61 protein-coding genes and 2 tRNA genes (2 of these 63 running past the window's edge) are annotated in these 57671 nt (G+C 45.3%); 24 read left to right on the top strand and 39 right to left on the bottom strand.

Features of this window, described 5'->3' with window-relative positions; all coding sequences use genetic code 11:
* From porA to BMX02_RS04710, 4 genes are all read right to left on the bottom strand, one after another.
* Positions 1-825, bottom strand: partial view of a pyruvate synthase subunit PorA gene (gene porA / locus BMX02_RS04725; protein ID WP_091689541.1) — the 5' portion only. It extends 390 nt beyond the left edge of the window; the window shows 825 of its 1215 coding nt (coding positions 1-825); its start codon is at positions 823-825; its stop codon lies off the left edge, out of view.
* Positions 825-1085: a pyruvate synthase subunit PorD gene (porD, locus tag BMX02_RS04720; protein ID WP_091689540.1), complete on the bottom strand. Its 261-nt coding sequence runs from the start codon at positions 1083-1085 to the stop codon at positions 825-827. The genes porA and porD overlap by 1 nt, the downstream gene beginning before the upstream one ends.
* A gap of 3 nt (positions 1086-1088) precedes the next feature.
* Positions 1089-1631, bottom strand: a complete 543-nt coding sequence (locus tag BMX02_RS04715; protein ID WP_091689539.1) for a pyruvate ferredoxin oxidoreductase subunit gamma — start codon at positions 1629-1631, stop codon at positions 1089-1091.
* A 321-nt stretch (positions 1632-1952) separates the two neighbouring features.
* A complete protein-coding gene (locus BMX02_RS04710; protein ID WP_091689538.1) occupies positions 1953-2909 on the bottom strand; it encodes a tRNA dihydrouridine synthase in 957 nt (318 codons plus the stop codon).
* 144 nt (positions 2910-3053) lie between these two features.
* On the opposite strand from BMX02_RS04710, the gene BMX02_RS04705 reads away from it, so the two are divergent.
* From BMX02_RS04705 to BMX02_RS04695, 3 genes are read left to right on the top strand one after another with little or no spacing between them, the layout of a single operon-like run.
* Complete coding sequence (locus BMX02_RS04705) at positions 3054-3593, top strand: dephospho-CoA kinase (protein WP_091689537.1); 540 nt, start codon at positions 3054-3056, stop codon at positions 3591-3593.
* Positions 3590-4030 carry an RNA-binding domain-containing protein gene (locus BMX02_RS04700; RefSeq protein ID WP_091689536.1) on the top strand — a complete coding sequence of 147 codons (441 nt, stop codon included), beginning with the start codon at positions 3590-3592 and terminating at the stop codon, positions 4028-4030. The genes BMX02_RS04705 and BMX02_RS04700 overlap by 4 nt, the downstream gene beginning before the upstream one ends.
* 21 nt (positions 4031-4051) lie before the next feature.
* Positions 4052-4825 (top strand): sugar phosphate isomerase/epimerase family protein, encoded by a 774-nt coding sequence (locus tag BMX02_RS04695; RefSeq protein WP_091689535.1) that lies wholly within the window; start codon positions 4052-4054, stop codon positions 4823-4825.
* 151 nt (positions 4826-4976) lie between these two features.
* On the opposite strand, the gene BMX02_RS04690 is transcribed toward BMX02_RS04695, so the two are convergent.
* From BMX02_RS04690 to BMX02_RS04675, 4 genes are all read right to left on the bottom strand, one after another.
* Complete coding sequence (locus tag BMX02_RS04690; RefSeq protein WP_091689534.1) at positions 4977-5156, bottom strand: ribbon-helix-helix domain-containing protein; 180 nt, start codon at positions 5154-5156, stop codon at positions 4977-4979.
* 139 nt (positions 5157-5295) lie between these two features.
* Positions 5296-5369 (bottom strand) — tRNA-Lys (locus tag BMX02_RS04685).
* 88 nt (positions 5370-5457) lie between these two features.
* The gene (locus BMX02_RS04680) at positions 5458-7290 is read right to left on the bottom strand and encodes an ATP-binding protein (RefSeq protein WP_091689533.1); all 1833 of its coding nucleotides are present in this window, start codon (positions 7288-7290) and stop codon (positions 5458-5460) included.
* Positions 7280-8542, bottom strand: coding sequence for a DNA double-strand break repair nuclease NurA (locus BMX02_RS04675; protein ID WP_091689532.1), 1263 nt, complete (start codon positions 8540-8542; stop codon positions 7280-7282). The genes BMX02_RS04680 and BMX02_RS04675 overlap by 11 nt, the downstream gene beginning before the upstream one ends.
* Before the next feature lie 264 nt (positions 8543-8806).
* Between BMX02_RS04675 and BMX02_RS11815 the strand changes: the two genes are divergently transcribed.
* Both BMX02_RS11815 and thsA read left to right on the top strand, forming a co-directional pair.
* Positions 8807-8980 (top strand): DUF5350 domain-containing protein, encoded by a 174-nt coding sequence (locus tag BMX02_RS11815; protein ID WP_167879246.1) that lies wholly within the window; start codon positions 8807-8809, stop codon positions 8978-8980.
* A gap of 291 nt (positions 8981-9271) precedes the next feature.
* Entirely contained in the window at positions 9272-10912 is a 1641-nt protein-coding gene (gene thsA, locus BMX02_RS04670) for a thermosome subunit alpha (protein WP_177165249.1), read from the top strand.
* A gap of 157 nt (positions 10913-11069) precedes the next feature.
* On the opposite strand, the gene BMX02_RS04665 is transcribed toward thsA, so the two are convergent.
* From BMX02_RS04665 to BMX02_RS04655, 3 genes are read right to left on the bottom strand one after another with little or no spacing between them, the layout of a single operon-like run.
* On the bottom strand, positions 11070-11849 hold the full coding sequence (locus tag BMX02_RS04665) for an exodeoxyribonuclease III (RefSeq protein WP_091689531.1): 780 nt from the start codon (positions 11847-11849) through the stop codon (positions 11070-11072).
* On the bottom strand, positions 11850-12413 hold the full coding sequence (locus BMX02_RS04660) for a molybdenum-dependent transcriptional regulator (RefSeq protein ID WP_091689530.1): 564 nt from the start codon (positions 12411-12413) through the stop codon (positions 11850-11852).
* A 12-nt stretch (positions 12414-12425) separates the two neighbouring features.
* The gene (locus BMX02_RS04655; protein WP_091689529.1) at positions 12426-13538 is read right to left on the bottom strand and encodes an ORC1-type DNA replication protein; all 1113 of its coding nucleotides are present in this window, start codon (positions 13536-13538) and stop codon (positions 12426-12428) included.
* A gap of 206 nt (positions 13539-13744) precedes the next feature.
* Here BMX02_RS04655 and BMX02_RS04650 point away from each other — a divergent pair, with 206 nt between their 5' ends.
* The 5 genes from BMX02_RS04650 (at position 13745) to BMX02_RS04630 (ending at position 18190) form a co-directional block, all read left to right on the top strand.
* The gene (locus BMX02_RS04650; RefSeq protein WP_371413332.1) at positions 13745-14068 is read left to right on the top strand and encodes a DUF134 domain-containing protein; all 324 of its coding nucleotides are present in this window, start codon (positions 13745-13747) and stop codon (positions 14066-14068) included.
* A 39-nt stretch (positions 14069-14107) separates the two neighbouring features.
* Positions 14108-14944 (top strand): Mrp/NBP35 family ATP-binding protein, encoded by an 837-nt coding sequence (locus BMX02_RS04645; protein ID WP_091689527.1) that lies wholly within the window; start codon positions 14108-14110, stop codon positions 14942-14944.
* Positions 14945-15120: 176 nt separating this feature from the next.
* Complete coding sequence (nrdD, locus tag BMX02_RS04640; RefSeq protein ID WP_091689526.1) at positions 15121-16935, top strand: anaerobic ribonucleoside-triphosphate reductase; 1815 nt, start codon at positions 15121-15123, stop codon at positions 16933-16935.
* 22 nt (positions 16936-16957) lie between these two features.
* The gene (locus tag BMX02_RS04635) at positions 16958-17686 is read left to right on the top strand and encodes a prenyltransferase/squalene oxidase repeat-containing protein (RefSeq protein WP_091689678.1); all 729 of its coding nucleotides are present in this window, start codon (positions 16958-16960) and stop codon (positions 17684-17686) included.
* Between the two features lie 72 nt (positions 17687-17758).
* The gene (locus BMX02_RS04630) at positions 17759-18190 is read left to right on the top strand and encodes a polymer-forming cytoskeletal protein (protein WP_244624825.1); all 432 of its coding nucleotides are present in this window, start codon (positions 17759-17761) and stop codon (positions 18188-18190) included.
* Between the two features lie 40 nt (positions 18191-18230).
* Here the strand turns inward: BMX02_RS04630 and BMX02_RS04625 are convergent, their stop codons facing one another.
* The 3 genes from BMX02_RS04625 to BMX02_RS04615 form a co-directional block, all read right to left on the bottom strand.
* On the bottom strand, positions 18231-18989 hold the full coding sequence (locus BMX02_RS04625; protein WP_091689525.1) for an ABC transporter ATP-binding protein: 759 nt from the start codon (positions 18987-18989) through the stop codon (positions 18231-18233).
* Positions 18989-19777, bottom strand: a complete 789-nt coding sequence (locus BMX02_RS04620) for an ABC transporter permease (RefSeq protein WP_091689524.1) — start codon at positions 19775-19777, stop codon at positions 18989-18991. Before BMX02_RS04620 ends, BMX02_RS04625 begins: the two co-directional genes overlap by 1 nt.
* Positions 19778-19854: 77 nt before the next feature.
* Positions 19855-20847 (bottom strand): ABC transporter substrate-binding protein, encoded by a 993-nt coding sequence (locus BMX02_RS04615; RefSeq protein WP_244624823.1) that lies wholly within the window; start codon positions 20845-20847, stop codon positions 19855-19857.
* Positions 20848-20999: 152 nt separating this feature from the next.
* On the opposite strand from BMX02_RS04615, the gene BMX02_RS04610 reads away from it, so the two are divergent.
* Positions 21000-21521 carry a helix-turn-helix domain-containing protein gene (locus tag BMX02_RS04610; RefSeq protein WP_091689675.1) on the top strand — a complete coding sequence of 174 codons (522 nt, stop codon included), beginning with the start codon at positions 21000-21002 and terminating at the stop codon, positions 21519-21521.
* A gap of 239 nt (positions 21522-21760) precedes the next feature.
* On the opposite strand, the gene BMX02_RS04605 is transcribed toward BMX02_RS04610, so the two are convergent.
* The 6 genes from BMX02_RS04605 to BMX02_RS04580 form a co-directional block, all read right to left on the bottom strand.
* Positions 21761-25447 carry an S-layer protein domain-containing protein gene (locus tag BMX02_RS04605; RefSeq protein WP_245725351.1) on the bottom strand — a complete coding sequence of 1229 codons (3687 nt, stop codon included), beginning with the start codon at positions 25445-25447 and terminating at the stop codon, positions 21761-21763.
* Positions 25448-25682: 235 nt separating this feature from the next.
* The gene (thiL, locus tag BMX02_RS04600; protein WP_091689522.1) at positions 25683-26678 is read right to left on the bottom strand and encodes a thiamine-phosphate kinase; all 996 of its coding nucleotides are present in this window, start codon (positions 26676-26678) and stop codon (positions 25683-25685) included.
* A gap of 51 nt (positions 26679-26729) precedes the next feature.
* Positions 26730-27608: a DUF4349 domain-containing protein gene (locus tag BMX02_RS04595; protein ID WP_091689521.1), complete on the bottom strand. Its 879-nt coding sequence runs from the start codon at positions 27606-27608 to the stop codon at positions 26730-26732.
* Between the two features lie 68 nt (positions 27609-27676).
* On the bottom strand, positions 27677-28462 hold the full coding sequence (locus BMX02_RS04590; protein ID WP_091689520.1) for an anaerobic ribonucleoside-triphosphate reductase activating protein: 786 nt from the start codon (positions 28460-28462) through the stop codon (positions 27677-27679).
* 22 nt (positions 28463-28484) lie between these two features.
* Positions 28485-30806 (bottom strand): anaerobic ribonucleoside-triphosphate reductase, encoded by a 2322-nt coding sequence (gene nrdD, locus BMX02_RS04585; RefSeq protein WP_091689674.1) that lies wholly within the window; start codon positions 30804-30806, stop codon positions 28485-28487.
* 79 nt (positions 30807-30885) lie between these two features.
* The gene (locus tag BMX02_RS04580) at positions 30886-31137 is read right to left on the bottom strand and encodes a glutaredoxin family protein (protein WP_091689519.1); all 252 of its coding nucleotides are present in this window, start codon (positions 31135-31137) and stop codon (positions 30886-30888) included.
* Between the two features lie 392 nt (positions 31138-31529).
* On the opposite strand from BMX02_RS04580, the gene radB reads away from it, so the two are divergent.
* A complete protein-coding gene (gene radB / locus BMX02_RS04575) occupies positions 31530-32198 on the top strand; it encodes a DNA repair and recombination protein RadB (protein WP_091689518.1) in 669 nt (222 codons plus the stop codon).
* A 7-nt stretch (positions 32199-32205) separates the two neighbouring features.
* Here radB and BMX02_RS04570 read toward each other — a convergent pair whose 3' ends face one another.
* Both BMX02_RS04570 and BMX02_RS04565 read right to left on the bottom strand, forming a co-directional pair.
* Positions 32206-32958: a tRNA (adenine-N1)-methyltransferase gene (locus BMX02_RS04570; protein WP_091689517.1), complete on the bottom strand. Its 753-nt coding sequence runs from the start codon at positions 32956-32958 to the stop codon at positions 32206-32208.
* Positions 32955-34805: an HD domain-containing protein gene (locus tag BMX02_RS04565; RefSeq protein ID WP_091689516.1), complete on the bottom strand. Its 1851-nt coding sequence runs from the start codon at positions 34803-34805 to the stop codon at positions 32955-32957. The genes BMX02_RS04570 and BMX02_RS04565 overlap by 4 nt, the downstream gene beginning before the upstream one ends.
* 145 nt (positions 34806-34950) lie before the next feature.
* Between BMX02_RS04565 and BMX02_RS04560 the strand changes: the two genes are divergently transcribed.
* Positions 34951-35970 carry an S-methyl-5-thioribose-1-phosphate isomerase gene (locus BMX02_RS04560; protein ID WP_091689515.1) on the top strand — a complete coding sequence of 340 codons (1020 nt, stop codon included), beginning with the start codon at positions 34951-34953 and terminating at the stop codon, positions 35968-35970.
* Between the two features lie 42 nt (positions 35971-36012).
* Positions 36013-36186 (top strand): preprotein translocase subunit Sec61beta, encoded by a 174-nt coding sequence (locus tag BMX02_RS04555; protein ID WP_091689514.1) that lies wholly within the window; start codon positions 36013-36015, stop codon positions 36184-36186.
* 176 nt (positions 36187-36362) lie between these two features.
* Here the strand turns inward: BMX02_RS04555 and BMX02_RS04550 are convergent, their stop codons facing one another.
* Positions 36363-36650 carry a signal recognition particle protein Srp19 gene (locus BMX02_RS04550; protein ID WP_091689673.1) on the bottom strand — a complete coding sequence of 96 codons (288 nt, stop codon included), beginning with the start codon at positions 36648-36650 and terminating at the stop codon, positions 36363-36365.
* Between the two features lie 114 nt (positions 36651-36764).
* On the opposite strand from BMX02_RS04550, the gene glmM reads away from it, so the two are divergent.
* On the top strand, positions 36765-38108 hold the full coding sequence (glmM, locus tag BMX02_RS04545) for a phosphoglucosamine mutase (protein WP_091689513.1): 1344 nt from the start codon (positions 36765-36767) through the stop codon (positions 38106-38108).
* Between the two features lie 3 nt (positions 38109-38111).
* Here the strand turns inward: glmM and BMX02_RS04540 are convergent, their stop codons facing one another.
* Both BMX02_RS04540 and BMX02_RS04535 read right to left on the bottom strand, forming a co-directional pair.
* A complete protein-coding gene (locus BMX02_RS04540; RefSeq protein ID WP_091689512.1) occupies positions 38112-38702 on the bottom strand; it encodes an endonuclease dU in 591 nt (196 codons plus the stop codon).
* Positions 38703-38720: 18 nt separating this feature from the next.
* On the bottom strand, positions 38721-40004 hold the full coding sequence (locus BMX02_RS04535; RefSeq protein WP_091689511.1) for a proteasome-activating nucleotidase: 1284 nt from the start codon (positions 40002-40004) through the stop codon (positions 38721-38723).
* An 83-nt stretch (positions 40005-40087) separates the two neighbouring features.
* Here BMX02_RS04535 and BMX02_RS04530 point away from each other — a divergent pair, with 83 nt between their 5' ends.
* From BMX02_RS04530 to BMX02_RS04520, 3 genes are all read left to right on the top strand, one after another.
* The gene (locus BMX02_RS04530; RefSeq protein ID WP_091689510.1) at positions 40088-40582 is read left to right on the top strand and encodes a multiprotein bridging factor aMBF1; all 495 of its coding nucleotides are present in this window, start codon (positions 40088-40090) and stop codon (positions 40580-40582) included.
* A 92-nt stretch (positions 40583-40674) separates the two neighbouring features.
* A complete protein-coding gene (proC, locus tag BMX02_RS04525) occupies positions 40675-41484 on the top strand; it encodes a pyrroline-5-carboxylate reductase (protein WP_091689509.1) in 810 nt (269 codons plus the stop codon).
* A 120-nt stretch (positions 41485-41604) separates the two neighbouring features.
* Positions 41605-41952, top strand: a complete 348-nt coding sequence (locus BMX02_RS04520) for a DUF356 domain-containing protein (protein WP_091689508.1) — start codon at positions 41605-41607, stop codon at positions 41950-41952.
* A 336-nt stretch (positions 41953-42288) separates the two neighbouring features.
* On the opposite strand, the gene BMX02_RS04515 is transcribed toward BMX02_RS04520, so the two are convergent.
* From BMX02_RS04515 to BMX02_RS04500, 4 genes are all read right to left on the bottom strand, one after another.
* Positions 42289-42363, bottom strand: a tRNA-His gene (locus BMX02_RS04515).
* An 85-nt stretch (positions 42364-42448) separates the two neighbouring features.
* Positions 42449-43225, bottom strand: coding sequence for a sulfide-dependent adenosine diphosphate thiazole synthase (locus tag BMX02_RS04510; protein ID WP_091689507.1), 777 nt, complete (start codon positions 43223-43225; stop codon positions 42449-42451).
* Between the two features lie 139 nt (positions 43226-43364).
* Positions 43365-44843 carry a response regulator gene (locus BMX02_RS04505; RefSeq protein WP_091689506.1) on the bottom strand — a complete coding sequence of 493 codons (1479 nt, stop codon included), beginning with the start codon at positions 44841-44843 and terminating at the stop codon, positions 43365-43367.
* 22 nt (positions 44844-44865) lie between these two features.
* On the bottom strand, positions 44866-45237 hold the full coding sequence (locus tag BMX02_RS04500) for a response regulator (RefSeq protein ID WP_091689505.1): 372 nt from the start codon (positions 45235-45237) through the stop codon (positions 44866-44868).
* A 367-nt stretch (positions 45238-45604) separates the two neighbouring features.
* Between BMX02_RS04500 and BMX02_RS04495 the strand changes: the two genes are divergently transcribed.
* Together BMX02_RS04495 and BMX02_RS04490 are read left to right on the top strand one after the other, a co-directional pair.
* A complete protein-coding gene (locus BMX02_RS04495; protein WP_091689504.1) occupies positions 45605-46720 on the top strand; it encodes an AAA family ATPase in 1116 nt (371 codons plus the stop codon).
* A 39-nt stretch (positions 46721-46759) separates the two neighbouring features.
* A complete protein-coding gene (locus BMX02_RS04490; protein WP_091689503.1) occupies positions 46760-47029 on the top strand; it encodes a hypothetical protein in 270 nt (89 codons plus the stop codon).
* A gap of 65 nt (positions 47030-47094) precedes the next feature.
* On the opposite strand, the gene BMX02_RS04485 is transcribed toward BMX02_RS04490, so the two are convergent.
* Positions 47095-47841: a hypothetical protein gene (locus BMX02_RS04485; RefSeq protein WP_135643930.1), complete on the bottom strand. Its 747-nt coding sequence runs from the start codon at positions 47839-47841 to the stop codon at positions 47095-47097.
* Between the two features lie 88 nt (positions 47842-47929).
* On the bottom strand, positions 47930-48844 hold the full coding sequence (locus tag BMX02_RS04480) for a ribonuclease Z (RefSeq protein ID WP_091689501.1): 915 nt from the start codon (positions 48842-48844) through the stop codon (positions 47930-47932).
* Positions 48845-49026: 182 nt separating this feature from the next.
* On the opposite strand from BMX02_RS04480, the gene BMX02_RS04475 reads away from it, so the two are divergent.
* The 3 genes from BMX02_RS04475 to BMX02_RS04465 are packed head-to-tail and all read left to right on the top strand — an operon-like array spanning position 49027 to position 51167.
* Positions 49027-49404 (top strand): 30S ribosomal protein S8e, encoded by a 378-nt coding sequence (locus BMX02_RS04475; RefSeq protein WP_091689500.1) that lies wholly within the window; start codon positions 49027-49029, stop codon positions 49402-49404.
* Between the two features lie 44 nt (positions 49405-49448).
* Positions 49449-49940, top strand: coding sequence for an Lrp/AsnC family transcriptional regulator (locus BMX02_RS04470; protein ID WP_091689499.1), 492 nt, complete (start codon positions 49449-49451; stop codon positions 49938-49940).
* A 51-nt stretch (positions 49941-49991) separates the two neighbouring features.
* Complete coding sequence (locus tag BMX02_RS04465) at positions 49992-51167, top strand: aminotransferase class I/II-fold pyridoxal phosphate-dependent enzyme (protein ID WP_091689498.1); 1176 nt, start codon at positions 49992-49994, stop codon at positions 51165-51167.
* Positions 51168-51236: 69 nt separating this feature from the next.
* Here the strand turns inward: BMX02_RS04465 and BMX02_RS04460 are convergent, their stop codons facing one another.
* Positions 51237-51611 (bottom strand): helix-turn-helix domain-containing protein, encoded by a 375-nt coding sequence (locus tag BMX02_RS04460; RefSeq protein WP_091689497.1) that lies wholly within the window; start codon positions 51609-51611, stop codon positions 51237-51239.
* Positions 51612-51723: 112 nt separating this feature from the next.
* Here BMX02_RS04460 and BMX02_RS04455 point away from each other — a divergent pair, with 112 nt between their 5' ends.
* Positions 51724-52407: a DUF5591 domain-containing protein gene (locus BMX02_RS04455; protein WP_091689496.1), complete on the top strand. Its 684-nt coding sequence runs from the start codon at positions 51724-51726 to the stop codon at positions 52405-52407.
* 132 nt (positions 52408-52539) lie between these two features.
* Here the strand turns inward: BMX02_RS04455 and BMX02_RS04450 are convergent, their stop codons facing one another.
* From BMX02_RS04450 to cobD, 7 genes are all read right to left on the bottom strand, one after another.
* Complete coding sequence (locus tag BMX02_RS04450) at positions 52540-53271, bottom strand: RAD55 family ATPase (RefSeq protein WP_091689495.1); 732 nt, start codon at positions 53269-53271, stop codon at positions 52540-52542.
* A 228-nt stretch (positions 53272-53499) separates the two neighbouring features.
* Positions 53500-53868 (bottom strand): hypothetical protein, encoded by a 369-nt coding sequence (locus BMX02_RS04445; RefSeq protein WP_091689494.1) that lies wholly within the window; start codon positions 53866-53868, stop codon positions 53500-53502.
* A gap of 28 nt (positions 53869-53896) precedes the next feature.
* Positions 53897-54505 (bottom strand): NTP transferase domain-containing protein, encoded by a 609-nt coding sequence (locus BMX02_RS04440; RefSeq protein ID WP_091689493.1) that lies wholly within the window; start codon positions 54503-54505, stop codon positions 53897-53899.
* On the bottom strand, positions 54490-55302 hold the full coding sequence (gene cobS, locus BMX02_RS04435) for an adenosylcobinamide-GDP ribazoletransferase (protein WP_091689492.1): 813 nt from the start codon (positions 55300-55302) through the stop codon (positions 54490-54492). Before cobS ends, BMX02_RS04440 begins: the two co-directional genes overlap by 16 nt.
* Positions 55299-55898: an alpha-ribazole phosphatase CobZ gene (gene cobZ / locus BMX02_RS04430; RefSeq protein WP_091689491.1), complete on the bottom strand. Its 600-nt coding sequence runs from the start codon at positions 55896-55898 to the stop codon at positions 55299-55301. Before cobZ ends, cobS begins: the two co-directional genes overlap by 4 nt.
* 22 nt (positions 55899-55920) lie before the next feature.
* A complete protein-coding gene (locus BMX02_RS04425; RefSeq protein WP_091689490.1) occupies positions 55921-56916 on the bottom strand; it encodes a cobalamin biosynthesis protein in 996 nt (331 codons plus the stop codon).
* Positions 56913-57671: the 3' portion of a threonine-phosphate decarboxylase CobD gene (gene cobD, locus BMX02_RS04420; RefSeq protein ID WP_091689489.1), read on the bottom strand. The gene runs 738 nt beyond the window's last position; only the last 759 of its 1497 coding nucleotides appear in the window; its start codon lies off the right edge, out of view; its stop codon occupies positions 56913-56915. The genes BMX02_RS04425 and cobD overlap by 4 nt, the downstream gene beginning before the upstream one ends.

The following is a 57671-nucleotide window of genomic DNA, read 5'->3' as shown; positions in this document are numbered from 1 at the left end:
GAGGATGATATCAGCATCATCTGTCTCATATGTGTCAATAAGACCACCGTAGTGCCTGCCAAAGAGGTCATAGAACTCAGCAGCAGCATCTTCGATCTTCTTCAATGCCTTGTCCATTGCCTGCTGCTGCAGGTACCTGAACTCAGTGTAGGAATTTGGATCTGCGAATGCACCAAAGGTCTTTGGATTCTTCGGGTCGAGCTTGAACTCTGGCTCGAACGGCGGCAGGTATTCTGCCACAATGTCATCTTCAAGAAGTACGACCGGTTCATAGACGTGGGACAGGATGAAACCGTCCATACAGGTCATTACCGGAAGCAGGATCTCCGGATCCTCGGCGATCTTGAATGCCTGTGCGGTCATATCGGAAATTTCCTGTGTGTCCTCTGCATAGAGCTGGATCCAGCCTGTGTCTCTCTGGGAGATGGAATCCTGATGATCGTTCCAGATGTTGATTGGTGCACTTACTGCCCTGTTTACAACGGTCATTACAACAGGTAATCTCATACCTGAAACGTTGAACAGTACCTCGTGCATAAGTTCAAGACCCTGAGAGGTTGTTGCAGAGTAGCTTCTTGCACCTGCTGCGGATGAACCTACCAGTGCGGAAAGGGCAGAGAACTCAGATTCTACGTTGATGTACTCACAATTTGGTATCGCACCGTCAGCCATGAACTGTGAAAGGTCTTCCACAATATGTGTCTGCGGGGTGATCGGATATGCTGAGATAACATTTGGCCTGCATGATTTTACAGCACTAGCCACTGCATATGATCCCTCAACTACGACCATGTTCTTCTTGTCTTTCTCAAAATCGCGCTGCATTATTTCTCCTCCAGAACCATTTCAATAGCGTCCTTTGGACATTCGTTAGCACAAATACCGCATCCTTTGCAGAAGTCATAGTTGAACTCAAAGAAACCATCGTCCCTTGGGTCTACGGACATATCCGGACATAAGAGTTCACACAGCTTGCATTTGATGCACTTGTCATAATCAAAAACAGGTTTGAATGTTCTCCATCCTCCGGTCTTGTTAACAAGAGTGGAACCTGGAGCACAGACTCCTCCTAGTGGAATTGTCATAACTTAAGCCTCCATCATCATATCGTAGGCTTTCTGGATAGCCTCTGCGTTCTTTTCACCAACCTTTCCGGGGAAGCGCTCCATGACAGCTTCCTTGATGGATGCCGGATCGATAAGACCGGACGCACCTGCGAAAGCACCTAACAGAACAGTGTTCACAATAGGTCTTCCAATAATATCAAGAGCTATCTTTGTAGCGTTGACGGTCATGATCTTGGCGTTGGTGTCAAGGTCGAAGTGTTCCGGATCAAAGTCACTGTTGATAAGAATTAGTCCGTCGTCCTTTGCACCGCTTGCGATACTGACTACTTCAAGGAGAGTTGGGTCCTGGACGATAACATAGTCTGGCTCATAGACCTGAGCCCTGAGTCTGATAGGATCTTCACTGATCCTTGTAAATGCCTGAACAGGTGCACCACGGCGTTCCACACCAAAAGCCGGGAATGCCTGGCTGAACTTACCATCAGCAAAAGCTGCAACAGCCAGCAGCTCGGCAGCAGTAACAGAACCCTGTCCGCCTCTACCGTGTATTCGTATTTCTTTCATGTGTATTCTCCGTAAGACAATAAGTGTATAATAGTTCGATAATGAACAGCTACCACATTCATTTTTGGATAAGATCCAACAGGTATTCGGAATGTATCGCCAAAAAGCGTAAACCTTTAGGACGTAGCTGTTTTCCCACACACATTGACTGCCAAAAATATATATCGCAGTCTAAATGCAATGTTTAATTGTGTACAATCCTGATTACTATTTAGTCTTTCGGTAAATCAATGAAAAAAACCAACCCGAAAATAGAATAATATATTCAAAAAACGATATCAAAAGGCATTTATGACAATTAATGCACATATGTACAAAATGTTATTCAGAATTATTCCCGCACATATTGCGAATGCATTCCACAAGAGAAACGTGAGAATCAGCACTACCCATCTCCATACGCATACGCCTGCTATCTTTTAAACCCCTGGTGAACCACTGGGAATGTGCCTTCATGTTCACATGTGTCATCAGATCGAACTTTTCCAGCAGTTCAATGTATTCAAGCAGATCATCCCTGCGCTGCTCACAGCAAGTTCCAATGACCTCATCATTCTCAAGGAAACGGGATACCCGATAGAAAACATGAGGGTCACCCATAGCTGCCCTCCCGATCATCAAACCATCACATCCGGTGTATTCCAGAATACGTTTTGCAGACTCGCCATCCTTTACGTCCCCATTGGCGATAACCGGAATAGATAGTTCCTCTTTAATGCGCTTTGCATAACGATGGTCTGCAAACCCCTGATAGCCCTGTTCCCTTGTACGTCCATGAACAGTGAGCGCACAGACGCCAGCTTCCTCCAGCCGGTTCGCAATATCAAGAGTGTCATCCATATTTTCAAGGATACGTATCTTTGCAGTTACCGGAGTGTTCACGTTCTCACAAAGATCCCTGAAGATGTCACTCACAATTTCAGGTGAGCGAAGTAATGCGGAACCGCACCCGGCATTTGTAATGGCAGGGGATGGACATCCCAGGTTCATGTCAATTACAATTGGATCGAACATTTCCTCAATAACAAGTGCTGCAGCCGTTATCGTTTCCGGACAGTGACCAAATAGCTGCACTCCAAAGGGGCGCTCTTCCTCACAGGTCATCCCCCGAAGGAAGGTCTTCTCATTACCGTGTACAACTGCATCTGAGCTTATCATCTCAGTAAATGTCAGGGATGCGCCATATCTCTTGCACATCAGCCTGAAGGCCAGATTCGTCACATCCGCCATAGGTGCAAGCAAAAGGTTACCAGCAAGATCCACGCCGCCCAGTCTCATATTAAGCTCAACTCACACAAAGACATACTGATATATAAAATCAAAACCTTGATAATCCCGTTCAACATACCTATAATATACACTAATACGTAAACACTATAATTTCAATATATTATTACTTAAACCACAATAGGGTCACAAAATATGAAGATCATAGCTTTTGTAGGAATGCCGGCAGCAGGCAAATCCGTAGCATCAGATGTTGTAAAAGAAGAAAATATCGATGTTGTAAACATGGGAGATGTTATACGCGACGAGGTCAAAGCGAGAGGACTCGATCCCACAGATGCCAACACTGGCGGCGTGGCAAACGACCTGCGGGATAAGGAAGGCATGGATGCTGTTGCAAAGCGTTGTGTTCCAAAGATAGAGGCTTTAGGCAAGGACCTTGTCGTTGTGGACGGGGTACGCGGAATAGCAGAGGTCATCTTTTTCAAGGAACATTTCGGGGAAGATTTTACACTGGTCTTCATCGATGCACCTCTGAAAATACGCTTTGAAAGGGTTTCGAACCGTGGCAGAAGCGATGATATGACCGACATCGAGGCACTGAAGGTAAGAGATGAACGGGAACTTGGATGGGGACTTGAAGAAGCCATCAAAGTGGCAGACATAACTGTCGAGAACACCGACACCATCGATGCATTCAGGAACACGATCAACGGAATACTGGAGAACGCATGATCGAAGTAAAAGTCAGCACTGCCTTCAATCCCACAGAAGATAAGGAACGTGTGGAGATGGCAGTCATGAACATGTTCCCGCTGATAGAGATAGAAGCGGTAACTACCGATGAGGGTAATTTCATCGAAGGTACCGGTGATGTCGAGAGTCTCAGGAACATACACGACCTGTTCAGGAGAGAAAAGATCATTGATACTGCCCGTACAAGGCTGGTCGCTGGCAATTATAAGAACCCGGCAAGAACACATTTCCTCATTAACAAACAGGTAGCAACAATAGGGAAATTGAATTTAGCTACCCAAGATGAACCCCTTGGCTCCATACATGTTGACATAAGGACAGATAATGCGGAAGATATGGAGATCCTCATCGAGTGGTTAGCACCCCCCACAGAAGAAGGGGTTCCACTTTTTGAGCCTGAAATGCCCAAGATATAAAGCAGCTGAGAAGTAGATAGCATGGATATCAGCAGATTAAGTTTCTCATCAAATGCAGTCCGTGAGGACCCGCTCCCCTGGGTCTATCAACTTGAGGACATAGGCTTCACAGGCTGGGAAATGGTACAGGAAGGCACCCAGTGTCTCAGCGAAGATAACCTGTCAAAGGTTCAGGAAGTGCTTGATACTACCAATCTTGTACTCACCTTGCACATGCCGTTCTCTGACATGAACCTCGCTGGTCTTAATCCCGGTATACACAGGGAAGTTCTCAGGCAAATGAAGAATTACCTACCTCTGGCTTCTGAATTTGTGGAACTTGCAGTCGTACACCCCGGATACCTTTCACCATATGGACAGAAGGTACCGGATCGTGCATGGGACACAAATATTCGTTCCATACAGGAACTATGCGATACTGCTGAAGAATACGGGATCTCCATTGCTGTGGAGAACATGCCGGATTTCCCGATGATATTTGGCAGGGAGCCTGATGAAATGCTCAGGATGCTGGATGATGTTGACCGTGACAATGTAGGAATGACGCTGGATATAGGACATGCGAACACAACAGGACATGTTGAGGGTTTTCTTGAAAAATGCAGTGACAGGATACTACATGTGCACCTGCATGACAACATGGGTAAAAGGGACGAACATCTTCCAACAGGCAGAGGCACCGTCAACTGGGAATCTGTGAAAAAAGGATTGTCAAATTACAAAGGCAGGCTCGTCACCGAGATGAGCGATCTGGAAGAAGGAAGAGAAAGCCTTAATTTTCTGAAGGGACTTTGATCCAAAATTAAGCATAATTACACCATGCTTATTTTAGATCCGTACTTTTTCATCCTCTTTTCGTTGATCGGCATAAAGCTGATCATAAGAAAATTATAAAGCCATATAATGAGGCTAACCTCAAAACCATATCATACATATCATAAAGTCATCAGGACTTATCCTGCTCAAGCCTTCCGTGACGCCTGTCTATGTTATCCATCATGTCAAGCATTTTGCGAATGGCCGTTCTAATAGCATCGGACTGGCTAACGAACTTCTTATCATTCCCAACATGTTCGTTAAGATCATCAAGAAGTTCCTGTGGAATATCAACACTTACTTTTGGCATTGTTCTCACCTTAAAATGACAGATAACATTCGATATTATACACTAGTATCAGTATGAACGATACATAACCCATACAGGTACATAAAATGTATAGATTCACAGAAAATATAGATACAGAAAAGATCACATGAATTGAAAGCGGGCCGGAAGGGATTTGAACCCTCGGCCGATGGATTAAGAGTCCATCGCTCTGCCTGACTAAGCTACCGGCCCAACGCATGTGTGAGTAGTTGCTCCCATACGTAGTACCAATATATATACGTATCGGAAGAGAGGGAATCCACTCCCTCAAATGCTTTTTTCAGACGTGCTTTACAACACACTTTGAAAGTCCTATGACCTCTACAACATCGCTGTTATCAGGACTTTGAATTATCATTTGCCCCTTCTTGAGATATGGGATACGCTTTTCGTATTCCTTTTTGACCTTCATTGCACTTATTGCTGCATCATTGGAAAGATTGAGGATCACACGACTATTAACCTGCTTGAACACAGTTTCATCTATATCCTGAGGGTCCTGTGTGATAAGGAACAGACCCAGGCCTTCCTTACGCCCCTGACGGGCTGCATCCGCGAACTTGGAGATGATGCGCTTTGAGTGTTCTCCTGCACCCTTCGAAAGATACCTGTGTGCTTCATCCAGCACAAGGATCATGGGCGTTTCCTTGACCAGTGCATCGCCTGAAGTGTTCAATTTGTTGTCCACAACAACGGTCATGAGGGTCAGTGTGATAAGATCCCGTATCCTGGTGTTCGAAATATACTCAGTAGGGAACACACAGATCTGCCCTGCTTTGAAGATATCAGCAAGCATTTCGGTGATAGGGGTTGCAGGCTGGTCGAAGACCCTTCTGAAAGCCTGATTCCTGACCTTCCTTACAATTCCATCATAGGATGCTTCGTGGATCTTACCGTTGTCAACATAAGTACCCCTCACACCTGCATCATCGATGTGCTCGATAAAACCATTGTACGTATGCGTGCCGGGTCTTTTGAAGTAGTCCTCAAGCAGAAGTTCAAGAGCGATTCCCTGAAGTTCGGTAAGTCCTGCTGCAGCGATCAGCCAGGAATTGCTCCTGACCATCTCGAAAGGTATTGTAAATTCAGCCTGCTCGGCACGTGATCTGCCATTGTAGGTTTGACCATCCACCCTTGCCACAAAGGTCTTTGTTGAAGGGACACCACCAAACCTGACACTTTCGGAGTTCATATTATGTTCATCAGAAGAGATAAGCTCAGAATTATCCTCCAGAAGCTGGGAATACTCATCCTGAGGGTCCATTATCACAAGACACGGGTTCTTGTTCTTTTTTACACCATCGCCGTTGTCACGCACCTGATATCTGTTGTCCTCGCTCATGAACTGGCGCAGGATGTTCTTTGTGAGGAAGGTCTTGCCTGTACCGGTACTACCACAGACCAGTATATGCCTGAATATCAACGGATCGCCCATGGAGTAATCATTCCTCAGGTAGTAAGGCACGGTCGGTGGTGATGCATGGGTTCGCACCAGTTCTCCGCCTACGCTCAGATGACCAAGGAAGATACCTTCGCGAGGAATGTTCAGGCCGGTCTGGATCTTCAGTTTTTCAGTTACCGGCAATATCGGAGTGTTAGGCCTTGGGATACGGTCTGCCATACGACGCATAAGGGAGGATCCATCCCCAGGTACATGTTCATACAGGATGCATATCGGATCAAGGTAGGCAAGGAACTTGTAATCCAGCTCTGCGGTGGTGTTGCTCCTGAGCATCCTGCGTGAATGTATCTCGGTAGCATCATCCACTTCGAACTGCTGCTGGTACTGGAGTTTCCAGATACGTGCAAAGAGGTGCTCGTCCTCATAAGGTACTATAACATATGTGCCCAGCCGCACCTGTGACCTGTGATCCGTAGTGATGTAGCCTGCGATCCTTGAGCCGGATTCGGTGACCTCGAGGGGATCAAAACCGGTTGTTATGATACCAAAGGCATTCTCTGCACCTCCGGCATTCAGATCGAACGACCCCCCAACATCGTACTCTTCGAATTCGAGTTCCTTTTCAGAACCCGTGTTATCCGACGATCCATGTGTATCATCATCAAAATCGCTGTCTGACGCATAAGCCAATAAGTCTGTATCATTGATCATCTATTGATTCACCCCATCTCACATCATTGTAAATAGTATCGATCTTCTGCCCTTTGAACATACCTTTGATCAGCTTTTTCTCAGAGATCCTTATCTTCGCAAGGGAATCTGCCTTTGAAAGCGTCATCGGGATGCCATTCACAGCAATATCGTGCAGAACTTTCCTCGTGATCATATCCCGCATCTGCTCATCCTTTGTTATCCCATAAGGAGATTCGATCTTGAAAAGAACATCAATGGAAGGAACAAAGATCATGAAAAATGTGATCGCATAGTCCTCTTTGGGAAACTCATGCTTTAGGTCCAGATCCAGCACAAGGGAAGTGCTGTCCATGATATTCTCATAGAACTGATTGGGCTGCAGGAACCAGTTGGTGTAGGTTATCCATCTGCTACCTTTTCCTTCGTCCTTTCCCGGCGAGAGCACGTTCTTGAAGAACTGTGAATCCCTCAACCAGGGAAGATCGCCCATAGCATATTTTTTCCGGAGGGTTATCATTGTCTGCATATCCTCCGGATTTTTCACAAAGCCAATGAGAGGTCTTCTGTTAGCAATGTGATGGTCCATGATATCCACATAGTTCTGCAGGATCCGTTTTGCATTGTCATCATCCCTTATCTGCACATCATCGGATTCCACGACCATCCAGTACATCAGTTGTTTTGGATAAATAGGGCCATCCATTATGAAAAAGCCATCTTCATCGAACTTTTCCATGAGCCAGAGTATGTGTTCTGATTCTGAAAGGTACAATGCAATGTTATGCACCATCCGGTCAACCCTTTTCTTGAGCAGTCCGGGCCTTATCTTTACAATGGATGCACGACCCTCATTTTCATCAAAGTGCTCCCAGCCCCCTGTTGTATCGATGACCATGCCCGTACCTGGTGAGTACGTTGACATTACCATGGTCCATTTTGAATGAAGATCGATATCCGTAGGTGTTGAAGCAATACTGCAATGGCAAAGGTCCACATACAGCCCGCTGTTGAAGGATATCGGATTAGTACTGCCACTATCACAGGAATAGGTCTTCTCAAAGGGGTCTTTTGCAAGAGACATCCGGTCGATGTCCGCTTTTGCACGGAATAGTTTCCCGAGTGCCTTGAGAACGACCTTACCATCATATTCCAGCTCACTGAGAAGTTCAAAAAGCTCAGGTGCCTTTTCCGGATCATCGTCCTCCGATAAACTATCGATACGGGATACCATACTGGAAATGGCTTTAATGTGAACCGGCTCAAGGGTCATGTGAAACAAATGTACAGGAACATAGATATATTTGTTTATTTTTTATATTCAATTGCTCAATTTGCTGACCTGAAATGATCATTCTTCACACATCATAAGTTCCGTAAACTTTAACTATAAACATTACATCTAAAGGGAACCTATAACATTGTATTAATCAGGTCACAAATATCCACATTTGTGCCAATTACAAATATAATAGATATCAGAGGCCATCAGGGCCTTAAAACTAATATTAACATAAAATCATAACGAGGATTGATAATGGGTAAAACAGGCAGCATTGAATGGGTAAAGGTCAAAGGAAGAAAGGGAAGGGTCATCAAAGTGCAGAAAGCTTTTGGAGCAAAGGCACACCCAGGACCTGCACAGAGATACACCTCCGGCGGCGCAAAGAGGCGTTTCCTTAAGAGATCACCAAAGGCCATTGCCAGCTAAGTATCTCTTTTTCAGGACTGTAAGAACAGTCCTTTATTAAGAAAGGTCTCTTTGAAAGAGACCAGCTATCTTTTTTTGAATTGAATGAAACATCGACACTATTAACCGGATAGCTTGTGCTTTTGGCAGATGGACAGTATTAGGTCACAAGCTTACTCATGGATCACCTGGAAATTAGGTATGGAAAAAACCTGATATCAGAAAATTATATATAGAACTACAAACATGTAAAAACGACCTGAGACACAGGTAGTTATATTGATCTATGTTTAATATAGGAGGTTAAAATATATGGCAGGACAGATGGCAGGACAGCCTATCTTCATTTTAAGAGAAGGTAGCCAGAGAACTAGAGGCAGGGATGCCCAGAGCAACAACATCATGGCAGCAAAGGCAGTTGCTGAAGCAGTAAGAACAACACTTGGTCCAAAAGGTATGGACAAGATGCTTGTAGACTCCCTTGGAGATGTAGTTATCACCAACGATGGTGCAACCATCCTCAAAGAGATGGACATTGAGCACCCAGCTGCAAAAATGATCGTCGAGGTCGCAAAGACACAGGACGATGAAGTCGGAGATGGTACAACAACTGCAGCTGTCTTTGCAGGTGAACTCCTCAAGAAAGCAGAAGAAATGATCGAGCAGGACGTCCACCCAACGATCATCGCAGCAGGTTACAGGATGGCCTCCACAAAAGCAGGAGATATCCTAAAAACACTTGCAAAACATATCACAAGCGACAACAAAGAGCTCCTTACCAAGATATCTGACACTGCAATGACCGGTAAAGGCGCAGAAGCATCAAAGGAAGTACTTTCCAAGATCGCTGTAGACGCTATCACCAGCATCGTCGACCAGGACGACGGAAACAAGGTCGAGATCGAGAACGTAAAGATCGAGAAGAAGGTCGGCGGACGTATCGATGACTCTGAGCTCATTGAAGGTATGATCCTTGATAAGGAAAGGGTACACGCCAACATGCCAAAGAAGGTAGAAGGTGCAAAGATCGCACTTCTTAACAGTGCTATCGAACTTAAGGAAACAGAGGTCGATGCAGAGATCTCCATCACATCCCCTGACCAGCTCCAGTCATTCCTTGATCAGGAAGAATCAATGCTCAGAAACCTTGTACAGAGCATTACCGACAGTGGTGCAAACGTCGTATTCTGCCAGAAAGGTATCGATGACATGGCACAGCACTTCCTTGCAAAGGCAGGTCTCTTTGCAGTCAGGCGTGTCAAGAAGAGCGACATGGAAAAACTTGTCCGCTCCACAGGTGCAAAACTTGTTACCAACATCGAAGAGATGAACGCAGACGATCTTGGACAGGCAGAACTTGTCGAAGAGAAAAAGATCGGTGGCGACAACATGACCTTCATCACCGGCTGTGTCAATCCAAAGTCCGTTTCAATCCTCCTCCGTGGCGGTACAGAGCACGTTATCGACAACATTGAGAGAGCACTCGTGGATGCACTCCGTGTAGTCGCTGTTGCTATCGAAGATGAACAGCTCGTCGCTGGTGGCGGAGCAACTGAAGTAGAGGTCGCACTCAGACTCAACGAGTACGCAGCAACCTTGAGCGGAAGGGAACAGCTCGCAGTCAAGGCATTTGCAGAAGCACTCGAGATCATCCCAAGGACACTTGCAGAGAACGCAGGTCTTGACCCAATAGACATGCTTGTTGAACTGCGCTCACACCATGAGAAAGGCACAAAGACCGCTGGTCTTAACGTCTACACCGGCACTGTCATCGACATGTGGGAGAACGGCGTTGTTGAGCCACTCAGGATAAAGACCCAGGCAATAAACGCAGCAGCAGAATCATCAGTCATGATCCTCAGGATCGACGACATCATTGCATCCACCAGAGCACCACCAATGCCAGAAGGCGGTATGCCTGGCGGAATGGGCGGTATGCCTCCAATGATGTAAATCAAAAAATACAAAACATTAGGGCGCATCCTGCGCCCGACAATTCTTTTTTATAAGTACAATTTCTCACTTACTATATCTCACAATATAATTCCCTACATCTTTTTGGATAGCAAAAGCTACACAGCCTTGGCTGTCAACAAATATTTCAAAACAATTATTGACCAATATCTAACTCGATCCCAATTGGACAGTGGTCAGAACCCATAACTTCCGGTAGTATATAAGCTGAAGTGATCCGATCCCTCAAGCTCTCACTTGCAAAGAAGTAGTCTATCCTCCAACCAACATTGCGATCTCTTGCACGTGTCTTCAGATCCCACCAGGTGTACTTTTCTGCTCCCTGGTCGAACATACGTAAAGTATCAAGATAACCATGATCCAGGAACGTATCTATCCACTCCCTCTCCTGAGGAAGGAAACCGGATGACTTCTCATTCTGTTTGGGTCGTGCAAGATCGATCTCTTTGTGGGCGGTGTTCACATCCCCACATACGATAATATCCTTGCCTTCGTCCCTGAACCCGTCCGCACGTTCCATAAATGCATCATAGAAGTCCATCTTATACTGGAGTCTCTCATCAGAAGCCTTTCCATTGGGGAAATATATGTTGAAAAGAATGAAATCCTCATATTCTGCAATAAGAGTCCTGCCCTCAACGTCAAAACGTATCTCTCCGAGACCATATTCAACATTTACCGGAGGTAATTTCGTATAGACCGCAACACCGCTGTAACCTTTCCGTTCTGCTGAAAAGAAATAAGGAATATAACTATCGATATGTCGCAGATTTGTAGGAAGCTGCCTTTCCTGTGCTTTGGTCTCCTGAAGACAGAGAATATCAGGCTGGGATTCAGCTACCCATTCCAGAAAACCTTTCTTCACCATGGATCTTAAACCATTCACATTCCATGACATAATATTGATAGAAGCCATTTAATCATCCTCATTTTCATCCGGTACCCGGGACGGTTTTGCCAGCATGACCTCAGTGGATTTGATGATAGCAAACAACTCATCCCCTTCCTTTACATCGAGCCTGTCCACAGCTTCTGCTGTTACAATGGATGTCAGGACTGCAGGATCCACCTCGATCTTCACCTTAGAGACAATGTCGCCTTTCTCAACTTCCACCACCCTTCCGATCAATTTATTCCGGGCAGACAGTTTGAAGGCAATGTTCTCCCAGGAGGTGTCATCACCAATCGTTTCATCAAGATAAGAACGACTTGACTCATATTCATCGATCAGTTGTTTACCATACTCGGTCAGGAAAGTACCCTGGTCCTTTCCACCCCTGACAGTGTACACGACCTCCTGGTCCCCCCGTTCATTCATTTTCTTCAGGATAAGCCAGGCATGTTTGTAAGACATTCCGAGTTTTTTACATGCTTTACTTAAAGAACGTTCTTCATCAATGGCTTTGAGCAAATGTACCTTGCCGGCGCCGATTATATGTTTCCCATCCTCTGTCAGCCATACTTTGGTCCTTGTCTCCAACGTTCTACCCCCTCATTCAAGGCACTTGAGAATATCTTCCGGCTGGTATCTTGGTTTCACGATACGAGTACGACCACGAGTACCTTTGCCGGAAAAATCAGTGCTAACATAGCGTGCATCATTGAGTTTGTTGACCATATCATAGAAACGAGTGTATCCAAGACCTGTCTGTTCATGGAAAAGCTTGTAGAGATCACCGGTCTGACACTCCCTTTGCTTTGCGATAAGCCCTAAAAGTGTTCGCTCATCAGGTGTGAGAGACATAATGCTCCTTCCAAGATGTAGTAAACGGGATCTTTCATATGCACTTTCCACATCTTCAACAGATATTGTCCTACTGGCTCGCCTTTCGGCATTCAGGCCTGAACGTTTCAGAAGATCGATACCCACACGGAGGTCACCGGTCATATCAACGTATTCCACAATAGCATCCTTTACTTCATCCGATACGACATTAGGATAGAATGCAAGATCGATCCTCCTGCCAAGGATATCCTGGAGTTCATCAGATCCATATCTTGGGAAAGCGACCTCTTCCGGCAGGAACACCGAGTTCACCTTTGGATCGAACTGGTAGAGCTTCCCGGTATCACTTACGATAGCGATCACACCCACCTTTGCTCCCGGGAACTGTTCATGGGCCCTGAGCATAGAATACATGACATCGTCAGCATTTCCTTCATGGTAAAGATAATTGATATCATCAAGGCAGACGACCAGCGTCTTCTCATTCTCAATAAGGAAGTTCATTACCTTTTCAAAAAGTTTCCTGAATGCAACTCCTGATGCAGGAGGAGATACTTTGAAAAGTGCCTTGTAGATCCTTGCAATAACAGCGAACTTCGTGGAGTCCATCTGGCAGTTAACCTTTACGAAAACCACGTTTCCCGCGTGTTTTTTCATCTCCCCGAAAACCTTCATGACCGTAGTGGTCTTTCCGGTACCCGGCGGACCACTGAGAAGGCTGTTGATAGGACGCATTCCCCGAAGAGCAGGGCGCAGACTGTACATAAGGGATTGCATCTGTGTTTCACGGTGCGAGAAATGGTCAGGAAGATGATCCAGTTCAAGAACACTACCATCCCTGAACAGGGTCTCGTCCCACATCAGCATGTCCTTATTCATATACAGTGTCTCCTCAATGAATTCTAATACATTAACTGTGAAAATACATAATAGCCTTTTGCTTATTGGACCTCTATTGTTATTTTTTGGAAAACAATGGAGCCGGATATGTAATTAAAAAAATGATTTTAAACACATGAGAATAAATATAAAAACATTGTGGGAATTGCTTATATATAAGTTAACATATGAGGAGATACGATGTTATGACATGCAGAGGAAGACCAAAAAGCCCCAGAAGGGTCAAATGTAACCCGGAAGGATTTTATTTTAAGCCACGTGGAGTTGCGCTTTCGGAGCTTGAGGTAGTCTCTGTTGCAGTGGAAGAGCTGGAAGCATTAAGACTTGTGGACTTCGAAGGACTGCAGCAGCAGGAAGCAGCCACGCAGATGGGAATATCAAGACGTGCATTCTGGGAAGACCTTAAGAGTGCAAGAAAGAAGATAGCATTTGCATTGACCACAGGCAAAGCAATAGAGATCAAGGGCGGAAACTATGTCAGCATCAAAGACCAGAAGGGATCGAACTGACCTCTGGTAAATCAACAACAAGATCAAAGGAGATTTAAAATGGCATCCAATATCCAATCACCGGAAAGTCTGCTTAGCACAAAGCCAGAAGAACCAAAGCTCGTAACCAATCTTAGAGGTATAAAGAAGAAGATCATGGTCATGAGCGGAAAGGGCGGCGTGGGAAAAAGCACCGTCTCCGCCAACCTTGCTGCCACACTTGCAGACCGTGGATATAAAGTAGGTCTTCTTGACAGCGATATACACGGCCCGACCATCCCAACGATGTTCGGTGTGAAAGGCCAGAGGCCAACTGTAGGAGAAAAGGGCATCATTCCTGTAAAGGTCAACGATAACCTGAAAGTGATGTCCGTAGGACTTCTCCTCGATAGCGATGATTCCCCGGTGATCTGGCGTGGTCCTGCAAAGATGGGTGCTATCAAGCAATTCCTGGAAGAAGTTGACTGGGGTGTACTGGACTATCTGATCATCGACCTGCCTCCGGGAACAGGAGATGAACCACTGAGCATTGCACAACTCATTGGAAACCTTGATGGTACTGTCGTGGTCACAACACCGCAGGACGTTGCACTTACAAGTGTCAGGAAGTCGCTCAACTTCGCAAAAATGCTAGAAGTACCTGTAATTGGAATGGTGGAGAACATGAGTGGAATTGTCTGCCCACATTGTAATGAGATGATCCACGTATTCGGTTCAGGCGGAGTCTCAAGGGCAGCAGAGGACTTTGGAGTGGAAGTACTTGGTACATTGCCTATAGAGACAGAAGTTGCAGCCACGAGTGACAGTGGAAAGGTTCACGAGGACATCAAAGGCGATTCTGAGTGGTACAAGACCTTCAATAAGATCGTTGACGCTGTTGAAGAATTCGTAAAATAATAACCTGAAGGAAGGCATTCTTTAGTGATGGTCCTTTGCCATCCAAAACGTGCCTTCTGAAACCTTTTTGCATATTATTTCATTATATTTTATCAGATCTCATCTTTGTACTTTGATCTGCCTTTCTTCAGTCCTTCTGAATAGATATTTAAATATTGACTTCCAAATATTTAGTCATGAGTGGGACTACAGGTAAAGATGAGATCGATCGTCTTGATTTTAAGGATACTGATGAACTGATAGATGATGTCCTCTATGACAAGAACTGGCTGATCAGGGAGAACGCAAACACCCGACTTAGCCCTTCTGTCATTGACATGCATATTTCATCACAGCTCAAGAAAAGATACGCACTTGAAAAACTATACTCGAACGATGTTGCCAATGCGCATATCAGAGGCATTATACACATACACGACCTGAGTGAACCTTTCAAGCCTTACTGCAATGGTATCGATGGCAGGATATTCCTCATGGACGGACTGAAGTTCCCGGACTCCAGAAGCGCTCCTGCAAAACAGTTCAATGCCGCCATGTTCCATGCGATGTCCTTCATGCTGCATTCCCAGCAGTTCTTTGCAGGAGCGCAGGCTATTGATATGTTCAACTGGCTGCTTGCACCACATCTTCACTATTCGGACATCGATGAAGAGCAACTTCTCCAGATAGTACAGGGATTCATGTTCCAGATGAACCAATCCAACCGTATCGGTGCACAGAGTGCATTCACCAACATCGGACTTCGTATCAACTGCCCTTCATCCCTTGCAAATGAGCCTGCGGTCCATGGTGGCAGGTTCATCGACAGGACATACTCGGATTTTGAAAAAGAAGCACGTGCCATCTACGGTGCCTTTATGGAGATCGCAGCAAAAGGTGATGCTGACGGACTACCATTTACATTCCCGCTGATCACCACCGCCATAACAAAGGACCTCGACCTTGAAGATCCATTATGGAAAAAAACGATGTATGCCACTTCTTCCACAGGTGCTCCATATTTCCTGAACCTGACCACAGACTATCTTGAAGAGAACACCGTGCAGGCCATGTGTTGCCGTCTTCTTGCCAGACATTCCGGGGGTGTGTGGACAGCTGGCGGGATGGGAAGCGGCTCCAACAAGATAGTAACGATAAACCTGCCCGGAGTTGCACTTGAAGCAGACGGAATCGATGGATTTTTTGATCACCTGGATGAAGTTCTGGATCTAACAAGGAAAGCCCTGCTCGAAGGACAGGAGATCGTCAGGAGATCGTTGTATGAATGGAAGATACTGCCCTGGCTTTTGCAGAGAACCGAAAATGACCTGCCGTATTTCGATCTTGATTCACGACATCTGACCTTTGGTGTGGTCGGACTTAATGAATGCCTGCTAAACCTTACAGGAGAAGGGCTGATAGAGCAACATGAACTGGGAATGAAGATGATCCGCCACATGCTTGCAAAGATAGAGACATACTCAAGGGAAGACGGAATTGAATACACCTTCGAACAGACCCCTGCAGAGAGTACCGCACACAGGCTTGCCATGCTTGACAGGTCTTCATTCGGTGAAAAAGCACATGTCCAGGGAAGCAGCCGTGATGCATATTATACCAATTCCACACATGTACCCTACAGCTCAAGAATATCCCTTGCAGAGAAAATAAAGATAGAATCCGGGTTCCATCCCTATTTTACCGGAGGAACTATCAGTCACATCTGGATGGGAGAAAGTTTCCCTGACCCCGAAGGAATGAGCGAACTGATACAGAAGCTCTCCGAAACGGACCTTGCATACTTCTGCTTCTCACCTGACTTCTCTGTCTGTGAGAACAGGCATGTGACCCGTGGAATGAATCTTGAATGTCCAATTTGCAATAAACCTGCAATAGATCATGTATCAAGGGTCACCGGTTATTTCGGACACGTGAAACAATGGAATCCGGGAAAACAGAAAGAGTACGAAGAAAGGCATCGATACAACCTCCATGGTAAAAACACTAAATAACGATGCCTGCATCATCTATCGCATGGAAGATGCAATCGAAAGAGCATTTACATGGACAGCCCGGCAGGATCCATCCACTGCAAAGGAACTATCACGCCTTATAGCTGCATGTGAACTCTGGAATGTTGAAAATGACTATTCTTCCCGACTGATCAGGCTCAGGACAGGGAACAACTGGAACGGGTCAATAAGAGAAACAGCCAGAGCCTGCTCCGCGCTTGCATCATCAGATATTGATCTTGAAGATAGCTCACGGTGGCTGATCTCCAGACAGGAAAGCAACGGTTCATGGGAAAATGATGTTTATGACACCACTTACGCATTAATAGCTCTGGCAGACATGGGTATTCATGACCCTGAAGGCTGCAGCTGGCTTGTTGAGAACTATGATGAGAAATGGGAACACGTGGGAACGACCTCACTTATCATTACTGCCCTGATCGAACAGGGCCATCTCATCAAAGAAGATCCTTTTGCCGATCTCATCAAAGAGCGTGCAAGATGGGTATTATCAGAGAGGAAGGAAGACGGTGGCTGGAAGTTCATCTCCACAAGCAATCTAGTGATCCAGGCCTTGTCGATCGCAGGCTTTAAAGAAGAGCTTGAAGAATCGGAAAGGTGGCTCCTGGCCAGGCAGAATGCTAACGGTTCATGGGGAAAAGGTGAAGGCGATGTTACAGCAACTGCACTTTCGCTCATCACACTGGGAATTTCAAAGAACAATAGAATATATAAGAAAAAGACAGATTAATACAGCAAACAATAGGACATATATTGCAGTACGTAGCGATCCGCCTTTAAGATCATGGATGTGGAACATAAAATGGATAAATTCGTCAAATACCACGCAGATACAAATACTTACATTGTTCGCAGGAAAGCGTTTTTTGAAGATACTGTCAGGATCGATGGCAATATGATCGTTGGTTCAGGTGCGAATTTCTGGAAAGACCTTGAGGTCAGTGGTTCACTTGAGCTTGGAAAAGCATCCCTTGTTAAAGGAAATATCAAAGCAGGTGATGCCCTGATAAGCACACGCTGCGAGATAGGAGGGAATGTTGATGTTGCCCATAACCTTACAATGCTTGACAATGTAAAGGTCACAGGTCATGCAATATGTGGTAATGAAATGTCCATCAGGCCGGGATGTGAGGTCGCTTTTGCAAAAGCAGACAGTGCCCTTGAACTTATCGGGAAAGTTGATATAAAAGAGATAGAGTCGGGAACAAAGCTCATTGTTCGTTCCGACATGTAAAATAATAAGATCATATTCCAGTAAGATCTCATTCTCAGCATCAGTTGCGTCTTTCTTCTGCCAGCATCCTGAGAAGTTTATGACGCAATTCGTTTGCTTCAGAACTTGTCCTGTCACGAGGTCGTGGAAGCTCCACATTTATAACCTTTTTGATCTTGCCCGGCCTTGCGGTCATGACAACGATCTTGTCTGCAAGGAATACGGCCTCATCCACACTGTGGGTAACAAATACAATAGTGATCTGATTTTTGGCCCATACATCGAGAAGTTCGTTCTGCAAGGTATTCCTGGTCTGTGCATCCAGTGCACCGAACGGCTCATCCATGAGAAGTACCTTGGGCTCATTTGCAAGAGCACGTGCAATTGCAACTCTCTGACGCATTCCACCTGAGAGTTCATAAGGATAGCTGTTCCTGAACTGTTCAAGACCAACAAGTTTCAGGTATTTTTCCGCCCTCTCAAGAGACTCACCTTTGCTCATTCCCTGCATCCGGGGACCGAATGTGATGTTCTGGATAACCGTGTTCCAGGGGAACAATGAATACTCCTGAAATACCATACCTCTCTTGGAATCAGGAACTGTGATCCTTTCGCCGTCAAGGGTGATCTCACCAGAATCCGGTGTTTCAAGCCCCGCAATGGTCCTCAGAAGTGTTGTCTTACCACAACCTGAAGGTCCTATGAAGCAAATGAATTCCTTGTCCCTGATCTCAAGGCTCACATTATCCAGTGCAAGAGTGGATTCGCCATTTTCCTTATCAAATGCCAGTGAAACATCGGATATTTTTACTTCACCCATTATACCACGACCCCTGCACGCCATTTAAGAAGGCGGCCATCCACATACCACCTGAATATCCTGTCGATCAAAAGACCCAGGAAACCGAGGATCAGCATGTAAACGAGTACAAAGTCCATCTGGTGCAGGTAATAATGCCACCAGATCTTGTAACCAAGACCACTGCTGCTCACTCCGAACATTTCCGCAGCTACAAGACACATCCATCCAACTCCCATCGCTATGCGAATACCAGACGCAATTGAAGGCAATGCTGAGGGGAAAGCAACATGACGGATAAGAGGGACGCTGGTCATACAACCAAGAACTTTTGCAGCCTCCACATAGATTTTTGGAACGCTTTTAAAACCATCGAATGTATTGATGATTATCGGGAAAACAGCGCCTACAAATACCACAAATCCTGCAGAGATGTGTGTAAGCCCGAACCATATGATGGCAAAAGGTATCCATGCAAGAGGCGGAATGGGCCTTATTATTTCAATGATGGGATCAAAAGCACGATTCGCGGTCTTAAACCAGCCCATTGATACACCGATGGGAATTCCTATCACTAAAGCTGAAATGATACCAATCCCAAAATGCAACAGGCTTATAGAAAGATCAGTGAATAATGCTCCGGTCTCAACAATCCTTAAAAAAGCGAACAGAACATCAGTAAAGCTTGGAAGCAAAAATTTATCAGCAACTATATGAGCTGCTACCAATTGCCAGATAACAATAGCAGTAGCAAGGGAAAGTAATTCGATGCCCCTACCTGAAAGTCCTTTTGCGCTGTCTTTGCTCATGTTGCCTCCGGATAACTGAGGGGATTATCCCTCAGGTCCGGCTCACATAGATTCTGTTCATTAATGTATGTTTCTATTTATTCCCCAGATACAGCTTCATAGAAGCTCACATCGAAGATATCCTCTGCTGTAAGCTCTGTTGAGATGTAGCCAAGTTCGTACTGTATGTTTGCATATTCTACTGTTGAATTTACAAGCGGACGTGGATCTGCAGACCAGACACCATCCCATTCTTCAAGGGACTTAAGAACGATCTCTGGATCGGCAGTAAGCTTGGTCCCATATGTTTCAGCAGCTTCTTCGACATTTGCAGAATCATATTCAACAGCCTTGATGTGTGTCATGACGATCTGTTCGACCATTTCAGGGTTGTTCCTGATAAGGTCACCACTTACCACCAGTACACAACATGGATGGTCCGGCATGATCTCGCCTGATGCAAGGACAGAACGACCATTTCCTTCTGCTTCAATGAAAGTTGGAGCTGGATGCGGCAGGAATACACCATCTACCTGATCTGCTGCAATAGCTGCTTTGGCATCTCCCGGACCCATAGCTACTATTTCGAGATCATTCTCAGGATCAAGACCGTTCTCAATAAGCCAGTTCTTCAAAAGTGTGTCCTGAATGGTTCCCGGTGGGAATGTTGCGATCTTCAGTCCTTTAAGGTCCTCAGGACTTTCATAAGGCACTTCTGGTCTTAGCACAAGGTCGGATCCCTGTGTGTTAACTCCTGCAATGATCTTTGCGTCCAGATCGGAAGCCAATGCGATGATCACAGGAGCTGCACCAACGTAAGCTACGTCGAGGTCACCTGCAAGCATTACCTGCATCTCAGGAGCACCGCTTGGGAACTCGAACTCGTTCACGGTCTCAATGCCAAATGGTGCAAGGTCTTCAGCCCACCAGCCTTTCTCCATAGCTGTCATATGAGCGATCTGGTGTGTGCTTGGCTGATAGCCAATGTTGATCTCTGTCATCGTGTCATCTTCAGGTGCAGAAGTACATCCGGACAGGAATACCGCTGCAACCAGCATAATAGAAATAAATGTAATTGTTGTGATTTTCACATAAAAACCTCCTGGTAAATCTTAGTATTATTGTATTTCGTCTAAATGACCTATTTATATCTTACCATATATGCCCGCATTGTGTCCTAAAAGTATTAATACGAAGTGAAATATATCCTTTATGGAAATCGGAGTGTAGCGGAGGAGTGAATATTAGCGTTGCAAATAAGGTTATTGATGCTGCTTTTGAATCGGATGAGGCTTTTCAGAACACACTTTTGAAAGTCATAAAAGAAGACCTTGAGCTCACAGCAATCGAGTTCTCAGAATATGCAAATATCCCCCCAAGCACCCTTTATAAGCTAATGTCGGGGAACAGGGAACCGAACATGAGGACACTTCGCCAGATAGTGAAGACCATCCGGACGATCGAGGGTTCCGAAAAAGGAGATTTCATTGCAGTCATAGCTGCACGCCCTGTGCTGGACAATATCAGTGAGACAAAGAGAAAGATCTCCGGCACCCTTTGCACGATCAGGGAATACTCTGCCACATCAATGGAAGAAGCCATCATCGCTGCCGTACGTGCCGAAAGGGAAGGTGCCAAAGCCCTTGTGTGTGCACCTATCGTCAGCACAACTATTGAAAAGATAATTCGCATACCTGTTGCAACCATCATGCCAAAGAATAGTCTTGTAGAGGCTATCGAAGCAGTTGCACGTAAGATCGAATGAGCGATCTTTCACTATTTCTTATTTTTATTTCAAATGGATAGAACTAACTAGGCACGTAGTGGATACAGGTAATAGGTCCACTTAAAAGATTCCATATATAGGCCCACATATAGGTCCATGTGATAGAGCCATATAAAAAAGCCAGACATTTACTTCGATAATAAAAAAAGAAAAAAGATGCTGCCAGACAATATTTCTGCCGGCAGCTTACCGGACCACCTGGCCCGAATTCAGTTCCTTCATTTACCTCTTGAAAGCAGGTTGGATATCTTCTCAGAAAGTGCAGCCATTGCCTCACTTGCTTTCGGTCCTGCAGTTTCGATAGTCCATCCACCGGCAGTGAACAGGTATGCTGCGCCACCAAGAACTGCTACCGCTAAACCGCCAAGCAGGTAAAGTATTGTACTTACACCCTCAACTACTTCAAGAGTTGCAGTCATTCCTCCAACTTTCACAAGATAGCTACCAGGTTCTCCTGAAGGGTATTCGAACGTCACCTCTGTGGTTTCGTTGACACCAAGAGAGATCTCCTGGGTATCTGTCACATTGTTATTAACCACCAGTTCAACTGTGTAGCTGCCTTCTGCATTACCATTGTTCACAGCATTCAACGTGATCTCCACATCCTTGCCGGACCTGACCTCGATCGGATCAAGCACAAGATCACTGAACTCGAACTTTGCCTGCATTTCCTTGACCTCGATGTTCAGTTCAGCATTCAGGAAACCATCCTTTTCAGCAATTAACTTGTGCATGCCTGTCTCTGTAAGGACATCGGTCACAATACCGTCACTTCCGGTCTGCCCGATGGTCTTGCCATCAAGGGAAAGTCTCACATCCTCCATTGGATCGCCGCCGATGGCTTTCACAATGGTGAATGTCACAAGGTTACCCTCATAGATGACCTCGGGAGAGACTTCGATGCTAATCTTCCTGCTCAGGTCATCAGGTGATATTACCTCGAGTTCAGCAGTTCCGGTAGCATAGCCGTCTTTTTCAGCAGTTATGGTGTAGGTGCCATCAGAGAAGAACTTGTATTCTACAACTCCTTCGTCATCTGTGGTACCAAGCACAATGCTTCCTGCTTTGACGGTTGCATCGTTGACCAGGGAACCACGTGAGATTACAGTTACAGTGATCTCATCGCCTTCGACGACCACCTTAGGATCAACTTCAACATCAAGGGCTTCTTCCGGTTCAACTGTTACTTCTACGAACGGATAGTAGCGGACATCTGAAGAATCTGCGACCTTGAAACTGATGTCGCCCATGATCTCGACCTCATCGTCCCTTGAAAGTGAAATGTCATCAGAGTTCCTCATCTCTATCTTTGAGGAACTGATCGTCTTGACTTCCATTTCACCATAGTCATCACCAGACTCGATCTCAACGTAATCATCAGATATCTGGAAGATACCTTCAATGAAAACTGCCGTGGTTTCAGTTCCACTGAAGATCTCTTTGAAGTTTACAGCAATGATAGGTACATCATCGACATCTCCAAGATCCTCTTCGTAGATGTAGGGATTTCCTGAAGACAATACAGTGGAATCAACAGTGTCCCCATCCTTCAAAAGTTCCACAAATACCTTGTCACCATCCTTGTTGACCTCAATGATCTCCAGTGAATAGCCTTCTTCCAGAATAATTGATGATCCACCAAAAACTGACTTTTTGTCATCCTCATCGATAAGTACTTTTGAGAGCTGACCTCTGGACATCATGCTTACAGACTTGCTTCCATCTTCAAATGCATCTTCAGGATAGCCTGCAAAGTACTTCTCTGCCATGAAACCGATGACTTCATACTTACCCCATTCACCACGTTCAAAGGAAACTGGCTCTGGGCTTGTCGTATAGACCAGATCATCCTCATCTATACTCCTTCCATCGAGAGCGACTATGCTGAGTGACTCAGTACCTATACCCTCATCGATATTGTAGTAGAAGCCTTCAAAGTTAAGTGGTGTCCAGTTCAAGCCTTCATTCTCTGCAATGGTACCTCTTAGTTCATAAGTACCCGGTTCGGACATGTCCACAAATGGTGCAAATCTTAAGGTGCCATCCTCATCGTCTGCAACAATGAACTTCAGTTTGCCCATGATATCAACTATATCACCTTCGTCAAGATCAATAGAATCTTCGTTCTCCATCCTGATCTGTGTGGAGCTTATTGACTTGACCTCCATGGCTTCAAAATCGTCACCAGACTCGACCTCAATGTACTCATCGGATATCTGGAAGATACCTTCGATGAAGATAGCATTTGTTTCAATGCCACTGAAGATCTCTTTAAAGTAAACAGCAATTATAGGGACATCATCAACATCACCAAGGTCTACCTCATATGTATATGTGTCACGAGAGGAAAGAACCATTTCATCAACCTCTGAACCGTCCTTTGACAATATGACAAACACACGATCACCATTCTTGTCGACCTCAACAACGTTAAGCACATACCCATCCTCAAGGACAAGTCCTGCACCTGAATAGACAGACTGCTTATCGTCGCTATCGATAAGGACCTTTGAAAGCTGTCCTTTGGACATCATGCTGATATCATCGAAGGTAATTTCTGATGAAGTATTGGAAGTGTATCCTGCAAAGTATCTCTCTGCCATGAAACCAATGATCTGATAAGAACCCCATGCACTGCGTTCAAAGTCAGTAGTGATAGGAGTTGTCGCATACTCCAGATCACCGTCTCCGATATTCCTGTCAGAATCACTGTCCAGATGTATTGTCATTGTTTCGGAACCAAGCCCTGACTCAAGATCATAGTAGAATCCCGAATAACTCAGAGCATTCCAGGTGTAATCAAGGGATTGACCTGCGTCAGCATCCCAGATACGGTCACCGGAATAGAAATTTGCTGTTTGGACTGTCACATTTTCAGGTGCTGTATTAACAGAAAAGTTACCATCTGATGTGAAGAATTGATATGTGTATTCTTTGGCTTCTGAAAATGTAGTGTTGTAGGAATAATCGACGCCATTAGTGTATGTATTATCAGAATCATCAACTTTCAACATTGTTTCGTTTATTCCATCAATGTTGACATAGATATAATCAGGCTCCTGATTTTCCTGATCTGTATATGTTACATTGAAGAAGAAGGTCGAACCTATGGAAACATCAGGTATCCCGTTTACCTCAATATCGGTAAGTGTTGGCTCATGGTCTGATGCTGATGATGAAAATGAGAAAGAACCAGAACTTATCTCAGAAGAATTTGCATTTCTGGTAACGAAGTTGTAATTATAGTTATCTTCTGGGAAAGTATCATTGTAGAAATATTCAACTCCTCCCACATAGTTATTGTTTAAAGGATCAAGAGGATCCATGTCATAAGGTGTTCCTTCAATTACAACTCTCACATAAGTAGGAGTTTCATTTTCAGCATCTGAATAAGTAATCCTGAAAGAAAACTCTGTGGAAGGTGTTCCTGAGTCTGACGGTAAAATATCTTCACTTCCTAATACAGGAAGGGTATTTGAAGATGTAACAGTCCAGTCCCATGAATACTGAACAGATTCACTTCCATTGGTTGCTCTTGCAGTTACATTATAGTTATTGCCTACAGGAGTAGTACTATTACTGTAAGAAGCAGAGTCTGTATCAGTATGTGTTTCAAAAACGACTCCATCAATTAACCATTCTACAGTAGCAATCCTATTGGTGTTCATTTCGAATGTCTGTGAAACTCCCTGCTGAGTTGATACTGGAGAAGGAGGAGTTTGACCAGTAATAGCTAATGGTTCTGTAACTGTTAATGTGCCAGGGTGAGCCGCAAGAACTATATCAGTTCCGTTCGCAGCCTCATAGCTAAACGCATATGATCCTGCAGCAAATGGCCCAATGGTAACAGTTGCATATTCTTTCCCATCGGTTGTAGTATGATCATTTGAATCTACAGCACTCATAAAATAATCAGTACCATCTAAGGTTAATTTCACATAATCTGCAGTATCATTTTCAGTGTCTGTGAAATTTATTTTATACAAAAAAGTATCAGTAGTCGATCCTAAAGTGGGGCTAACCGAATCATTCAGTGTCGTGGCAGCCATCGCCACTCCACAGCTCATCCCAACAATGAGCAAACTCATTAGTAATAATTTTAAACCTTTATTCATAGTTAGTTCTCCGAATATTATATGATCATAAGTTATCAAATCTTCCCAAATGTACATAACCTTTGCGATATATCGAAACCTCTGCATTCTCTCTGTTTACCATAGTTATTAAAGTGTCATCAGTAACTTCGCCTACAACATTTAAATAACAAACGGATTTCGCGGCTTCCAGCATCGAAGGTGAGACCGTGAACAGTAACTCGAAATCTCCTCCTGTGTAAAGGGCAAGTTCCAAGGCATCATCATGGCCGACAAGAGAACGGACCTCATCATCTATCGGTAACTGGTCCTCATATATCCTGAAGCCTGTTCCATTGGCATCCATGAGATCGTAAAGCGACATTGCAAGTCCGTCACTTGTATCCATCATAGAAGTGACCGCACCGGTCTTTGCAAGCTTTTGCCCCTCATCTGTCCGGGGAACCGGCTCAAGTAATGTATTCAGCAGATCATCGCTGACATCCAGACCGTGCTGGATCGCCAGTAGTGCAGCACCTGCAGAGCCTGCGTTGCCTGTCACGCAGATTAGGTCTCCCGGCTTTGCCCCGGTCCTCCTTAAAAGGTGTTCTTTCTTTACCATCCCAAGGGCAGTCCCTGTTATGGTCAGCTCATCATGAAGATCGATATCGCCACCGATGACCGATGTATCACAGAACTTTGCACAGGCATCCATGCCACGGGCAATATCCTCAGCATATCCAAGTTGCAGATCCTTCGTGACCCCAAGAGCGGAAAGAAAACCCACAGGCTTTGCTCCCATGGAAGCCACATCGCTCAGATTGACCGCGGCAGACATCCAGCCGATCTGCCAGGGAGTCATAACAGCAGGAAAATCGGTCTTCCGATGCAGCATGTCCGTTGTAATGACCATGCATTCCTTATTCGAGACCTCCAGAACAGCACAGTCATCCTTGCCGGCACCCGCCATGATGCATTTATCTTCCTGTTGCCTGAAGATACCGCATAGTCTGGAAACAAGTTCACGTTCAGCTATGCCGGAAATAATATCAGACCTATCCATGGGATACCTTATAGTTTTAATATTTATTAGCAATGTGGTAAAAAAGAAGGGTCATCTCCATACCCTTCTCTTAGCAAAGATCACTACACTGCCGACAATGGTCAGGAATATCACTATTGGAAGAGCAATTCCAATGAAAACGATGATACCATTGACGCTGGCTATAAAGCCACGCACGGAATCGGATAGAGCATCCCGAAGTCCCCATGAATGGGTTATGTTGCGAGGCTCAGTGACACTAACAGTGATAGTTGAGAACTCCACCCTGTCCTTAAGATAATTGAGCCGGCCTGTCAGGCTTTCGATCTCCCCGCGAACACGACCAAGTTCCTTTTCCACTTCAAGGACATCTTCCACAGTGGTAGCCATATCAAGGATCTCCTGAAGACGCAACTCCTGCTTTTCCAGATTTGACAGGCGTGCCTCCACATCGATATACTCCTCGGTCACATCGACACCGCTGGTACTCTTTGATGTCACCTTCCCGAGAGCTTCGACCCTGTCAAGTACAGCATCATGTTCAACTGCCGGAACACGTATGGAGATGTAGCCGGACATGCTTTCACTGTCCCCGTAGTAAGTATCATAAACAGACGAAGAGGAAACATAACCATCGTATTCAGATGCTATAGCACCAATTGAATCAACGGCTTCTGAAGCATTCTTTACCTCAAGGGAAACATCAGAAGTTGTGATCACCTTGCGTGTTATGCTGCTTCCTGTGGCTTCGCCACTGTCTGCCACATCGAATAACATATCATCCGAAACATCCCAGGCTTCATCGGCAGCCATTTCAGCCATCTTGCTTCCAAAAGAAAAACTTTCTTCCTGCGGTGCGTAGGACTGAGTGTTGCTGTCCGTTGACAGGCATCCTGCTGCAATAACGCAAGTAAGCAGAAAAATAAATAGTAATGGATATGTTCGCTTCATGTTGATACGCTCCTTATAAATATATAAGAAGAGCTACACCGCGAACATATAAAGTTTTTACTTAAACTTCAGATTGATTCGAAGTTAACCTGCTCGTTGCCACCTTCTTTTGTCCTGACCCATACATTCTCAACAAATTCATGAGCACGTTTAGCAAGTTCAAGCATCTCATCACGAGAGAAAGGCGAAATATCACGCAGGTCTTCTCTCATGGAATGGGCAGGCTGACCCTGCTGGATAACATACGGAGCATTCGAGATAGAAATATACGGAACAATGGACCTTGCGATCGCTGCAATATCTTCAGGATCCCCAATAAAACCACGTATCGCAGTGGTACGCAGCTCATATTCCATAGACCTGTCCGTGACAATGGATATTGTCTGCTTTACATTCTCCACAACGTCCGCAGGCTCAGGAACAATAGCATCATCACCAAATCCGATAGCCTTGCCATACATCACGGGATCGTCCAGGGGAGCCTTGACATCAATGAAGAACTTATCTACAAGATCGGCATCGATCAGTTCTTCCACCACTTCCGGATAGTAGCCATTCGTATGGATCCCCACAAGCAGCCCTTTTTTCTTTGCATAGGCAGCAAGGTGCATTACGGCTTTCTTTTGCACAAGCGGTTCACCGCCTGAGAACACAACACTGCTTACAAAGAGAGAAGAGGAATCTATCTTTTTCTCAAGTTCCTTTGCATCCAGCATATCAGAACCCGTGAGAATCTCGTAGTTCTGGCAATAGGGACACCTGTAAGGACAGCTACGTAAAAAAAGAACGACTGACGCCTTTCCGTGCCAGTCAACAGTAGAAATGGGGATGATCTCCCCAAAATTCACTTTCATCAGATACCAGACATCCGGCAGATCAGATCATATCAGCTGAAGCATAGCGCTTACGGTCTTCCAGTTCCTGCTTCTTTGCAGCATTCCAGCCACCTACAGCCTGAATGTATCCGGTGACCCTTGAAAGCTGTTCAACATTATCGGACCCACAGTTCTCACATGTGTCCTTGAGACCTGACATCATGTGACAATCATCCATACAGACTGTCATGTCCTTGGTGAACGCAAAGTATCCTACCTGGGTGTTCCTTGCAATGTTCATTGCAAAATCCTTCAGGCCCTTTGCATCAGGTGAACCCTCACCCATCCAGATGTGCATGATATCCCCGCCGTCAACGATAGGGAAGAACACATGTTCGATGTTGATCCTGTCTACCAGGGATATGTCAGCTCCAGGTGGTACGTGAGTACCGTTGGTATAATAGACCGGCAGGTCGTGAGTATTCTTTATGTTCTCAACTGCTGCGTTCACATCACCTTTTGCAACGGACAGGACCTTATCCTTGAATTCCTCATGCAGCATATCAGAGACTGCGAACCTCTGACCGGTGGTCTCTGCAGGTGTCCTTGCAAGAGCGATCTCCATGCCATATTTCTTGGAAAGTTCCCTTCCATACATCTCCATCTCGGTCATAGCACGCACAGCAACCTTAAATGCAGATTTCGATTGATGCAGCTGGGAGCCTGTGTGGTACTGGACCATCTCATTAATACCTATAACACCGATGGTGAACACAAGGGAACCTATATCTACAGCAATTGCGCCTTTCTTACCGGTTACCGGATCCTTTGGCTGCTGTGTTGCAAATGGCATCCTTCCATTTTCGATGATTGGTGTCACCCATTTGACCTTGGTCTGGAACACTTCCATTGCCTCATCCATAAGGTGCTTCAGGTGAGCGAACAGTTTCTGGTCATCACCATCTGCCTCATATGCAGCTCTTGGACAGTTCAATGAAACTACCTGCCAGGAACCCATTGAGAAATGTTTTCCTTCCTTGAAGTACATCTTATCATCGAACTCATCATCTTCATCTGGATTTGCTGAGAACTGGTAGGCACAGCACTGGTAACAGGATATGCCTTCTCCGGCACCCCTGTATGCAGGAAGCTGGTTGTCAAAGTATGGAGTTCCGTATTTTGCGGTCAGTTCAAAGGTCATGGTGTACAGTTCATCATAGGTTGGGAGGTCCGGATTTGCACGGTTGAACATCTCATCCTCTACCATGAAATCAGGCTCGATGGAAATTTCCGGTTTGGGGAAGTTGAACGGCTTACCCCAGTAGTCGCCTTCAAGCATGACATTCATAAGTGCCTTGAATCCCAGCCTTACCTCACGCTCATAGTCACCATAGACACGCCTGTCGGTACCATTGTTACCATCCCAGACACGTCCCTTGTAGACCGCAGGCTTGTCCCTCCACATCTTTGGGACACCGGGGGACAGCTGTACTGAAGAGAACACAAGCTGACCGCCACGAGCCACCATCATCTGTGTCATCTCATAGACGAACATCTGCATAAGCTGTTCGATCTCTTTGTATGATTTGCCTTCGAAATATGGAGCACAGAAGGTAAGGAAATTGTAGAAGCCCTGTCCGCCTGCAAAGTTGGTCTGGGCACTTCCAAGAGCCTTGACCGCATGCAACATGGCAACCTCTGCCTTCATGGAAGGTCCTGCCACGCTTGCCTTTGCGCCTGATCCATCAGGCATCAATCCATAGTAGAAGAAATACCTGAGATCCCAGTCCTGGCAGAAAGCACGGGTACCGAAGTACTCAAGGTCATGGATATGCAGGTCACCGTTGAGGTGAAGATCTGCGATCTTTGGTGGAAGCAACAGCAGGTACTGTTCCTTTGATATCTTATCAGCTTTCTTCTTGTGGGAAGTTTCAGCATTTTCCTGCAGGTTGGCATTCTCATTGGCCTCAAAACCTGAACCCTGGTCGATCTCACATGCATCGAAAACAGGAGAACCTACCCTTGTGGAAACATTACGCCATTCAAGGTGTCCGCGCTCCAGCAGGATCATATTTACAAGTTCCCTGATAAGCGGACCTGAGAGGAACCTGATGTTCATGCTGCGGATACGCTTCTCGGTCTCCCTGGCAATATCATGCGCTTCCTCTTTTGTGATGGAATCGATGTTATGGTACCACTCGCTCAGCGCAGTTTCCTTCAGTAGCTGGTTCACTACGATATTGCGGTCCCAGCTCACCATATGGCCATCGGTTGTTCGGACCTTTGGCATTGTTGAGATCAGCTGACCGTCAAGTGTCTGCTGCATGGACTGCGGCTCGGTGAGAGGCATCATCTCAGCTCCCTGCTCATCTGCATCATGCATCTGTTCCTTTGTACCCACTTCTATTTCCCCTTCGGGATCATCGATAAGCTTTGTATTAGATAGCAAATGATCACTTCCCTCATAATATATCTTTTAGTGAATCGAGATTCACGCCTTCGCTGTTAAAGAGCTCGTCATATGTCAGGAAATCCTCATCTATCTGTAACACCGGAGCTGTGACAGTGAACACTCCGTTTACGCGCAACTCTGTCAATGATTCAGGAGTTGACATGTCCGCCTCAGTGAAAGCCACGTCATTTGCTTTTAATACATTCTTCAGCTGCACACATTTCGGGCATGTTTCCGTTGTATAGATAATAACACCAGGCATAGTTCTTCCATCCATTTGATCTTTAAACATAAGCAAGAGACCCAACACACAAACCCCCACAGCAACTGAAAAATAATAATCGCATTCAGTAGCCCCGGTATAATGCGGGAAAGACCTCTACATGAGTAAACCAATAGTATGGCGTTCTCAGTTAATAATGCTTTTTACACCTACAACTGAATACAATGTAACATAGAGGATAACATAGATGGTAACAAATGTGGTAACAAATGTCCAAACGCATCATCATTATAATGAGAAAATTGTAACCATGTTTGTTATCAATAGAGGTACCAATTAAATCAGACCAACCAGACAAATCCCCTTTGCCAAAAGATGTATATCATAAATTCCATAATACCAGATACATCCCACGAGCAGAGGTGTAGAAAATAAACAAACAGCTAGCATCAGGCTGCCAGCCCATAGATGAACTTTTGGGAGGCGGATTCGAAGCAGGAGTAGTTACCCAGATATTCGGAGAAGCAGGCAGTGGAAAAACGAACATATGCCTCCAGCTTGCTGTTGAATGTGTTAAGAACGGAAAAAAGGCTATTTTCATTGACACAGAAGGGATCTCAGCAGACAGGTTCAGGCAAATAGCCGGAGAGAATGCCAAAGAGATCGCACAGGACATAATCATCTTCGAACCCCATACTTTTGAAGAGCAGTATTCTGCAGTAAGGGAAACTGAAAAGATAAGCACCGAGAATGTCGGCCTTATCATAGTGGATTCTGCCACCGCATACTACCGTTTCGAACTGGACGATGACGATTCAAGCATAAGGACAAGAAGGGAGCTCTCAAACCAGATCGGATTCCTTCACAGCCTTGCGCGTAAACGGGGCATTGTAGTTGTAATAACCAACCAGGTATACTCAGATATCAATACCAATACGCTCAAACCCATAGGAGGTACTGGTCTTGAACACATCTCCAAGACGATCGTCCAGCTTGAGAGAACAGGTACCGGCAGACGCCGCGCAAAGCTCTGGAAACATCGGTCCCGTCCCGAAGGTACCACCTGCGAATTCACCATAACCGCAGATGGTGTCAGATAATATCTTTTTACATTCTTGCAATGGTAATATAACCGGTGTGCCCGACCCTTGAAGTAGAAGGACGTGTGCCGCGGTCTGAGAAGGACATTGCACGCTCAATGCACTCAATTGTCCTTACCTCGAAGAAATCAGCTTCATCTATCGCTTTTCTTATCTGCGCGGTCTGCTCAAGGAACGGAGAATAGGTAACAAGGAAACCACCGGGAGCCAGTATCGAGGGAACATGGGGCACAACACTTGCCGAATCAATGGTATCAAGGATCACCGCATTGAACTTCTCGTCAAGGCCTCCTACCTCATCAACGATATTACCACAACGAACTTCCACATTATCCAGACCTGCACGGCGGATATTCTCACGGGCCACATCAACGAAGTCCTCCCGTATCTCAAAGCTCAGGACCCTCTTTGCAATAGAACCCAGATACATGGCAAGGATACCTGACCCGGTTCCCGCATCAAGCACAACGTCGTTCTTGTTGATGCCGGTGTAGCCCAGTATCATACCGATGTCCTTGGGCATGATAGGTGCGCCGGTGCGCTTTGCATGCCTGAAGAAATCCGGCATCCTTGGCAGCTGGATAACGAACTCCTGACCCATGTGGGAGACCACAGTGTCCCCTGCATCTTTTTCCAGAAGCTCCGACATCTCGATAATACCAAAGTTCGTGTGGAACTTATCATCAGATACTGATGTAATGAATTCCCTTATCTTTCCTCTGTGGCTGGTCTTTAACAGCACTACTTCACCTAATTTCATCTATTTGCACCTGATGTCCTTTTTTTCCTGTCCCTTTGGTACCTTGCCAGAGGAATTGTCACAATATCGCGAGGTATTGAATGTTTGTTCATTGTAAGATGTTCGGTTATCATCCCGAACTCACGCCCATAGGAATCAACGATCGAAGCAGCATACTGAATGCCTGCATCTGTGAACGCATACTCATAACGCTGCCTGAAACGTCCGTCCTTCTCAAAGTAACGCAGGTCCTCGTCCACAATACCCATGGCTACCAGCAACTGGATGTCCTCATATACCTTGTTGCTGTAAGGGAAACCGTATCTTGTGTGGAAATCATAGTCGAACAGGTATTTTAACCTGCTGTCCTCCCTGAAAAGCGCTACATTCCGATATAGCCAGGTGATGTTCCTGATACGCGGAATTGAGATGAAACCATCCTTTTCGACCTCGAACAACTTGTGGATAGCATAAAGAAGAAGAATAAGACCTTCGATCGGCAGGTACTGGTCACCCCTTATAAAGTTCAGCAACCTCGGGGAAAGGTCATCCACAAGCTCACGCATCTTCTGGTGTGCAGAAGCCAGCTCTGAGCCTATAGCTGCATCGGGATGAGTGAAAGCCGTAAGGGACATCTGCCTGGATATAGCACGTACCAGCCCATTGGCAAGGGCAGATTCGTCATAGAAGAAATTCTCATGACCACCTGCCATCACCATGGCAGTCTTTGGAACACCTGTTGCAATGCTCAGGTCCACAAGCACATCACCTAATTCCTTCTCAAGCCCTCTCTCAAGCATCTTTGTTGCCACACCATGATGTGCGATCGTGGAAAGTGCCATCCTTGTGCCGGGAGAAAGCGTCTTCTGGTTGAACCTTGCCACAGGAGTATATATCCTGCCATCACGGATATCACGCAACAGGTTCCTTGCAGCCTCATCGCCATTCCTGCTGATTAGATCGAGCAGGTCAGCATCATTGTAACTTGTAAAGAACTCTGCCACCATTTCAGCTACTGCTTCATCTCCCATCTGCCCCCTCAGCTTTGACAGAGTGCTTTCCAGGGCATTCAGGAGCATCACTCTTACAGACTGGGTACGTGGATGGTGTATGATAGCGGTGTAATGATGGGAACGTGCAATAAGCATGGACTCTGCTGCTGCAAGTGTCATTTCCTCACCGAAACTTCCTGCCTCCGGATCACCAAGGACCACATTGTTTTCCCTGATACAAAGGCATTGTATGATCTGATCAAGATCGATGAGCCCGAGAGATACACCCGTATGATATGAATCCCTGAGCAAAAAGTCGATCCTATCTGCATCGATATCACCGGACATCAATTGTGAAAGGTACGGTTTTTCAATGGAAACATCACCTGTGGCGATCTTTGATATCTCGGAAAAGAATTCATAAGGGTCCTGGCCAAGCTCATCGTTTACCCATCGGGAAATCACAGATATTCCCGGCAGGACCTCTGAAACAATGTGTTTTGTGAAAGCCTCATGTGTAAGGAAGCCTTTGCCGTTCACTTTCGGTCTGATCTCAGGGTCTCTTTTGAGGACACTTTCCACAGCATGTGAAAAGGCAGAATGCCCAACATCATGGAGAAGACCTGCAAGCCTCAGTTTCAGTACAGACTCGTCCCCAAGTTCAAGATAATTACCTAAAAGGGATGCTGTGTGCATGGTACCAACACTGTGTTCAAAGCGTGTATGGTTAGCACCGGGAAATACGACATCTGCAAGACCTAGTTGCTGTATGCCGCGAAGTCTCTGGAACTGCGGGGTATCGATCAGAAGCTGTTCAAGTTCGGATAGAATGATAGTTCCGTGAACAGGATCATGGACCACCCTGGGTTTTGTCATCAGACAATAATATGGAAAGACAATATATAAAAAGAATGTAGGATGATCACAAAAAATACTACCACTTCAACGACCACTTTAGTGGAAGAACAGATTGAATACTTTTTTATCCGGAAGTGCCATTAGAGGTCATGAAGTGGTCCACATGAGAACAATAGACTGGAATGATGAATCCAAAAATATCACACTGGTAGACCAGACATACCTACCAAAAGAGCTCAAGATCATTGAATGCGATAACCTTGCCTCCATTTGTGAAGCTATCAGGTCACTGAGGGTCAGGGGTGCTCCTGCACTCGCAGCAGCAGGCGGATTTGGAATGGCGCTTGCAGTTACTCTCAGCAGTGCGACTTCCATGGAAACGCTGCTCAAGGACCTGAAGGTCGCTGCTGACACCCTCAAGGCAACACGGCCTACAGCTGTGAACCTTGCATGGGCTGTGAACAGGGTACTAAAAGCCACAGAAGATGCCTATGACCTTGACAGCATCCAGGACATTGTGATATCCGAGGCAATAAGAATTGCAGATGAGGATGTGAAGGTCAACAAGTCGATCGGCAAGCACGGCCACAAGCTGCTTGAAGATGGCGACAGGGTGATGACACACTGCAATGCCGGCAGGATGGCATGTGTGGACTGGGGCACAGCACTGGGAGTGATCCGGTCTGCAGTGGAAAAGGGAAAGGAGATAGAGGTAATTGCCTGCGAGACACGCCCATTGAACCAGGGAGGTCGCATCACTACATGGGAACTTATGCAAGACAACATCCCGGTCACACTTATCACAGATTCAATGTCCGGTCATGTGATGAAGAACGGCATGGTCGACAAAGTAATAGTGGGTGCAGACAGGGTCACGCAGGACGTTGTTTTCAACAAGATCGGGACTTACACCCATTCAGTGCTTGCAAGGGAACATGAGATCCCATTCTTTGTTGCAGCACCGGTCTCCACATTCGACCCTAATGGATGGGAGGAGACAGTGAAGATCGAAGAAAGGGATGGAGATGAACTTCGCTATATGGCTGGTGAACAGATAGCTCCGGCGAATGTCAGGGTGTACAATCCGGCATTTGACACCACTCCAATGGAGAACATTACCGCGATAGTTACTGAAAAAGGAATATTCCAGCCACCTTTCCTGCTGGATGAAGTAATAATGTAACAGCCACAAAGTTTAAAAATTTAAAAAACAATTGGAGAGAATATGGCTAAACAAAAATCTAGCGGAAGTGGGCTTATGTCATCTGCAGGTCTCATGAGATACTATGATGCGGATAAAAGAGCAATTCACCTGCAACCAAAAACAGTTATGCTCTTTGGAGCACTCTGTGGAATTGTTATTCTTGCATTAAGTGCAGGTTTTGGCCTCTGGCCATAACCTAATTCACACTTTTTATTTTGAGCTTATTCAATCTAAGACCAAGATAGCTTTTACGGTCGCCTTTTTGACCTTAGTCTTAGTATTCACATTACACTTAGTTTAAGTTCACTTAGTTAAGTCTACTTAATTAAAGAACTGATAAAACAAATGTCGGATAAAATAATGATCCGACTTCAGCCGCCACGTGCTTCCTTAATTGATTTTGCGATCTTTCTCGCAACCATGGTCTTTGGCTCTTCATTATCAACCAGTATACGACCGCTTCCTTCCCACCATGAACGAGGATATTTTTTATCGGCTTCTACTTCAGGGTGCAGGTTCAGCTTCTCAGCAGCTTTCGAGAGTTCTCTGAGATCGGGTTTCTCCACAGAACTTTTCCTGGAGATGATCCTGCCACCTTTTCTGGACCTGGATCGGTCCAGGTTTGCCGGCCAGATAACCAGTTTCCCTTTGTCACGCATCATCATGTGCCATAGATTAGAACTCATATAATTTAAACTTGGTCAAATGTCATCTCAAAAATATAAAATAGTGTCAGAACCCATATGCAAGCAATTGTAAAAAGGAGATATTAAATGGCATTTTTCGGTACAAACGGAGTAAGGGGCATTGCCAATGAATACATCACACCGCAGCTTGCAATAGATGTTGCAAAAAGCCTTGGGACCTATATGGGCTCAAAGGGCATTATCGCTATCGGCCGCGATACAAGAATATCCGGAGAGATGCTTAAGTCTGCATCTATCGCAGGAGCACTTTCCACAGGAGTGACTGTCATAGACATAGGTACTGCACCAATACCTGCAATACAATACTATGTAAGGGACCATGCTGATGCAGGGATCGGAGTTACCGCATCCCACAACCCCAGAGAGTACAACGGGATAAAACTGGTTGCAGGAGACGGAAGCGAGTTCTCACGGGAAGGAGAGAAAGTTGTCGAAAGGATCTACATGTCAAAGGAGTTCTCCACCGCAAACTGGGACAGGACAGGCAACTTCCACATAGACAACAATGCCAACGAGTACTACATCAACGGCGTCATCAATTCAGTGAATGCTGAAAATATACGGGAAAAACGATTCAAGGTCGTTGTGGATACTGGTTGCGGTGCCGGCTCTCTCACATTACCATTCCTGCTCAGGAGACTTGGCTGTGAGGTCATCACACTTAATGCACAGATCGACGGGACGTTCCCATGGCGCAACCCTGAACCTACCCCTGATGTCCTGACAGAGCTTGCAGACATCGTAAAGAGCAGTGGTGCAGACATGGGTGTCGCACAGGACGGAGATGCTGACAGGGCAGTTTTCTTCGATGAGAACGGAGATTTCATTGATGAGGAGATACTCCTTTCCATGATGGCAAAATACATCCTGGAAAATAACAAAGGTCCTATCGTTACACCTGTAAGCTCTTCCCAGCGGATGCTGGACGTTGCTGAAGAAGCAGAGGTCGAGCTTCACTGGACAGCCGTCGGTTCCATCAATGTGGCAAGAAAGATGATGGAAACAGGTGCAGTCTTTGGAGGAGAGGGCAATGGCGGACTTATCTTCCCGGAGCACCAGTACTGCCGCGACGGCGCCATGGCATCTGCAAAGCTGCTTGAGATCATGGCATCCGGAAAAACATTATCATCCCTTGTGAAAAGCGTTCCTGAATATTTCAATTCCAAGACAAAGATCCGCTGCAGTGAACTTCAGGCAGCCATGGAGAGCATCAAGGAACACGTTATGGGTGGAAAATACGAAGTTGATACAACCGATGGCGTCAAGGTCTGGCACGAGGATGGATGGATGCTTATCAGACCATCCGGAACCGAACCCATAATCCGTATATTCGCGGAAGCAAAAACAAAGGAAAGAGCTGAAGAGCTTATGAACGAAGGTGTGGAACTGGTCGAGAAATGCAAGGTCTGATCATCAGGCCTTCCCCCTTGATTCACCACAGATGATGCCTGTGGCGATCATGTGAGCGACACGTAAAGGTTCGGGAATGTTTCCCCTTGTGGAAGACAGCCGGACTATATCGCATGCCAGGCAGGGTTCAATGCCTGCACACTGAATGAAAACAGGATTCGAGGGGTCCTTTGATATTGTCCTAATGACACGCCCTGCGCGCATCATCATCTGCAATCGCTTATCGGCATCCGGCAGATGACACAGTGCACTTTTTATTTTTTCAAGATCCGGGATCTCACGCATAAGGACAATAACAGGGATGCCGGTTTCCTCGTTCAACCTTACAATATCCACCGGATTGAAACCACCGTATGTAACCCCATCCAGCATAATGACCCTTATCTGATCATAATGCTTGCTTGAAGTTACCATTCCCACGATCCTGTCAGTAGCATCCATCCCGTCCCGGGTGACCTCAGAACGCATCACCCCATCCAGCCACTGACCGCCCCGGAAGAAAGCCCCGACTATCAGTATGTTGTCACGTATCAGTGCAGAATCATCGATACCAAGGATCCTTATCTCCGGTTTGATATGAAAAACCAAGCTCACACGACCGATCTGAAAGTGTTATGAGAACATCTGAAGGGACTGGTCAGTTATGACATCCGGTGATGACATGACCTTGTCCACGGCTTCAAGCAGGTTAGACATACTGATACTGTCATTGTTCTGGCGAACCGCGAACATACCGGCCTCCATAACAATAGCTCCTATATCCGCACCACTTGCACCTTCAGTGAGTTTGGCCAGCTTCGCATGATCAACATCGTCATCAATTGAAAGCCGGTCAGTATGAATGCGGAATATAGTCTCACGACCGATCTGATCAGGAAGAGAGATCTCGATCACACGGTCGAACCTTCCCGGGCGGATTATTGCCGGATCAAGCACATCCGGACGGTTGGTTGCGGCTATTATGCGAACATCGCCCCTGTTATCAAAACCGTCCATCTCGGCAAGCAACTGCATGAGAGTTCGCTGTACCTCACGGTCCGCACCATTGGTATCGTTCAAACGCGTAGCAGCAATTGCATCCAGCTCATCGATAAATATGATCGCAGGTGCTTTCTTTCTTGCCATCTCAAAGATATCGCGCACAAGTTTTGCACCATCGCCTATGTATTTCTGTACAAGTTCAGAACCGACCACCCTTATGAAGGTAGCATGCGTCCTGTGTGCCACAGCTTTGGCAAGCAGCGTCTTCCCGGTTCCGGGAGGACCATAAAGCATTACCCCTTTCGGCGGGGAGATGCCTATGCGCACAAAGGATTCCGGCCTTGTGAGAGGGAGTTCAACTGATTCACTGATCTCCCTTATCTGATCATCGAGCCCACCTATCTGGGAATAATCGACCTCCTGAGAGTCGATCACTTCCATAGCAGATACAACCGGCTCATCTGATTCAGGAATGATCTCAACGACGGCTAATGTCTGCTGGTTCAAAGCCACCCTGGCACCGGGAGCCAGCATATCCTTATCAAGTTCCAGAGACGCCTTTACAAGGAATTGCGGACCGGTGCTGCTTCTGATCAGAACCTTGTCATCATCAAAAACATCAACCACATTTGCAACTACCAGAGGCACGGATTTCAACTGATCCAGCTCCGTTTGGAGCCTGTGAGACTCACGCTCATACTTGAGCTTCTGGGATTCCATAAAGCGCTTTTCAGACTCCATCTGCCCACATTGCTCTTTAAGGAGCGTGTTGCGAGACTCCAGCTGCTTCATTCGATCCAGCAGATATTTAGAAAAGTCCTCGTCACTTCCGGAAACGAGATCCCCGGCATTATTACCAATACTATGGAAGCCGTAGTTATCGTTTCTTGGTTCATCATCAATTGTTTCGCTCATAGTCCCGAATAATATTTAAGTAGAGACGATATATAGCCCTTTCGTAAAGAGCAATGCAAAGAGCCTTTAAGAGATGATACCAGATGCAATGCGAAATATGTGGCACAGAGATCAAAGGACAGGCAGTAGAAGTCACAATTGACGGAAGCCAGCTTAAAGTGTGCAGCAAATGCTCACAGTATGGAACTGCAGTAAAAGCTCGCTCACCCGTATCCAGGAAGATATCACCAGTATCTCCCCAAATAAGAAGAGATGTCCCTAAAAAGACCGGACAAAGACGCGATCCTTTTGCAGAACTTAACGATGAACTTGTTGATGAATACGACAAGATCATACGCGATGCCCGTGAAAAACGAGGATGGAGCCAGGAAGTGCTTGCCACAAAGGTAAAGGAAAAGGCATCACTTATCAAGAAGATCGAACGAGCAGAGATCATCCCCGAAGATTCTGTAAGAAAGAAGATCGAGAGAACACTCAATATCCACCTTACAGAACGCCTTGGCGAAGGGGAATGGAATGCTGATCGCCTGAACAAAGGTACGACACTTGGCGATATTGTGACCATCAAGAGAAAATAAGAAAGCAACCCAGGGTCATTCATTAAATGACCTTTCTATTTTATTCAAACGGACTAAGCATCAAATATTTCTAATCAGGAAAAGGAAAAAACATGCACCTTACAGACAAGAAGATCGGATTCATAGGCACAGGAAAAATGGGAGAATCCCTTATAAGAGGTATTCTTGGAGCACACAGTGACATCAGCATCTATGCAAGCGATGTCTACGAACCTGCCCTAAAGAAGCTTAACAATGAACTGGGCATCAGCGTCTCCACAGATAACGCCCATACCATCGTGAACTCCGATATTGTTGTTCTTGCAATAAAACCACAGATACTTAAAGGCATACTTGCACAGATAAAAGATGACATCACATCCGACAAGCTCGTAATATCAATTGCTGCCGGCGTCCCCCTTGCTGCTATTGAAGACGAGTTGAACAGCGATACAAGGGTCATACGCGTAATGCCAAATATCGCTGCAACAGTCGCTGAAGCTGCATCGGCCATATGTACCGGAACGAACGCAACCGCAGAAGATGCAGAGGTCGCACTTGAGGTCTTCAGGTCCCTCGGAAGTGCTATCGAAGTCCCGGAAAAGCTCATGGACGCGGTCACGGGACTTTCAGGCAGTGGTCCTGCATACATATTCCCTGTTATCGAAGCAATGGCGGACGGTGCAGTCTATGAAGGGCTTGACCGTGCAAGCGCCATAACACTTGCCGCACAGACGGTGCTTGGTGCTGCAAAGATGGTCCTTGAGACCGGAATGCACCCAGGAGAACTTAAGGACATGGTGACATCCCCTGCAGGAACCACGATCCGAGGAATACACACCCTCGAAGAGAGTGGGATCAGGGCTGCTTTCATGAATGCAGTAATTGAATCCTCCACAAGGTCAAAGGAACTGGGCAAGTAAAGATTACTTTTCTTTGAAGTCATAAAATAATAAAATAGAGAACAATATCCAAAGATTGATATATCTTTATGACTCTATTCATTTTATTAAACTTCAATAAAGTTTATGTGGGGACAAAAAATGAAATCTTTTGCGGTGATTCGGGCAGAGGACCCGAACAAAATTAAAATAGCTTTGCACGATCTTGAACACTATGGGAGTATGAAATTTGGCTCAAATCCAAAAAGGATCGAACCAGAATATGCAGATCAGCTTCTTGTAAGCGTTTCCGGAGTAGCATTAAAAGCAAGATGCAATTCTGCTGCTTTGGTGGAACTTGATACCAATGCAGGTGCTGCGATCAGTAAGTTAAGGAAGATACATCCTCCTGCACATGTTGTGATCGTCAGTCCAAGACATGAGGCCTTCGAGGAACTTGCAGATAACTCAGAACTATATCCTGAATTTGACAGGGCATTCGAAATGTAATAGCGGCTATCACAGCCGCATTGTTTCTTTTTTTAAATTCATTATCACATAACTGGCCTTTGTAATTTCCAGTACGCTTTTAAAACTGTAAAATACAGAAGTAGCTAAAGCACTGTACTAAGACATTGACAATAAAAAGTCAAGAGTTGAAATGTTAACATAAAGAGTGTATCAACATTGTGTGTTATATGGAAGAGTTCCAAGATAAATTATGAAATAATTATAGGATAAATCTTAAGATAAATTATAAGAGAATTATAAGAGAATTATTAAGACGAATTTAAAGATAATTCCTAAGAAGATTCAAAAATAACAATTTTAGAATAGTAAAAGGAATGGGGCCGGGACCGAGAGTCGAACTCGGATCGTAGCCTCCACAGGGCTACAGGATAACCGCTACCCTACCCCGGCACGGTAATAGGGTGCTTCACAGCGAAGCACCTTATACTAGTACTTTTGTTAGATAAGCTTTTTCCTCAAAATGAAGATAGAAGCTTCATTTGAGCCTTTCAATAATAAGCTCAGCCACCTGTTTACCGGAAAGAAGCATTCCACCGAATACCGGACCCATACGTGGTGCACCAGCTACAGCATTGGCTGCCATTCCGTCAACATACAGGTTTGGATATACTTCCTTTGTTGTTTCCAGAAGCATACGTTCACCCACATCCGCCCACATTGGCTTCTCACCGACAACACCAAGATCTCCCAGTTTTGCGCCTGGAACCTTGCGCTGCACAGTGTTACAGACAGCTGCCTCATGACCGGTACCATCGACCACGACCTTGGCACGTATTGCCAGAGGATCAACATGAAGTCTTCCGATCTCCACAGCGGTCCAGTTGATAACAAGGCCACATACCTCATCATTTTCCCTTATCATGACATCCTCAACATTCACAAGGTTGAATATCTCAGTACCTGCAGTTGTTGCACCACTTATGAGCTTGCCAACAGACTCAACGGAATTGGCTATGTAATAACCTTTCTCGTATTCATGATAGGTAATATCGAAATCATCCAGTATATGGCGTGCCTCTTCCTGGACAACAATGCGCGGGAACATCATACCGCCAGCCCACATGCCGCCACCAATGGACAATTTCTTCTCATAGATCACCGTTTTTAACCCGGCTTCTGCAAGATATTTTGCAGCTACAAGATTTGCAGGACCTCCACCCACAAGTGCAACATCAACTTCTGTATAATCAAGGAATACTTTAGAGAACTCGTCTATAATCGCTCTTGAAATTGTGACCTCATCAAGTTTCATATTACTGCCTCATGATAATTAAAATCCAAATGGTCATTGGATACATCTATATTAAAGTTGTTGGAACCAGCAGCAACGCTATACAAAAAAAAACAAAACCGAATGAAAATAAAGATTTAAAAAGAGTAGATAAGCAGAATTATGGCTTTTTCAAAGTGACCCAGAAAATGCTGCCGTTTCCATTCGGATTGTCAGCAACACCGACTTTACCCTCATGCAAGTCAACGATCCTCCTGACAATAGCAAGACCCAAGCCTGTGCCTTTGATATTACCTTTATCCATCCTCTTAAAACGTTCAAAGACCAGTTCTTTATCTTCATCAAGGATACCAAAACCCTGGTCTATGACCTTGACCCTCCATTCCCTGCCAAGATCCTCCATTTCCACAGAAACACAGGTATTCTGAGGACTGTACTTTATTGCATTTGAAAGAAGGTTCACAAAGACCTGCTCGATCATCGGATCGACAAGTGCAGGATAAGGACCTTCAATTGACATATTCAGTTTTATCCTATTTCCTTTCAGTTGTGGCCCAAGGGTTTGCGCAACGTTGTTAAGGATCCCCCCGAGATCCATCCTCTTGAGCTTTACCTCAGAAACTGACTCGATCTTTGCAAAAGTAGCCGCACTTTCGATCATAGTGATCAGTTTAGTGTTCGTACGTTTGATCGCCTGAAGCATACGCAGGTCCCCATCTTCAAGCTTACCCCTCTTAAGGAGCAGGTCGGTGAAGCCTTTTACAGCACCAGCAGGATTCATAAGATCATGCCTGATAATATCGATAAAAAGGTCCTTCAATTCGTTGGAATGCTCCAGCTGCTTTGCATAATCTTTCAATGCGGCCTCTGTTTTTGTACGTTCCGTGATATCTTCACCGGAACTTAAGACACCTGTAACATTGCCCTTCTTATCCGTAAGAATGGAATTATGCCAGCTTATTAGCCGTTCTTCACCGTCGGCAGTGAGTATTGGGTTCTCAAAGTATTCCAATTCATCAATTCCACCCTCGAGCAAGCGGGAAAATACCTTTTTGGGGTATTCGGCTTTCTCTGGCTGCAGGAATGAATCGAACCAATTCTTCCCGAGGATCCCCTCCTCACTTCTTCCAAGGACCTCACAACCTTTCCTGTTGATAAGAGTTACATTCTGGTCCTTATCCAGTACCAGAAGAATGACACCTGCAACGTCAAGATAGTTCTGTGCCTGATCACGCTGGGCCAGGAGGCTAGTATGCAATTGCCTGATCTTTATGAGGGACTTAACCCTTGTCTCAAGCTCAAGCCTGTCAACTGGTTTTGAAAGAAAATCGTCCGCACCTGCCTCTATACTTTTTATCTTATCATCTTTACCTGAAAGGGCAGTTACCATAACAACAGGTATGAACTGATAAAGAGGATCCTCCTTCAGGGTCCTACAAACATCAAAACCACTTATCCCAGGCATCATGACGTCGAGAAGGACCAGATCGAGGTCTTCAGTTCTCACCTTTTCAAGTCCCTCTGCTCCACCATAAGCAGGGATAACCTCATAATCCCCGGAAAGATAGACCTCCATTAGCTCCACATTTAACGGTTCATCATCGACGACCAGTATTTTTGGAACAGAATTGTCATTCATTTTTACACCAAAAATAAGGCAGTTAAGCAGACCCCTTTAGGTAATCAGCTATTTGATCCCTGAATTCCGGAACATTGATGGGTTTGGAAATATACCCCGTACATCCGGCATCCAGGAACTTACTCCCATCACCGGTCATTGAATGGGCTGTAAGGGCTACCACAGGTATATCTGCAGTTTCCAGATCATTCTTAAGATACTCAAGTACCTCAAGCCCATCCATACGAGGAAGCTGCATATCCAGCAAAATGAGGTCATAATTGCCCCCCTTAACTTCTTTAAGAGCTTGTGCACCATCTTCTGCCTGCCCAACCTTGTAGCCCCAGGATTCCAGCAGGACCACGGTCAGTTCCATGTTCATTGGATTATCTTCCACAACCAAAATTTGCTCCATCATTACCACTTTTGAACGATTATTATTAAAAATTGATAGATGTTGTTTTAAGTTTATCAGGTGGACCTGTGTACCATCATATTAAGGAAAGCACACTAACAAACCTGATATCATGCACACATTCTGGCACAGGATAAAACATATTTATAGAACTATCATTTTTTTCATGTAATACATCACAAGTCAATATATAATAATTATCCCGTTAAGGTCATATACAGAAATGTAATTAGTTGCCCCATTCTAAGATAAGTATTATATCTATTATGAGAGGTCCATGTAATATATAGAGGAGGAGCTTTCAGGAAATAGATTAAATCAGATCGTTTACTAATACCCCATTGTAAGACGAAAATGAGTTGATAAAATAGTCAGATCTGCCCAGAAGACAACACTAAAAAGAAATCGGGAAGAGAACATCGAGCCATCCGACTCCACTGCAGACATAGTCATACTAAAGCCTCAGGGGTATCCGCTTAGCAGTATGCTTGATGAATATCCCGAGATAGAGGATCCAGATATCTTCGAACATTATGCAAGAAAGCAGTGGAAGGGGTTTCTGGCACGCAAGGGAGAATACCTTTTTGACCACAGGATGTATCCCGACTTTGCTTACAAGGTCCTCGACGTGGAACCACCCGAATCGGTCATTGGAATGGAAACCACAATCATTGTCAATCAGGATGAAAAGATCCCTATTACACCTGAGTTTGCGACCAGGATCACATTTGAAGATGTTATCGGCCAGACAACTGCCCGCAGGAAATGTAAGCTTATCGAGCGTTTTCTCGAAGAACCGGACAGGTTTGGTAAATGGGCACCCCGAAATGTACTGTTCTTTGGCCCATCCGGGACCGGCAAGACAATGCTCGCAAAAGCCCTTGCCAACAAAACAGAGGTACCACTGTTACCTATAAAAGCCACACAACTTATTGGGGAATTTGTAGGAGAAGGTGCCCGTCAGATACACCAGCTCTACGATAGGGCTGAAGAGATGCAGCCATGCATAATCTTCATTGACGAACTGGATGCCATTGCACTGGACAGGAAATTCCAGGAACTAAGAGGAGATGTTGCAGAGATCGTGAACGCACTCCTTACCGAAATGGATGGAATTGTAGAGCGTAAGGGAGTCTGCACCATCGGAGCAACGAACCGCATCGATAGCCTTGATTCTGCCGTAAGGAGCAGATTTGAGGAAGAGATCGAGTTCATGTTACCTGATGAGCAGGACCGCTATATGATAATCGAACAGAACATCAGCACATTCCCGCTTCCTGCCAGAGATATTGACCTGCAAAGGATCGCAAAGCTTACAGCAGGGCTTTCAGGAAGGGACATCGTGGAAAAAGTTCTCAAGAATGCATTGCACCAGGCGATCATAGATGACCAAGAAGAGGTCAGACAGGAACTTTTTGAGAATGCTATTTCCAAACTGGTGAAAAAAGAAGACACCGGTGCTTTGAATAGACTTTATATATGAAAAATGGAAGCTTAATCCTAATAAGTTAAATGTGATATTATGACCACCATCAAAGAAAATGACAGGTTCGAATGCAAAGTAGTGAACATTATTGACAACCTGAAGCAGTGGAAAGGAGTTACCGTCGAGGACGTGGAATCCGGAGGCAGAGTATACTTTGCGAAGGTCAAGGCAGATGGTTTCAACGTAAACATCGGAGATTCACTCTTCATAGGTGTAAAGGAACTGCCTTATGGATTAGAGGAAATGTCCATGGAAGTCCACCTCTATGATGAAAACGATAACGAACTGGACTGGACTATGATCTGATCATACCCCAGCGTTTACTTTTTTATTTGTTATTTAATGTATTGTTTAATTTATTCAGTCGTCACTCATTCATCGATCCACTCAATCTTGTAAGTGTGACTAAGACCATTTTCATCAGGAACCTCAATTTCAGCAACAGTGTGCTCCATTAATGTATCCACACACCCCTGATAGAACAGATCGACAGGACCTGACCACTCCCTGCGTATTGAATCCATATCGAAGAAGTGGAGTATATTAACCACCCCCGCTGTTGTGTCATATTCCGAATTTGAAGGCAACATCTCGGGCATCAGATCGAAGATCGGTTCAGTACTAAGCTCGAACCATTCATGATTGACAATAATATTCCACTGGTCTGCGGAATTCTCCTGTGCATATAATGCCTCTATTGCATAATTTATATTGATGCCCAGTTTCTTTTCCTCAGGAACTTTACGAGGAACAAGGTCCTTCTTACGGATCTGGTCATAACGGAAGGTTTCAGGGTATCGGAACATCTGACCAAGGTTCATCTTTTCAGAGATGATCCTGTTAATATCATGCTCTACCTGCTCTGAACTTGCAAAATTCAGTGCAATTGCCTGATCAATACGATCTAAGGGCATTTCATGATCATCTTTTGCAAGCCGTATTGCAGTATTACAGACCTTAGTCGTAATTGTATCGATGCCCCGGGATATCCGGAGATCCTTGTCCTTCAGGGAAGCTATCTTCATTATCACATCATTGAACTCATTTATATGATAGGGATCAATGACTTCTTTTCCATCAGAATCATGAGACTTGTACGTATGTCGTTCATCTAACATGGCACCACCAACCATTACAAGTAATAGTTTGGGTGCCTGAACTTAAAAAAGTTGTGTAATGCAGAAAATGACAATTATCGAAGCTTATTCATCCCTGATAAGGGACTTCGATGGACATCAGGTCTTCTGCAATTATAACATCCTTAAATATTGCTTTTGCATCTTCTAGCAAAGGAGAAACATCATCTGAATACCTTGAACTGATGTGCGTCAGCACCAGTCTTTTGACACCCGCTTTCTTTGCCAGTGCTGCAGCCTCGCCTGCTGTTGAATGCTTTGCTTCCTTTGCCCATTCCAGCTTTTCGTCAGCAAGCGTTCCGTCATGTATAAGGAGATCAGCATTCTCACTAGCTTCCAGAATATCCCTGCATGGTCTCGTGTCACCGCTGTAGATGATAGTCCTTCCGGGACGGGACTCACCCACCACATCTTCAGAGCTTATGACCCTGCCATCCACTTCCACATCCTCCCCTTTATGAAGTTTTGAAAAGAGCGGACCGACCGGAACACCAAGTTCCACAGCTTTGTTCCGATCGAACTTTCCCGGCCGCGGATCTTCTACTAGAGCATACCCGATACTGCGTACATTATGTTCTGTCTGTAAAGCAACAACAGAATAACCATCCCGCTTTACAACATCACCGCGCTCCATCCTGACAGCCTTGATCTCGAACTTCAGCTTGTAGTAGCCAAGGGCCGAGAGCAACTTTACGAACTCTTCCACCCATTCCGGACCATATATGGTGAGTGGTTCGGTCCTGCCCTGGAAGGACATGGTCTGTACAAGACCGGGTATACCGAGAATGTGATCTGCATGGAAATGCGTGATAAATATAGATGAGAGGTTCATCATTCCGGTCTTTGCACGCATCATCTGCTGCTGAGCACCTTCCCCGCAGTCGAACATGATGAGTTCACCATCCCTGTTGACCATGATCGCGGAAGGATTGCGGTTCTTGGTGGGTAAAGAACCACCCGTCCCTAAAAATGTTACAAGAAGCATGTAGGAAGTATTATGCGATAAAATTATTTATCTGTTATCACATTTGCATCCCCAATGGATACTTACGGCAAAGCTGAGCGGCTCGAAAAGTTCATATAGAATCCTATTAGTAAAGGAAGTCCATTAACCGATTATATATGATAGAGATTCATTCTACTAATAATAAATAAGAGGACAAATTTATGCAATTTCAGGGAAGATCAAAAAGGAAATACACAGGAGCAAAGATCAAATCATCACGTGGTAAGAGGAAACATGAACTCGGACGTGAGCCTGCAGAAACACATGTTGCTGATACAAAAAGGAAGAACATATCAACACGTGGCGGAAACAGGAAAGTAAGGCTCCTGCAGAGTAACGTTGCAAACGTCACAACCCCTTCAGACGGAAAGACAGTTGTTTCAGCTATCGAAACAGTTGTTGACAACGCTGCAAACGAGCACTACATCAGACGTAACACCATCACAAAGGGCTCAGTTATCAAGACCGCAATAGGTAATGCTATTGTCACAAGCCGCCCTGGGCAGGATGGCGTGGTCAACGCAGTATTGATCGAGTAAATATTCACTTGATCATCTTTTTTTAACCCCGGGATGTTTCAGGCATGGATGAGCAAACACGCAACATACTGGAGATCCTTGAAGAAGACGCAAGGATCGTACCAGAAGAAATCGCAGCACTCACCGGCATGACCGTTGAGGAAGTGAGCCGGAAGATCGAATATCTTGAGAAAGCGAAGATCATTCGCAAATACAAGACTATCGTCGACTGGGAACTGGCAGGCGAGAACTACGTTTATGCTATCATTGAACTTAAGGTTCAACTGGAACGCAAACTGGGATATCAGGCAATTGCCGAGAGGCTTTACAAGTTCCCGGAAGTACGCTCAGTAAGGCTACTTTCCGGAGAGCATGACATTTCTATTACAGTGCGCGGCAATTCCATGAAACAGGTCGCCTTCTTTGTAGCGGAGAAGATAGCGACACTGGACCAGGTCCAGAGCACTGCCACACACTTTGTTCTGAAGACCTACAAGGAAAATGGGCTGATTCTGGATGAACCTGATCAGGTCAAGAGACTGGCAGTCTCCCCATAATATTTTTTTTCTTCTAACCTGCTTTCCCCATTCATAATGGAGGCATCTATCTTGAGAACACAATGTAACCCCTCCCGGTTTGTATCGAACCGTATGCAAAAAGTACCCCCATCGGGCATTCGAAAGTTCTTCGACATGGCGTCAGACAGTGAGGATGTAATCTCCCTCGGAGTTGGAGAGCCTGATTATGTGACACCATGGCATATCCGGGAGGCGTGCATACACTCTATTGAACACGGGGAAACATCCTATACCTCTAACTATGGGCTCATGGAGCTTCGCGAAGAGATCTCAAGGACATATACAAAAAGGCACAATGTCTACTACGACCCAACAAACGAGATACTGGTCACCACAGGCGTCAGTGAGGCACTTGACCTTGCAATACGGGCTATCGTGAACCCCGGTGATGAGATCATCGTAGTGCAGCCATCATATGTGGCCTACGTACCTTCCATAATATTCGCAGGCGGAGTTCCTGTTACCATTGGTGCAAAGGGAGAGAATGATTTCAGGATCACAGCCGAGGAGATCGAGGCCGCCATTACGGACAAAACAAAAGCGGTTATCATAAACTATCCCAATAATCCTACCGGCGCCACAATGGACAGAGATGAACTGGAAGCCATTGCAGACGTCATCGTAGAACATGATATCATGATGATATCCGATGATGTCTATGAGAGACTTACCTACAAGGGAAAGCACACATGTTTTTCAGCCCTTGAAGGAATGCGTGATCGAACCATCATGCTGAACGGGTTCTCAAAGGCATATGCAATGACAGGATTCAGGATGGCATATGCAATGGCAGCCCCTGAGATAATCAATTCGATGATGCTTATCCACCAGTATTCCATGCTCTGCGCTCCAATAACTGCCCAGGTCGGTGCTATCGAAGCACTTCGCAATGGCGAGGAAGAGGTGGGGAAGATGGTCCGTGAATACGACCGGCGCAGGAAGCTCATAGTCGGCGGATTGAACGATATCGGCCTGGATTGCTTCAATCCAGGAGGCGCATTCTATGCATTCCCATCCATCAAAAGTACAGGGCTGACATCTGACGAATTTGCAGAAAGGCTGCTCAACGAGCAGAACGTTGTTACAATTCCAGGAGATATCTTCGGTGAGACCGGAGCAGGATTCCTTCGCTGTGCCTATGCAGCATCAAGGGAAGATATCAAGGAAGCTATTGACAGAATCGGTACATTTGTTGACGGATTATGAGAATAATCCCTCTTTTTTCAAAATATCAGAGATAATACCGAATATTGTCAAATGTTATAATAGAACCGGTTATTTCCCAAGGAGCTCTTTATCGATATTCTCGATCAGGCCGCTGACCTTCTCATACCACTGTTCGACATTTTCCTTGAGCATTTCCTTGACCCTCTTAGGATCAACAGCCACATATTCATAAAAATAGCCACCAATATCGATGGTCTTGGTCTCACGATAGACAAGTCCGCATGATATCAGGTTCTGTAATGAGCGGTATGCAGTACTTCGCTCCCTATTAAGATGCTCCCCCAGACTTTCCGCGGTCATGGGTCCATTGACCAGCAGGCATTTGTATGCACCCATATCAAGTGCTTTTAAACCTAAGATACACTTTGCCACATCGTCACATTCACAGTTAGCCCTTAACATTTCCCGAATCGATGTTGTCATTATTCACCACTTATAGATTAAAGATACTTAGTAATCACTCTTGTACAGTTTATACAAAACCATAATATTCACGTCGTTAATTATATATATAGTTTATCAGAATCCTCACACCTTGACAACTATAATTCCTGAAAATGAACGTTCAAGTGAACCACTGGATACAGAACGCCTGATATACCACCCCGATATGATACGTGCCAATGAGTGGGTACTTTCCGAATACCAGCCCCCTAAAAGGGATTTCTGCATCTTCGTACCCTGCGCCATGAGGAAACCATATCATACCAGCCCCTCACACAAGATGTATGACCGCATTATCTTCGGCATACTCGAACAAGAGGATGCGCATGTAGTGGTATTTGGCACCTGCGGGATCACGCCACGTGAGATAGATACCGAATACCCGTTCACTGATTACAAGTTCATGATGGGGAAGTGCAATGTCGCTAAGATAAAACGTGATTTTATCAAGATGGAAAGCGAGAGGCTTGCAAAATACCTGGAAAGAACACGCGACAATTACAAGCATCGAATTGCCTATTGTATAGGGGACTTCAGGACAGCCATGGAGAAGGCAGTTGAAATGACCAACATTGACGTTGTCATTGTCCCTGACAGGAAGACAATGGAAGAGGTCGCTAACCCGAACAAGCGTTTTAAGTACGGAAGCCTCAGCCAGCGCCAGTATCTTCAGGACTTTTCAGACTCCATCACAGATATACTGGATATTCCGGAACGTACCGTGGGAGTTCATGATGACCATTCCACCAATGATATGGACTGGTATCTTTTGTAAATACTTCTGTAAAATAAAGTAGATCACATAATTAAATAAATAAACTGTGACTGCGAATAAAAAAACAAACGAAGTAAAAAAGAAAGTAAAAAAGAAGGCACCCTGAAAGGCACCTTTTCATTTATCCGTTAATCATTTCTCGAGATATGGTGACTGAGCAAGCACAGCTATACCACTGTCAGAAATATTGAGCACCCTTACCTCGTTGATGGTACCTGAACCCCTGAGCTTCATTACATAGATAGTACGCTGCAGGTTGCTTCCTATGATCTCGCGGCCCAGCTTGATAACAGAATCTGCACCATATTCCACCATCTCGTCCAGTCCGAACATAACGCCCACAGTTACAAGAGCTGTAACGTCACGTTTCCTGAAGATACCAAAGATATCATCGATCAATGTGCGCAACTTGTAGTTAGACTCGATCGCAAGGAACATTGCTTCAATGGAATCGATGAAGACACGATCAGGTTTTGTTTCCTCTATCTTGCTTTCCACCAGTTTCTTGAAGCTCTTGATAAGCTCTGTCGGAGCGATCTCCACACTCTTCTGGAGACGAAGGCTTGGGTCTGTAATGTCTACAAATACCAGCTTGCCTTCTGTGACCATTGAATCGAGATCCCATCCGAAGGATGATTGCATTTCACGCACGAGAGACTTGGATTCCTCGGATGTGATGATGCACATTACGGTTTCACCTTTTTCGATACCTTCCAGCAGGAATTGGGTCCCGAAGATAGTCTTACCTGTACCGGATTTTCCTGAGACCACATTGGCAGTCCCTTTGAAGAAACCTCCGCGTAACATTTCATCCAATCCACGAATTCCCGTGCTAACCCTTTCTTGAGTTACTTCATCAGCCATCTTTACACCTGATAATATAGTTAGATCATGTAGATATTTTCAAAATCGAATCTTGAGATCCTGACAGAACATAATGAATACTTTTTTCCCACTACTCATATAGACAAGCACCCTAAAATGTCTGTGATATCTATACCAGTATGCCTTGTTATGATATAAAAAATGATTTATTTCCACACAGATTCTCAGAATTAAACTATAGATTCTACCGTCGGTCCATCAAACAATTCAAGCCTCAATACCAACATCCTCCTCCCTTTCGATCTCAAGGAAAATATCACGGTACATCAACTTCTCTATCGTTCGGGAAACATATCTACGATGCTGATGTTTCTGGATATCCTCATTAAGGCGCATATCCGAATCGACCTGTATCCTTATAAGGCACAACCTGAACTGTTCTGCATCCTTGATCACCATCATATAGAACTTCTCCAGAAGGAATGGAAGCAGGTAAGGATCATCTATTGCCTCACAGAGAAGAAGCTGCTCCTCAGGAATATTGTGAATGTCAGTGCCAGCAGAGATATCACCTGTAACCAGCTTTATTGTTTGCAGGGAATATTTTTTATCGCCCAGCGTTGCAAATTCTACCATATTTAAGCTCCCTGAATATTAGAAAGGATCATCTTTTTTTGAGAATAGCTTCACAATGTTTCAGGTCTTCCGCCGTATTTATGTTCAACGCGACCTCATGGTCTTCCAGCATGTAATTGTGATAGTCCTGCTCCTCATTGATATGCTTCCCATCAAGAATATTGATACCAGCAGGCACAATTAGCTTCCCGGCCCAATTGAAGACCGTGTCCGGCCTTATACCAACCTCACTGCAAAGAGAAAGCGGGATGAAGACCGACATGGATGCCTTTCCACATGCCTCATAAGCATCAATGATAGAATCCAGAAGTTCCGGGGTCACAAGAGGCAGGTCAGACATTATAATCATAACAGGCCCGTCTATACCGGAACTCTCCACAGCATAGACCATATCCCCAACATAGTTATCACCTGCTGTATTGACAGCCTGTATGTGGTCACCATACTGCTCCCTTACAAGCTTTTCAGTCGCGGGTGTTGAAGGCGATACTGCCACAAATATGCGTTCGATGTGCGAAGATCTTTCAAGGGAATCGATCACATAACTTATGAGAGGTTTACCAAGAAGTTCGACACATGGTTTTTCACCCATCCCAAGTCGAAGCCCCTGCCCACCTGCCATTATAACAGCGTCCAAAGCAGACCTCCATTCCCGTTAATAGCGACCACCATAAGAGTTATTACGATCAGTACAATGATACGTGCGATCTCGTTGGCAGTTCCGATACAATCCCCGTTTACACCTTTGAAATGACGGTTGGAGATATTAATTATAACAAATGCGGTAATTATAGCTGCCACATACCCGACCATACCGACAGACCCAAACGCCAGTATACTTGCTACAGCACCGAGTATGAAGGATACGACATACCTCGGGAAGGTCGTGCTGTTGATTATCATGGAACCAAGACCTTCATGGATGGGTTTTCCAAATGCAGCAACAGTAAGCATTGCCTGCTTGGCACCGATCTCAGCTACAAGCATTGAGACTGCAAGCATGAAAGCAGCATTGTCCGAGAAGAATATGAGTTCCGCCTGAAGGGCAGAAATGGATGCATACAGAGCAAGCAATGCAAGAACTGCATAACCCACTCCTCCGATACCAAGGGCAACATCCTTGAGCGCTTTTATCTTCTTTTCAAGTGAACCGTGCGCAGTCGCCCCATCACCAAAATCGCCCAGGCCATCAAGATGGTTCAGGCCTGTAAGATAGTAAATAAAGACCATGATAAGAACTGCACTGATCTGGTCCGGCATCACGGTCTCAGTAATAAAAGCAAAGGCTCCGATCATAAGACCAAGGACCACACCTGTGAATGTCTGGAGATAGCTACGCTTTACCAGCTCATCCAGCCCTTCCATCGTAATACCTACAGGTATTGTGGAAAGGAATCCAAAACTTGTCCTGAGAGCGAGCAAAAAATTGTTCATGCTGCTATCACACCACTTATGTCTTTATTGTTATCTTTATTTTTACGTGACTTTTTTTCAACCTCAGCAGCTTCAGCCATACCCCTGGTGTACATGTTAGCTGAAACCCCACCGATGAGACCGCCTATCACATCATCCATGAATGGACCTAACTTAGAGAGGATGCCGGGTTTCTGTTTATCGAAACGCACGAACTCGAACATGCCTTTATCACCACTGATATACTTGGCAATGCTCATTCCGATGACCTCATCGGCGATGATGAATGTCAGGTCTTTCTCATAAGAACTTCTACTGATATTTGGCAGCTTACCGTCCTCACCATCCCTTTCCAGAAGGATGCCGGAATAGATCAGAAGGCAAAGGTTGGCATCAGATACCGCGATATCAAGCTCCTTCCTGAAACGCTCCTCTGCGATCTCCCTGGTCTCCAGACCGGGATGCGGAGCATAAAGCTCAAGAGCAGTATCCACAAGCATCTCCACGGTTATACCTTCCTCCTCCAGTATGTCAATGATATCGTAGTTGATATCACCATCCAGTTCTTTTGGCTGGTCCTTTTTCAGGTCCTGAGAGTCTATATCTGAAAGTTTCATAATGATCACTCATATGGTATGATTAGATGTAGTTGATTATAACTGAAATTATATAGATTAAGCCTGCAAACGAAATTACTGCAAGTATCGAGGCTGCAGCAATTACCACTGATGCTTGTTTTATATCTTCTGCAACAGGCATGGAGAAGTCCTTCCCGATCACATAGGTATCAGGTTTCTCCAGGCGCACACCAAGCACACCGGCCACAGAAGCCATCGGATAACCTGAATTCGGTGATGAACAGGAACGGCAGTCACTGGTAGCACACTTGATCGCACCACCAGGGTCAAGTTTCTTTCCTTTTGAGATCATTCCCGCAAGGACAGATCCAAGAGTAATATAAATAACACAAATACGTGCCGGGATCCAGTTGAGGACATCGTCGGTCTTTGCCGAGAAATATCCAAGGTCCCTGTGCATCTCATCCATGTAACCTACCATTGAATCGAGGGTACTCACTGCCTTGAATGCGTATGCACCTATTAGCCCATAGGGGCCGAGGATCGCATAATAGAATAGCGGGCTCAAGATACCATCCACGAAGTTCTCTGAACAGGTCTCGATCACAGATGAAGATATCTGACCTTCACTTAGTTGTGAAGTGTCCCTGCTGACGTACATGGATAACTTCTTACGTGCAGAAGGCAGATCATCTTTTTCCAGCTCAGTATTGACCTCAATAGCAGCCTCTATAAGGCGGCGTATGGCAAAAGTGGACTTGAGGAAATACGCTTCAATAAGAAGTACCACAAAACCAGGCAGTATAGAGAGGTTTGCAACCAGCAGTACAGCGTAGCCAATAGATGATGCGAACAGTATAACGACAAGGGCGAACAACACACCATAGAGCTTCCTATGGGTAGCAGGGGCCGATCTTTTGAAGAATGCTATGACATTACCGATCCACACCACCGGATGCAGAGATACCGGAGGTTCACCTATTAACAGATCAAATGCAGTTGCAAGGAGAAGCACCGATATGAGATGATCGGCATCAGGAAGAAATGGTTCTATCATAGGAGAGGCTCCATCACCTTATTCCATGCTTTTTTCAATTTACTTTCCATGCTGCCTTCGCCGGAGAGCTCATGGAGTATCTTTTCCACCACGTCCTTTTGGTGTACCAGAACACAATCCTCACAGCTCCAGACCTTGCCGCCACTTGAGCGGTCTACCCATTTGCCCCCGGTTCGTTCATCTTCACATTTATAGAACGGACAGAAGCAGAATGTGCAGTCCTGACCAGGGAAATGATGACATGGATAATACGGACAATCGGTATTCGGGCCCTGTGGTTTTGCGTTGCCGCTCTCAAGCATGTCAATAAGATCAGATCTTGCATTTTCCCGTGCTTTTTCCACGACAACCTTTCCTATTGCACGTGAAAGCCGGTCTGTCTCTTCCTTAGGCCTGACAGCTATCCGGACGTAATCCTTTCCCATGAACGGGAATGAACTGCAGTCCCTGATAAGCACTCCATGGGAGGCGAGACGTTCGGTCAGTTCGGTCGAATCAAATGCTGAATCGCTTATGTCTACAAGAATGTAATTGATCTTTGTATCTATCGGAACGAACTTGCGTATCCTTGAGATACGTTCTATGAGATAGTCCCTATCCTTCTTTATGGCTTCACGGGACTGAACAAGATAAGGGCTGTCACATCCGCCTTCCATGTTCATCAGTGCCACCCCGATCTCCTCGGGGATAGAACCAAGGTTCCAGGAAAGCCTTGCAGTGTTAAGTGCTTCTGCCATTCTTTTTGAAGCTATACC

The sequence above is a fragment of the Methanococcoides vulcani genome, assembly GCF_900111645.1.
GTDB lineage: Archaea > Halobacteriota > Methanosarcinia > Methanosarcinales > Methanosarcinaceae > Methanococcoides > Methanococcoides vulcani.
The sequence above is the reverse complement of the archived record's forward strand: the minus strand, read 5'-3'. Positions and strand labels throughout refer to the sequence as shown.

What these genes read in the sequence shown, in the direction of transcription:
- BMX02_RS04705 (WP_091689537.1), top strand. Translation starts at nt 3,054, where the DNA reads ATGAAGATCATAGCTTTTGTAGGAATGCCGGCAGCAGGCAAATCCGTA.
- cobS (WP_091689492.1), bottom strand. Translation starts at nt 55,302, where the DNA reads ATGAACAATTTTTTGCTCGCTCTCAGGACAAGTTTTGGATTCCTTTCC.
- glmM (WP_091689513.1), top strand. Translation starts at nt 36,765, where the DNA reads ATGGCATTTTTCGGTACAAACGGAGTAAGGGGCATTGCCAATGAATAC.
- BMX02_RS04665 (WP_091689531.1), bottom strand. Translation starts at nt 11,849, where the DNA reads ATGGCTTCTATCAATATTATGTCATGGAATGTGAATGGTTTAAGATCC.
- BMX02_RS04620 (WP_091689524.1), bottom strand. Translation starts at nt 19,777, where the DNA reads ATGAGCAAAGACAGCGCAAAAGGACTTTCAGGTAGGGGCATCGAATTA.
- BMX02_RS04475 (WP_091689500.1), top strand. Translation starts at nt 49,027, where the DNA reads ATGCAATTTCAGGGAAGATCAAAAAGGAAATACACAGGAGCAAAGATC.
- BMX02_RS04710 (WP_091689538.1), bottom strand. Translation starts at nt 2,909, where the DNA reads ATGAGACTGGGCGGCGTGGATCTTGCTGGTAACCTTTTGCTTGCACCT.
- BMX02_RS04425 (WP_091689490.1), bottom strand. Translation starts at nt 56,916, where the DNA reads ATGATAGAACCATTTCTTCCTGATGCCGATCATCTCATATCGGTGCTT.
- BMX02_RS04655 (WP_091689529.1), bottom strand. Translation starts at nt 13,538, where the DNA reads ATGAATAAGGACATGCTGATGTGGGACGAGACCCTGTTCAGGGATGGT.
- BMX02_RS04630 (WP_244624825.1), top strand. Translation starts at nt 17,759, where the DNA reads ATGGATAAATTCGTCAAATACCACGCAGATACAAATACTTACATTGTT.
- BMX02_RS04500 (WP_091689505.1), bottom strand. Translation starts at nt 45,237, where the DNA reads ATGGAGCAAATTTTGGTTGTGGAAGATAATCCAATGAACATGGAACTG.
- nrdD (WP_091689674.1), bottom strand. Translation starts at nt 30,806, where the DNA reads ATGCATGATGCAGATGAGCAGGGAGCTGAGATGATGCCTCTCACCGAG.
- BMX02_RS04680 (WP_091689533.1), bottom strand. Translation starts at nt 7,290, where the DNA reads ATGATCAATGATACAGACTTATTGGCTTATGCGTCAGACAGCGATTTT.
- BMX02_RS04510 (WP_091689507.1), bottom strand. Translation starts at nt 43,225, where the DNA reads ATGAAACTTGATGAGGTCACAATTTCAAGAGCGATTATAGACGAGTTC.
- BMX02_RS04695 (WP_091689535.1), top strand. Translation starts at nt 4,052, where the DNA reads ATGGATATCAGCAGATTAAGTTTCTCATCAAATGCAGTCCGTGAGGAC.
- cobZ (WP_091689491.1), bottom strand. Translation starts at nt 55,898, where the DNA reads ATGAAACTTTCAGATATAGACTCTCAGGACCTGAAAAAGGACCAGCCA.
- thsA (WP_177165249.1), top strand. Translation starts at nt 9,272, where the DNA reads ATGGCAGGACAGATGGCAGGACAGCCTATCTTCATTTTAAGAGAAGGT.
- proC (WP_091689509.1), top strand. Translation starts at nt 40,675, where the DNA reads ATGCACCTTACAGACAAGAAGATCGGATTCATAGGCACAGGAAAAATG.
- BMX02_RS04700 (WP_091689536.1), top strand. Translation starts at nt 3,590, where the DNA reads ATGATCGAAGTAAAAGTCAGCACTGCCTTCAATCCCACAGAAGATAAG.
- BMX02_RS04550 (WP_091689673.1), bottom strand. Translation starts at nt 36,650, where the DNA reads ATGCGTGACAAAGGGAAACTGGTTATCTGGCCGGCAAACCTGGACCGA.
- BMX02_RS04450 (WP_091689495.1), bottom strand. Translation starts at nt 53,271, where the DNA reads ATGGCTGATGAAGTAACTCAAGAAAGGGTTAGCACGGGAATTCGTGGA.
- BMX02_RS04605 (WP_245725351.1), bottom strand. Translation starts at nt 25,447, where the DNA reads ATGAGTGCTGTAGATTCAAATGATCATACTACAACCGATGGGAAAGAA.
- BMX02_RS04570 (WP_091689517.1), bottom strand. Translation starts at nt 32,958, where the DNA reads ATGAAATTAGGTGAAGTAGTGCTGTTAAAGACCAGCCACAGAGGAAAG.
- BMX02_RS04490 (WP_091689503.1), top strand. Translation starts at nt 46,760, where the DNA reads ATGACCACCATCAAAGAAAATGACAGGTTCGAATGCAAAGTAGTGAAC.
- BMX02_RS04505 (WP_091689506.1), bottom strand. Translation starts at nt 44,843, where the DNA reads ATGAATGACAATTCTGTTCCAAAAATACTGGTCGTCGATGATGAACCG.
- nrdD (WP_091689526.1), top strand. Translation starts at nt 15,121, where the DNA reads ATGAGTGGGACTACAGGTAAAGATGAGATCGATCGTCTTGATTTTAAG.
- BMX02_RS04485 (WP_135643930.1), bottom strand. Translation starts at nt 47,841, where the DNA reads ATGTTAGATGAACGACATACGTACAAGTCTCATGATTCTGATGGAAAA.
- BMX02_RS11815 (WP_167879246.1), top strand. Translation starts at nt 8,807, where the DNA reads ATGGGTAAAACAGGCAGCATTGAATGGGTAAAGGTCAAAGGAAGAAAG.
- BMX02_RS04625 (WP_091689525.1), bottom strand. Translation starts at nt 18,989, where the DNA reads ATGGGTGAAGTAAAAATATCCGATGTTTCACTGGCATTTGATAAGGAA.
- BMX02_RS04595 (WP_091689521.1), bottom strand. Translation starts at nt 27,608, where the DNA reads ATGAAGCGAACATATCCATTACTATTTATTTTTCTGCTTACTTGCGTT.
- BMX02_RS04590 (WP_091689520.1), bottom strand. Translation starts at nt 28,462, where the DNA reads ATGAAAGTGAATTTTGGGGAGATCATCCCCATTTCTACTGTTGACTGG.
- BMX02_RS04675 (WP_091689532.1), bottom strand. Translation starts at nt 8,542, where the DNA reads ATGACCCTTGAGCCGGTTCACATTAAAGCCATTTCCAGTATGGTATCC.
- porD (WP_091689540.1), bottom strand. Translation starts at nt 1,085, where the DNA reads ATGACAATTCCACTAGGAGGAGTCTGTGCTCCAGGTTCCACTCTTGTT.
- BMX02_RS04555 (WP_091689514.1), top strand. Translation starts at nt 36,013, where the DNA reads ATGGCTAAACAAAAATCTAGCGGAAGTGGGCTTATGTCATCTGCAGGT.
- BMX02_RS04535 (WP_091689511.1), bottom strand. Translation starts at nt 40,004, where the DNA reads ATGAGCGAAACAATTGATGATGAACCAAGAAACGATAACTACGGCTTC.
- thiL (WP_091689522.1), bottom strand. Translation starts at nt 26,678, where the DNA reads ATGGATAGGTCTGATATTATTTCCGGCATAGCTGAACGTGAACTTGTT.
- BMX02_RS04530 (WP_091689510.1), top strand. Translation starts at nt 40,088, where the DNA reads ATGCAATGCGAAATATGTGGCACAGAGATCAAAGGACAGGCAGTAGAA.
- BMX02_RS04650 (WP_371413332.1), top strand. Translation starts at nt 13,745, where the DNA reads ATGACATGCAGAGGAAGACCAAAAAGCCCCAGAAGGGTCAAATGTAAC.
- BMX02_RS04690 (WP_091689534.1), bottom strand. Translation starts at nt 5,156, where the DNA reads ATGCCAAAAGTAAGTGTTGATATTCCACAGGAACTTCTTGATGATCTT.
- BMX02_RS04560 (WP_091689515.1), top strand. Translation starts at nt 34,951, where the DNA reads ATGAGAACAATAGACTGGAATGATGAATCCAAAAATATCACACTGGTA.
- BMX02_RS04635 (WP_091689678.1), top strand. Translation starts at nt 16,958, where the DNA reads ATGGAAGATGCAATCGAAAGAGCATTTACATGGACAGCCCGGCAGGAT.
- BMX02_RS04715 (WP_091689539.1), bottom strand. Translation starts at nt 1,631, where the DNA reads ATGAAAGAAATACGAATACACGGTAGAGGCGGACAGGGTTCTGTTACT.
- BMX02_RS04645 (WP_091689527.1), top strand. Translation starts at nt 14,108, where the DNA reads ATGGCATCCAATATCCAATCACCGGAAAGTCTGCTTAGCACAAAGCCA.
- BMX02_RS04470 (WP_091689499.1), top strand. Translation starts at nt 49,449, where the DNA reads ATGGATGAGCAAACACGCAACATACTGGAGATCCTTGAAGAAGACGCA.
- BMX02_RS04460 (WP_091689497.1), bottom strand. Translation starts at nt 51,611, where the DNA reads ATGACAACATCGATTCGGGAAATGTTAAGGGCTAACTGTGAATGTGAC.
- BMX02_RS04520 (WP_091689508.1), top strand. Translation starts at nt 41,605, where the DNA reads ATGAAATCTTTTGCGGTGATTCGGGCAGAGGACCCGAACAAAATTAAA.
- BMX02_RS04580 (WP_091689519.1), bottom strand. Translation starts at nt 31,137, where the DNA reads ATGCCTGGTGTTATTATCTATACAACGGAAACATGCCCGAAATGTGTG.
- BMX02_RS04445 (WP_091689494.1), bottom strand. Translation starts at nt 53,868, where the DNA reads ATGGTAGAATTTGCAACGCTGGGCGATAAAAAATATTCCCTGCAAACA.
- BMX02_RS04565 (WP_091689516.1), bottom strand. Translation starts at nt 34,805, where the DNA reads ATGACAAAACCCAGGGTGGTCCATGATCCTGTTCACGGAACTATCATT.
- BMX02_RS04480 (WP_091689501.1), bottom strand. Translation starts at nt 48,844, where the DNA reads ATGCTTCTTGTAACATTTTTAGGGACGGGTGGTTCTTTACCCACCAAG.